60 protein-coding genes (2 of these 60 cut by a window edge) are annotated in these 57,671 nt (G+C 40.7%); 41 read left to right on the top strand and 19 right to left on the bottom strand.

The genetic code is table 11. The features are described 5' to 3' along the window. Both QQK05_RS16325 and QQK05_RS16320 read left to right on the top strand, forming a co-directional pair. Window positions 1-448 carry the 3' end of a DEAD/DEAH box helicase gene (locus tag QQK05_RS16325; protein ID WP_284300574.1) on the top strand. The gene continues 884 nt to the left of window position 1, outside the view, so 448 of the gene's 1,332 nt are visible here — the last part of the coding sequence; the start codon falls outside the window, past its left edge; its stop codon occupies window positions 446-448. An 8-nt stretch (window positions 449-456) separates the two neighbouring features. Further along, window positions 457-1,155, top strand: coding sequence for an SIR2 family NAD-dependent protein deacylase (locus QQK05_RS16320; RefSeq protein WP_284300572.1), 699 nt, complete (start codon window positions 457-459; stop codon window positions 1,153-1,155). Here the strand turns inward: QQK05_RS16320 and QQK05_RS16315 are convergent. The 3 genes from QQK05_RS16315 to QQK05_RS16305 form a co-directional block, all read right to left on the bottom strand. Continuing rightward, a complete protein-coding gene (locus QQK05_RS16315) occupies window positions 1,148-1,657 on the bottom strand; it encodes a GNAT family N-acetyltransferase (protein WP_284300570.1) in 510 nt (169 codons plus the stop codon). The two genes, QQK05_RS16320 and QQK05_RS16315, sit on opposite strands and share 8 nt — an antisense overlap. Window positions 1,658-1,822: 165 nt before the next feature. After that, on the bottom strand, window positions 1,823-2,320 hold the full coding sequence (ilvN, locus tag QQK05_RS16310) for an acetolactate synthase small subunit (RefSeq protein ID WP_284300568.1): 498 nt from the start codon (window positions 2,318-2,320) through the stop codon (window positions 1,823-1,825). Next, window positions 2,320-4,044 carry an acetolactate synthase 3 large subunit gene (locus QQK05_RS16305; protein WP_284300566.1) on the bottom strand — a complete coding sequence of 575 codons (1,725 nt, stop codon included), beginning with the start codon at window positions 4,042-4,044 and terminating at the stop codon, window positions 2,320-2,322. Before QQK05_RS16305 ends, ilvN begins: the two co-directional genes overlap by 1 nt. Before the next feature lie 424 nt (window positions 4,045-4,468). Between QQK05_RS16305 and QQK05_RS16300 the strand changes: the two genes are divergently transcribed. From QQK05_RS16300 to QQK05_RS16275, 6 genes are all read left to right on the top strand, one after another. Next, entirely contained in the window at window positions 4,469-5,056 is a 588-nt protein-coding gene (locus QQK05_RS16300) for a DUF4136 domain-containing protein (RefSeq protein WP_284300564.1), read from the top strand. Window positions 5,057-5,312: 256 nt separating this feature from the next. Further along, a complete protein-coding gene (locus QQK05_RS16295; RefSeq protein WP_284300562.1) occupies window positions 5,313-7,808 on the top strand; it encodes an EAL domain-containing protein in 2,496 nt (831 codons plus the stop codon). A gap of 120 nt (window positions 7,809-7,928) precedes the next feature. Continuing rightward, a complete protein-coding gene (locus QQK05_RS16290; protein ID WP_284300560.1) occupies window positions 7,929-8,795 on the top strand; it encodes a PhzF family phenazine biosynthesis protein in 867 nt (288 codons plus the stop codon). Window positions 8,796-8,889: 94 nt separating this feature from the next. Further along, window positions 8,890-9,399, top strand: coding sequence for a hypothetical protein (locus tag QQK05_RS16285; RefSeq protein WP_284300558.1), 510 nt, complete (start codon window positions 8,890-8,892; stop codon window positions 9,397-9,399). Between the two features lie 29 nt (window positions 9,400-9,428). Continuing rightward, window positions 9,429-9,884 (top strand): GNAT family N-acetyltransferase, encoded by a 456-nt coding sequence (locus tag QQK05_RS16280; RefSeq protein WP_284300556.1) that lies wholly within the window; start codon window positions 9,429-9,431, stop codon window positions 9,882-9,884. Continuing rightward, complete coding sequence (locus QQK05_RS16275; protein WP_322790576.1) at window positions 9,881-10,768, top strand: DMT family transporter; 888 nt, start codon at window positions 9,881-9,883, stop codon at window positions 10,766-10,768. Before QQK05_RS16280 ends, QQK05_RS16275 begins: the two co-directional genes overlap by 4 nt. 10 nt (window positions 10,769-10,778) lie before the next feature. On the opposite strand, the gene QQK05_RS16270 is transcribed toward QQK05_RS16275, so the two are convergent. Next, window positions 10,779-11,174 (bottom strand): winged helix-turn-helix transcriptional regulator, encoded by a 396-nt coding sequence (locus QQK05_RS16270; RefSeq protein WP_284300554.1) that lies wholly within the window; start codon window positions 11,172-11,174, stop codon window positions 10,779-10,781. A gap of 135 nt (window positions 11,175-11,309) precedes the next feature. On the opposite strand from QQK05_RS16270, the gene QQK05_RS16265 reads away from it, so the two are divergent. After that, window positions 11,310-11,930, top strand: a complete 621-nt coding sequence (locus QQK05_RS16265) for an NADPH-dependent F420 reductase (RefSeq protein ID WP_284300552.1) — start codon at window positions 11,310-11,312, stop codon at window positions 11,928-11,930. Between the two features lie 175 nt (window positions 11,931-12,105). On the opposite strand, the gene QQK05_RS16260 is transcribed toward QQK05_RS16265, so the two are convergent. Beyond that, window positions 12,106-13,536, bottom strand: a complete 1,431-nt coding sequence (locus QQK05_RS16260) for a diguanylate cyclase domain-containing protein (RefSeq protein ID WP_284300549.1) — start codon at window positions 13,534-13,536, stop codon at window positions 12,106-12,108. Between the two features lie 330 nt (window positions 13,537-13,866). On the opposite strand from QQK05_RS16260, the gene QQK05_RS16255 reads away from it, so the two are divergent. The 24 genes from QQK05_RS16255 (at window position 13,867) to QQK05_RS16140 (ending at window position 32,339) form a co-directional block, all read left to right on the top strand. Beyond that, entirely contained in the window at window positions 13,867-14,466 is a 600-nt protein-coding gene (locus QQK05_RS16255) for a hypothetical protein (RefSeq protein WP_284300546.1), read from the top strand. Between the two features lie 86 nt (window positions 14,467-14,552). Continuing rightward, window positions 14,553-15,278, top strand: a complete 726-nt coding sequence (locus QQK05_RS16250; RefSeq protein WP_284300544.1) for a hypothetical protein — start codon at window positions 14,553-14,555, stop codon at window positions 15,276-15,278. Next, a complete protein-coding gene (locus tag QQK05_RS16245) occupies window positions 15,262-15,756 on the top strand; it encodes a hypothetical protein (RefSeq protein ID WP_284300542.1) in 495 nt (164 codons plus the stop codon). Before QQK05_RS16250 ends, QQK05_RS16245 begins: the two co-directional genes overlap by 17 nt. Beyond that, window positions 15,725-16,219, top strand: a complete 495-nt coding sequence (locus QQK05_RS16240) for a hypothetical protein (protein ID WP_284300540.1) — start codon at window positions 15,725-15,727, stop codon at window positions 16,217-16,219. Before QQK05_RS16245 ends, QQK05_RS16240 begins: the two co-directional genes overlap by 32 nt. A gap of 111 nt (window positions 16,220-16,330) precedes the next feature. After that, entirely contained in the window at window positions 16,331-17,128 is a 798-nt protein-coding gene (locus QQK05_RS16235; RefSeq protein ID WP_284300538.1) for a hypothetical protein, read from the top strand. Window positions 17,129-17,173: 45 nt separating this feature from the next. Beyond that, on the top strand, window positions 17,174-17,539 hold the full coding sequence (locus QQK05_RS16230) for a hypothetical protein (RefSeq protein ID WP_284300536.1): 366 nt from the start codon (window positions 17,174-17,176) through the stop codon (window positions 17,537-17,539). Between the two features lie 127 nt (window positions 17,540-17,666). After that, window positions 17,667-18,137: a hypothetical protein gene (locus QQK05_RS16225; RefSeq protein WP_284300534.1), complete on the top strand. Its 471-nt coding sequence runs from the start codon at window positions 17,667-17,669 to the stop codon at window positions 18,135-18,137. 107 nt (window positions 18,138-18,244) lie between these two features. After that, window positions 18,245-18,652: a hypothetical protein gene (locus QQK05_RS16220; RefSeq protein WP_284300532.1), complete on the top strand. Its 408-nt coding sequence runs from the start codon at window positions 18,245-18,247 to the stop codon at window positions 18,650-18,652. A gap of 104 nt (window positions 18,653-18,756) precedes the next feature. After that, window positions 18,757-19,071, top strand: coding sequence for a DUF6980 family protein (locus QQK05_RS16215; RefSeq protein WP_407704903.1), 315 nt, complete (start codon window positions 18,757-18,759; stop codon window positions 19,069-19,071). 37 nt (window positions 19,072-19,108) lie between these two features. Beyond that, complete coding sequence (locus QQK05_RS16210) at window positions 19,109-19,987, top strand: alpha/beta hydrolase (protein WP_284300528.1); 879 nt, start codon at window positions 19,109-19,111, stop codon at window positions 19,985-19,987. A 192-nt stretch (window positions 19,988-20,179) separates the two neighbouring features. Continuing rightward, window positions 20,180-20,743, top strand: a complete 564-nt coding sequence (locus QQK05_RS16205) for a dihydrofolate reductase family protein (protein ID WP_284300526.1) — start codon at window positions 20,180-20,182, stop codon at window positions 20,741-20,743. 239 nt (window positions 20,744-20,982) lie between these two features. Further along, the gene (locus QQK05_RS16200; protein ID WP_284300524.1) at window positions 20,983-21,357 is read left to right on the top strand and encodes a hypothetical protein; all 375 of its coding nucleotides are present in this window, start codon (window positions 20,983-20,985) and stop codon (window positions 21,355-21,357) included. 67 nt (window positions 21,358-21,424) lie between these two features. After that, complete coding sequence (locus tag QQK05_RS16195; RefSeq protein ID WP_284300522.1) at window positions 21,425-22,924, top strand: putative phage abortive infection protein; 1,500 nt, start codon at window positions 21,425-21,427, stop codon at window positions 22,922-22,924. 411 nt (window positions 22,925-23,335) lie between these two features. Further along, on the top strand, window positions 23,336-23,818 hold the full coding sequence (locus QQK05_RS16190; protein WP_284300520.1) for a hypothetical protein: 483 nt from the start codon (window positions 23,336-23,338) through the stop codon (window positions 23,816-23,818). Window positions 23,819-23,949: 131 nt separating this feature from the next. Further along, a complete protein-coding gene (locus tag QQK05_RS16185) occupies window positions 23,950-24,303 on the top strand; it encodes a DUF6864 domain-containing function (protein WP_407704902.1) in 354 nt (117 codons plus the stop codon). Further along, window positions 24,293-24,556, top strand: a complete 264-nt coding sequence (locus tag QQK05_RS16180; protein WP_284300515.1) for a hypothetical protein — start codon at window positions 24,293-24,295, stop codon at window positions 24,554-24,556. Before QQK05_RS16185 ends, QQK05_RS16180 begins: the two co-directional genes overlap by 11 nt. A 117-nt stretch (window positions 24,557-24,673) precedes the next feature. Further along, entirely contained in the window at window positions 24,674-25,087 is a 414-nt protein-coding gene (locus QQK05_RS16175) for a hypothetical protein (RefSeq protein WP_284300513.1), read from the top strand. Window positions 25,088-25,186: 99 nt separating this feature from the next. Continuing rightward, window positions 25,187-25,669: a hypothetical protein gene (locus QQK05_RS16170; protein WP_284300511.1), complete on the top strand. Its 483-nt coding sequence runs from the start codon at window positions 25,187-25,189 to the stop codon at window positions 25,667-25,669. 63 nt (window positions 25,670-25,732) lie between these two features. After that, window positions 25,733-26,146: a GFA family protein gene (locus QQK05_RS16165; RefSeq protein WP_284300509.1), complete on the top strand. Its 414-nt coding sequence runs from the start codon at window positions 25,733-25,735 to the stop codon at window positions 26,144-26,146. 35 nt (window positions 26,147-26,181) lie between these two features. After that, entirely contained in the window at window positions 26,182-27,018 is an 837-nt protein-coding gene (locus QQK05_RS16160) for a DUF3626 domain-containing protein (protein WP_284300507.1), read from the top strand. Between the two features lie 908 nt (window positions 27,019-27,926). Continuing rightward, on the top strand, window positions 27,927-28,925 hold the full coding sequence (locus QQK05_RS16155; RefSeq protein WP_284300506.1) for an XdhC family protein: 999 nt from the start codon (window positions 27,927-27,929) through the stop codon (window positions 28,923-28,925). Then, a complete protein-coding gene (locus tag QQK05_RS16150) occupies window positions 28,915-29,541 on the top strand; it encodes a nucleotidyltransferase family protein (protein ID WP_284300505.1) in 627 nt (208 codons plus the stop codon). Before QQK05_RS16155 ends, QQK05_RS16150 begins: the two co-directional genes overlap by 11 nt. A gap of 27 nt (window positions 29,542-29,568) precedes the next feature. Beyond that, complete coding sequence (locus tag QQK05_RS16145) at window positions 29,569-30,036, top strand: (2Fe-2S)-binding protein (protein WP_284300503.1); 468 nt, start codon at window positions 29,569-29,571, stop codon at window positions 30,034-30,036. Between the two features lie 11 nt (window positions 30,037-30,047). Further along, window positions 30,048-32,339 carry a xanthine dehydrogenase family protein molybdopterin-binding subunit gene (locus QQK05_RS16140; RefSeq protein WP_284300501.1) on the top strand — a complete coding sequence of 764 codons (2,292 nt, stop codon included), beginning with the start codon at window positions 30,048-30,050 and terminating at the stop codon, window positions 32,337-32,339. Window positions 32,340-32,432: 93 nt separating this feature from the next. Here the strand turns inward: QQK05_RS16140 and QQK05_RS16135 are convergent, their stop codons facing one another. Then, complete coding sequence (locus tag QQK05_RS16135; RefSeq protein WP_284300498.1) at window positions 32,433-32,786, bottom strand: DUF2750 domain-containing protein; 354 nt, start codon at window positions 32,784-32,786, stop codon at window positions 32,433-32,435. 220 nt (window positions 32,787-33,006) lie between these two features. Here QQK05_RS16135 and QQK05_RS16130 point away from each other — a divergent pair, with 220 nt between their 5' ends. Together QQK05_RS16130 and feoB are read left to right on the top strand one after the other, a co-directional pair. After that, window positions 33,007-33,237 carry a FeoA family protein gene (locus QQK05_RS16130; protein WP_284300497.1) on the top strand — a complete coding sequence of 77 codons (231 nt, stop codon included), beginning with the start codon at window positions 33,007-33,009 and terminating at the stop codon, window positions 33,235-33,237. A 7-nt stretch (window positions 33,238-33,244) separates the two neighbouring features. Then, complete coding sequence (gene feoB / locus QQK05_RS16125; RefSeq protein WP_284300495.1) at window positions 33,245-35,377, top strand: ferrous iron transport protein B; 2,133 nt, start codon at window positions 33,245-33,247, stop codon at window positions 35,375-35,377. A 65-nt stretch (window positions 35,378-35,442) separates the two neighbouring features. On the opposite strand, the gene QQK05_RS16120 is transcribed toward feoB, so the two are convergent. From QQK05_RS16120 to QQK05_RS16100, 5 genes are all read right to left on the bottom strand, one after another. Then, window positions 35,443-35,817, bottom strand: a complete 375-nt coding sequence (locus tag QQK05_RS16120) for an iron chaperone (protein ID WP_284300493.1) — start codon at window positions 35,815-35,817, stop codon at window positions 35,443-35,445. Between the two features lie 6 nt (window positions 35,818-35,823). Next, window positions 35,824-36,114 carry a DUF1244 domain-containing protein gene (locus tag QQK05_RS16115; protein WP_284300491.1) on the bottom strand — a complete coding sequence of 97 codons (291 nt, stop codon included), beginning with the start codon at window positions 36,112-36,114 and terminating at the stop codon, window positions 35,824-35,826. A 35-nt stretch (window positions 36,115-36,149) separates the two neighbouring features. Further along, window positions 36,150-37,670 carry a CsiV family protein gene (locus QQK05_RS16110; protein ID WP_284300489.1) on the bottom strand — a complete coding sequence of 507 codons (1,521 nt, stop codon included), beginning with the start codon at window positions 37,668-37,670 and terminating at the stop codon, window positions 36,150-36,152. 87 nt (window positions 37,671-37,757) lie between these two features. Further along, a complete protein-coding gene (gene mfd, locus QQK05_RS16105) occupies window positions 37,758-41,255 on the bottom strand; it encodes a transcription-repair coupling factor (protein WP_284300487.1) in 3,498 nt (1,165 codons plus the stop codon). Window positions 41,256-41,279: 24 nt separating this feature from the next. Continuing rightward, window positions 41,280-42,173: a carbon-nitrogen hydrolase gene (locus QQK05_RS16100; RefSeq protein WP_284300485.1), complete on the bottom strand. Its 894-nt coding sequence runs from the start codon at window positions 42,171-42,173 to the stop codon at window positions 41,280-41,282. A gap of 242 nt (window positions 42,174-42,415) precedes the next feature. Between QQK05_RS16100 and QQK05_RS16095 the strand changes: the two genes are divergently transcribed. The 3 genes from QQK05_RS16095 (at window position 42,416) to QQK05_RS16085 (ending at window position 46,279) form a co-directional block, all read left to right on the top strand. Then, complete coding sequence (locus tag QQK05_RS16095; RefSeq protein WP_284300483.1) at window positions 42,416-44,824, top strand: Ig-like domain-containing protein; 2,409 nt, start codon at window positions 42,416-42,418, stop codon at window positions 44,822-44,824. Between the two features lie 58 nt (window positions 44,825-44,882). Continuing rightward, entirely contained in the window at window positions 44,883-45,248 is a 366-nt protein-coding gene (locus QQK05_RS16090; RefSeq protein ID WP_284300481.1) for a TRAP transporter large permease subunit, read from the top strand. 110 nt (window positions 45,249-45,358) lie between these two features. After that, window positions 45,359-46,279: a TIGR01777 family oxidoreductase gene (locus QQK05_RS16085; protein ID WP_284300479.1), complete on the top strand. Its 921-nt coding sequence runs from the start codon at window positions 45,359-45,361 to the stop codon at window positions 46,277-46,279. Window positions 46,280-46,333: 54 nt separating this feature from the next. On the opposite strand, the gene trpA is transcribed toward QQK05_RS16085, so the two are convergent. From trpA to aroF, 7 genes are read right to left on the bottom strand one after another with little or no spacing between them, the layout of a single operon-like run. Continuing rightward, complete coding sequence (trpA, locus tag QQK05_RS16080) at window positions 46,334-47,146, bottom strand: tryptophan synthase subunit alpha (RefSeq protein ID WP_284300793.1); 813 nt, start codon at window positions 47,144-47,146, stop codon at window positions 46,334-46,336. A gap of 52 nt (window positions 47,147-47,198) precedes the next feature. After that, window positions 47,199-48,428 carry a tryptophan synthase subunit beta gene (gene trpB, locus QQK05_RS16075; protein ID WP_284300477.1) on the bottom strand — a complete coding sequence of 410 codons (1,230 nt, stop codon included), beginning with the start codon at window positions 48,426-48,428 and terminating at the stop codon, window positions 47,199-47,201. A 1-nt stretch (window position 48,429) separates the two neighbouring features. Then, window positions 48,430-49,812, bottom strand: coding sequence for a bifunctional indole-3-glycerol-phosphate synthase TrpC/phosphoribosylanthranilate isomerase TrpF (trpCF, locus tag QQK05_RS16070; protein WP_284300475.1), 1,383 nt, complete (start codon window positions 49,810-49,812; stop codon window positions 48,430-48,432). A gap of 6 nt (window positions 49,813-49,818) precedes the next feature. Then, complete coding sequence (gene trpD, locus QQK05_RS16065; protein ID WP_284300473.1) at window positions 49,819-50,826, bottom strand: anthranilate phosphoribosyltransferase; 1,008 nt, start codon at window positions 50,824-50,826, stop codon at window positions 49,819-49,821. A 1-nt stretch (window position 50,827) separates the two neighbouring features. After that, window positions 50,828-51,463: an aminodeoxychorismate/anthranilate synthase component II gene (locus QQK05_RS16060; RefSeq protein ID WP_284300471.1), complete on the bottom strand. Its 636-nt coding sequence runs from the start codon at window positions 51,461-51,463 to the stop codon at window positions 50,828-50,830. Window positions 51,464-51,465: 2 nt separating this feature from the next. Next, window positions 51,466-53,091 carry an anthranilate synthase component 1 gene (locus QQK05_RS16055; protein ID WP_284300469.1) on the bottom strand — a complete coding sequence of 542 codons (1,626 nt, stop codon included), beginning with the start codon at window positions 53,089-53,091 and terminating at the stop codon, window positions 51,466-51,468. Continuing rightward, window positions 53,088-54,101 (bottom strand): 3-deoxy-7-phosphoheptulonate synthase, encoded by a 1,014-nt coding sequence (aroF, locus tag QQK05_RS16050; RefSeq protein ID WP_284300467.1) that lies wholly within the window; start codon window positions 54,099-54,101, stop codon window positions 53,088-53,090. The genes QQK05_RS16055 and aroF overlap by 4 nt, the downstream gene beginning before the upstream one ends. A gap of 345 nt (window positions 54,102-54,446) precedes the next feature. On the opposite strand from aroF, the gene QQK05_RS16045 reads away from it, so the two are divergent. Next, window positions 54,447-55,322 (top strand): PHP domain-containing protein, encoded by an 876-nt coding sequence (locus tag QQK05_RS16045; RefSeq protein WP_284300466.1) that lies wholly within the window; start codon window positions 54,447-54,449, stop codon window positions 55,320-55,322. 39 nt (window positions 55,323-55,361) lie between these two features. Here QQK05_RS16045 and QQK05_RS16040 read toward each other — a convergent pair whose 3' ends face one another. Next, on the bottom strand, window positions 55,362-56,180 hold the full coding sequence (locus QQK05_RS16040; protein ID WP_284300464.1) for a crotonase/enoyl-CoA hydratase family protein: 819 nt from the start codon (window positions 56,178-56,180) through the stop codon (window positions 55,362-55,364). A 248-nt stretch (window positions 56,181-56,428) separates the two neighbouring features. On the opposite strand from QQK05_RS16040, the gene QQK05_RS16035 reads away from it, so the two are divergent. Both QQK05_RS16035 and QQK05_RS16030 read left to right on the top strand, forming a co-directional pair. After that, window positions 56,429-57,049 (top strand): L-threonylcarbamoyladenylate synthase, encoded by a 621-nt coding sequence (locus tag QQK05_RS16035; RefSeq protein ID WP_284300461.1) that lies wholly within the window; start codon window positions 56,429-56,431, stop codon window positions 57,047-57,049. Between the two features lie 4 nt (window positions 57,050-57,053). Then, window positions 57,054-57,671: the 5' portion of a segregation and condensation protein A gene (locus QQK05_RS16030; protein WP_284300459.1), read on the top strand. The gene runs 210 nt beyond the window's last position; 618 of the gene's 828 nt are visible here — the first part of the coding sequence; its start codon is at window positions 57,054-57,056; its stop codon lies beyond the right edge, outside the window.

The following is a 57,671-nucleotide window of genomic DNA, read 5'->3' as shown; positions in this document are numbered from 1 at the left end:
CCAATACAAAATTTTGATTACGACGGACCTTGCATCACGTGGCCTAGATCTAGTTAACGTGTCTCACGTTATTAACTTTGATATGCCTAAGCATACCGAAGAATTTGTTCATCGTATCGGCCGCACAGGTCGAGCGGGGAGTAAAGGTGATGCGATTTCATTTGTCGGGCCGAAAGACTGGTTAAGCTTTAAAAACGTTGAAGGTTTCCTGCAAACACAATTTGCTTTCGACAAAATTGATGAGTTGCCAGCCAAGTTTAAAGGTTTGAAACCGAAAAAGGCGAAAGTTGCAAAGCCTAAACAAGCAAAAGAAGTGAAGTCGACCAAGGTAGATAACGTGGCATCAGGTCCTAAAGTGAAGAAGAAAATTCGCTTTGTTGATGACGCGGGCGACTTACCGATCCTTAAGCGTAAATCTGGCTTGCAAGATAACGATAACGAAGAGTAATCACGTTTATGAAAAACATTGTTGTAATGAGCGGTGCCGGTATGAGTGCCGAAAGTGGCTTGAAAACGTTTCGTGACGACAATGGTTTATGGGAAGGTCACGATGTGATGGCCGTTGCTTCGATAGAAGGTTGGTATAAAGATCCTGAGCTCGTATTGGAGTTTTACAACCAACGACGAGCACAGCTATTAAAAGTGATGCCTAATGACGGCCATCAGGCGATTGCTGATCTCCAAGCACATTTCAATGTGAACATTGTTACTCAAAATGTTGACGACTTGCATGAGCGCGCAGGCTCAAAACACGTGATTCACCTGCACGGCGAATTACTAAAGGCGTGTAGTGTTGATGATAAAGCCCATGTTCACAAATGCCTTGGAGATATTAAATTAGGCCAAACAGGCGAAGATGGTGAGCAAATAAGGCCATTTATCGTTTGGTTTGGCGAAGACGTACCATTACTTGGTGCCGCTGCAAAGCAAGTCGAACAAGCTGATATCATTTTAATTATTGGTACATCAATGCAGGTCTATCCGGCCGCTAGTCTTGTCGAGTATGCAAAGCCAGATTGCCAAGTTTATTACATTGATCCTAATCCTCAAATTAACTATGCCTTAGCGCAGTCTCAGCAACTTGAAGTCATTCAATCAAGTGCGGGTGAAGCACTACCAAGTTTAGTTAAATCATTGATAGCGCAAGCTAACTAGCTCGATATTCAAAACTTACCAGTGACGGCTGTTGGTCTGCGTAAAGTCGATAACGATCACTAAAAATAACGGGTAAAGCGTCGTACTTAACGGGCTGAAATCTTAACGCCTGATAAAATGGCGTTAAGGCTTGTTCGGCAAAACAAATGATATAGTGATGGCGCTCGATTGCGTGTGCCATCAACTGACGTCCTAATCCTAGTTTTCGATAATCTTGAACAACATAAAGAGCGTGTAAAAACAGTGGCGCATGCGCTAACGAGCTGTTTTCATTCTCAGGTGTGCTCTGAATAGCTTCTGCTTTGGCTTTGGCTTTGACCTTTGCTTGAGCTTCGACAAGATTTGATAAGATGACACTCGCGATGATTTCATCGTTTGCTTCGATGAAATAACAGGTATCGAACCCCATAAACTTTGCGCTATAGCCATGTCGCTTGTAAAACTTCAAAATATCTTTCTTGTCTGACTTTTTAGCTTCAGAAAAAGTAAACGACTTGGGCATAGATGACATCGCAGTATATCGGTTAAGTGGCGTTGGTTAGGGGGTGATGGTGGAAACGATTATACGTGATTTAACTGATGAAAAAAAACTGCCAGCGAGGCTGGCAGTTTTACTTTGAGTAAGTTAATTTACGTGCTTATTTACTACACTTAAATTACTATCGTGCTATACGCGCAGTGCTTTCTCGCCTCGCGCAATACCAACGGTACCTGAGCGCACCGACTCAATGATTTCGGTTTCATTTGCAAGAATATTGATAAAGGCATTAATTTTCTCTACATCACCCGTTAACTCGATGGTGTATACCTGTTTCCCAATATCGACGATTGAGCCGCGAAAAATATCGGTGATTCTTGTCACTTCAGTGCGAGCTTTATCTGTCATGGCTAATACTTTGATCAAAAGTAATTCACGTTCCACATGATTTCGTTCAGTCAAATCGGTGATTTTAATCACGTCAATCAACTTATTAACCTGTTTAACGATTTGCTCTAATACCCGATCGTCACCTTTAGTCACAATGGTGATGCGAGATAAGCTGTTATCTTCAGTCGGCGCAACACTTAAGGTCTCAATATTAAAAGCACGTTGTGAAAACAAGCCAACAATACGTGATAACGATCCTGGTTCATTCTCTAATAAAATAGCTAAAATACGGCGCATTATGCTTTAACTCCTTTGCTTAACCACATATCGTCTACTGCACCATGCTTGATTTGCATTGGGTAAACGTGCTCTTTTTCATCCACTAGAATATCTACAAAAACTAGTCGGTCTTTTATTGCAAATGCTTCTGCCATTTTGTCATCTAATTCATCTAAATGATTGATTTGAATGCCAACGTGACCATACGACTCCGCTAACTTAATGAAATCTGGTAGCGACTCCATGTATGACGATGAGTGACGACCACCGTAAATCATATCCTGCCACTGGCGAACCATGCCCAATGATCGGTTGTTTAGAGAGATAATTTTTACCGGTAAGTTGTACTGCAAACAGGTTGATAGCTCTTGAATATTCATCTGAATAGAGCCGTCACCGGTAACACAGGCAACATGGGCATCAGGAAATGCCATTTTTACACCCATAGCCGCAGGCAAACCAAAGCCCATCGTGCCTAAGCCACCAGAGTTAATCCATTGGCGAGGTTTGTCGAATGGATAGTATTGCGCTGCAAACATTTGATGTTGACCCACATCAGAGCAGACATAAGCTTCACCGTTTGTGACGTTATAAAGTGATTCAACAACGCGTTGCGGTTTAATTTTACCGTCATCTTGCTCGTAGCTTACGCTGTTAACTGAGCGCCATTGTTCAATCTGTTGCCACCAGTTGTTATTGGCTTGCTGATCGATGTTGATGTCTTGTGTTTTGATTTCATCAAGTAACTGCTGCATAACAATATCAACTAAACCAACAATAGGAATATGCGCATTTATCGTTTTAGAAATTGACGTCGGATCGATGTCTACGTGCACGATGGTGGCATTCGGACAAAACTTCTCAACTTTGTTTGTTACACGGTCGTCAAAGCGTGCACCAAGTGCAAGAATCACATCAGCATTGGCCATCGCTTTGTTAGCTTCTAAAGAGCCATGCATGCCTAACATACCAATAAAGTTTTTATGGGTGCCGCTGATACCACCTAAGCCCATTAATGTATTGGTACAAGGTGCATTAAGGGTTTCAACAAGTTCTGTTAATAACTCACTTGCATTGGCACTGATAATGCCGCCGCCAGAATAAACAACAAGTCGCTGTGCTTCGGTAATTGTTTTAACGGCTTTTTTGATCTGCTTTTGGTGTCCTTTAACTGTTGGATTGTAGGCACGTAACGACACGTCTTTATTCATTTCAAAAGGCGCTTTGTGCTCAGGGATCAGCATATCTTTTGGCAGTTCGACAACAACTGGACCTGGGCGACCTGTGTTAGCAATATAAAATGCTTTCGCAATGACATTTGGAATATCTGCTAATGAGCGGCAACTAAAGCTGTGCTTAACAATAGGGCGTGAACAACCAACGATATCAGTTTCTTGGAAGGCGTCATCACCAATCAAACTCGTTGCCACTTGGCCAGCCAAAATCACCATTGGAATAGAATCCATATAAGCGGTGGCGATACCTGTGACACAGTTAGTAGCGCCAGGGCCTGAAGTCGCTAGGACAACGCCAACATTCCCCGTTGCACGTGCGTAGCCGTCAGCCATATGCGTAGCTGCTTGTTCATGACGAACAAGAATGTGCTCGACGGCATCTTGATTAAAAATTGCATCGTAAATATCTAAAACGGATCCACCGGGATAGCCGAAGATGAACTCTACATCAAGTTCAGCTAACGCTTTGACCACCATTTCTGCACCAGTATAGTGTTGCGCTGTCATGAGATTGTTTGCCCTATAATCAAAAAATCAAAAGTAAAAAAAAAGCCCCCAGTCATACGAGTGGGGGCTTTGTCTAATTCGTTTCTAAAACTTATCTACAACAAAATCCCCGAGGTAATAAAATTACCACGACTGTGAGGACGACGTTGAGGACAAGTGTGTTATTCATTTAAAGTTAACGCTCTAGAAATCTAATAGCTCTATTTATAACGCATCGGACAAAAGTGTCAATAACTTTTTACGAAATAATGAATATTGTAATCAGTTATTATCAAATTGTAATCTTGACAACAAATCAGTTTTCAATTTGCCATCGTAGGTTTATAGTGAAACCACGTTATTTATCTTTTTTGAACTTAGTTTTGTAACGTTAATCATAGTAAGATAGTTACCAATAAATAATGTCTTTAAACAAGGGTTTACAATGCAATTAAAAAATATCTTCGCAACGGTCGTCCTTTCGTTGGTGTTAACTGCTTGTGCTTCAACAAACAGTACGAAAGTGAATTTCGACAAAAATGAAAAAATTGATACCTCTAGCTACAAAACGTTTGCTTGGATTTCCGATGCTAAAACATTGTCTTCGTCAATCGATTTAAACCCTGTGATGCAAGTTCGTGTTGAAAAAGCCATTGAAGATGCGTTCAAAACCAAGGGTTACAAAATGGTGGCTGATGCTGATTCAGCAGACTTCACCATTGCCTACACGGTGGGTTCACGTGACAAAATTAAAGTAGATAGTTACCCAGCAAGTTACCATGGTAGTTTTGGTTGGGGCCGTGGTTACTACCCATATCGCTACTACGGTGTTGGCATGACCAATGACACACAAGTGCGTTCATACACCGAAGGTAAGTTAGCTATCGATGTTTTTGACGTAGAAACTAAACAGCCAGCTTGGCATGGTTGGGCAGTAAAACGTTTGAAAAACGGCACACAAGAAGCGCCGAAAGAAGTGATTACGGCAATTGTTGACGAAGTGATTAGCCAATTCAATGTGACTGAAATCTAATCACTAACACTGGTTATTGAAAAAGCGAGCTTGGCTCGCTTTTTTTGTGCCTGAACGTTTGGTTTAGTGACTAAAATGCGTTTGTAACTTGTTTGTTGCGAGGGCTATTTATTGCATCATTACTGCGATTATCGTAAACGTCATGTTAACTAGCTGTGCTAATTTGGTTAACCTTAATTATTCGTTGATTTGCGTCAATAATTGGGGTGAAACCTTTGTTGTAATATGAAACCAGCGTTTGATTTAAGAGTAGTACATGTTGTTTTCAGACAAGGGAAAGAGTTACACCGCAGGTGACTTAGCCCACAGAAACCTGTTGAGATGCCAACCGAGCACCTCAGTCTATGATGCGGCAAATTCCATTGTTGCCCACAAATACAGTTCAATATTAATTGAAGAGAATGACCAGATCGTCGGTATTTGGACAGAAGGGGACTGTAAACAGCTGTCAAACCTTAAGGTGGATGAAAACCACTGCGAGATCTCTCGTTTTATGAGCTCGCCTGTGATTAGCGTTGAAAAAACAACGCCGATAGAAGAGCTTATTATTTCTTTTTATCAACACAAAGTGCGTCACCTACTGATTACGGATAATGGCAAGCCGTTTGGCATTATCAGCCAGTCTGATGTGATAAGAAAACGAGGCATAGAGCACCTATTAACGTCTCGCAATATTAAAGAAAGTTATCATAGACAAACCCCCGTCTTACTTGATGAAACACTGTGTTTTGACCAGCTTTGTAAGCATATGGAAGCGAGCAAAGGCACCGCTATTTTGATTCAAAACCCAACTAATCAAGAGGTGGGTATTATCACTGAGCGAGACTTGCTCAAACTCATTGCCAATAAAGTCTCGACGGTTGATATTTGGCATTACACGTCACATCCGCTGATCAAAATCTCAGACGAATGCAATTTGTTAGATGCCTTAAATCTTATTAAATCAAATGAAATTAGGCACTTGGTTGTAGTTGGAAGTGAAAACGAAATACAGGGCGTATTATCGTTTAGAGATATTTTTGCTGGTATCGAGTTTGCGCATTTTAACGAGATGCAGTCAATGATTGTTCGACGAGAAAGTGCACTGCAAAAATCCCAAAAGAACCTCATTTTAGCCGAGCGAATTATTGCCGCATCGGTTGATGGGGTGATGATAGCCAATCAAGCAAACGATATTATCTCTGTTAACCCAGCCTTTACGCGCATTACAGGATTTCACGCAGACGAGGTTGTTGGTCAAAAAACTTCAGTATTAAGCTCAGGCATGCATGATAAGTCGTTCTATCAGCAAATGTGGCTCGACATTAACGAGCACGGCAAGTGGCAGGGCGAAATCTGGAATAAGCGTAAAAACAATGAAGTGTATCCGGAATGGTTAACCATTGTGCGTATTGGTGAAATTGATGAAGATGATATGCATTATGCCGCTATTTTCAGTGATATTACCGAACGTAAAAAAAGTGATGAGCAAATTCATGCGTTAGCTTATTACGATGATCTCACCAAATTGCCAAACCGCACGCTGTTTAATCAACAGCTCGACCATGCGTTGCAAAACGATACTAACGGTTCAATTGCCGTGTTGTTTATCGACTTGGATCGTTTTAAGCAAATTAATGATACCTTCGGCCATAAAATCGGTGACGAGCTGCTAGTGATGGCGGCAAAACGTATCTCGTCGTGCTTAAAAGTGGAAGATACCGTTTCAAGAATTGGCGGCGATGAATTTGTTGTACTGATAGCAAACCTAGATAACACCCTCGTTGTTGAGCAGATAATGAAGCGCATTGTTGACGCCTTGAGTAAGCCGTTTTTATTGGCAGGAAAAGAGCTTATCGTAACTTGTTCAATAGGGGCGTCGCTTTCATGTAAAAGCGGTTCAAGCAGTGAGCAGTTGCTTAAACATGCCGATATTGCAATGTATGAAGCAAAAACGGCAGGGCGAAACACTTACCAGCTCTTTCAAGCTGAAATGAATCATCGCGTGGCGCAACGCCTAGCGATTGAAAACCAGTTGAGAACGGCATTACTCAATCAAGAATTTGAACTGAATTACCAACTGCAATACGACAACAAGCATAACAAGTACAAAGGCTTTGAAGCCCTAATTCGTTGGTATAACCCGATTTTGGGCAATGTATCACCCGCTGAATTTATTCCTATTGCGGAAGACATAGGGTTGATTGTTGATATTGAATGTTGGGTGCTGCGCCAAGCCTGTTTACGCCGTAAAGAATTGCTAGATGCAAACATTGACTGCGGCAAGTTGTCCGTCAATATTTCACCTAAACACTTTAATAAGAATCTGTTTGGCTCGGTGGTTAGTGCGCTAACAATGTCTGGTTTGCCTGCCAATTACCTCGAAATAGAGATAACGGAATCGTGTTTTATTTCTCGATTTGATACAGTGCGTGAGGTCTTTAATAAACTGACGCATATTGGCGTGTCTATTTCACTCGATGACTTTGGTACGGGTTATTCGTCACTGAGTTATTTAAGCAAATTACCGCTTGATGCGATTAAAATTGATGCAAGCTTTATTGCCAATGTCCCCAACAAAGAAAAAGATTGCCGCTTGGTTTCAAGTATTATTTCAATGGCGCAGGGCTTGGGGTTAAATATAGTGGCTGAAGGGGTTGAGAATAGATCTCAAGAGCGCTTTTTACATGATAATGGCTGCCATGTGATTCAAGGTTATTTGTACAGTAAACCCAGTGCTGACATTGAACTTCGGCCTATGTGTACATCATAGTGCTCTTCACAGTGCTCATCATAGCCAACGGACAGAAGTTTGTTACTTTGAGGTTATTGCAGAGAGTTAATTAAAGACTAATCAATTAGCGCATATTTAACCTTTAGGGCGTTAGCACACATGGACATTACCGCACGATTAGTCTCCTCATTCACCCTTAATGGCAGTGGTGGAAATCCTGCTGGCGTTGTGCTCAGCGCAGACGATTTGACCGATGCACAAAAGCTATCGATTGCTCAAATTATTGGCTTTTCTGAAACGGCTTTTGTCGCCAAAGATAACGACGCTGATTTCGGCGTATCCTTTTTTACCACAACGGGTGAAGTCGATTTTTGTGGCCATGCTACGCTTGCCGTATTCTCGACCTTGTTCAGTGAAGGGATAATTAGCGCAGGTAAATACACCCAAAAAACAAAGGCTGGTTTGCTTGGGGTTGAGGTAGAGCAAAATGGCCATGTTGTTATGCAACAGCAATCGCCAAGCTTTTTAGGGCAATTTGAGTACAGTGACATAGCGCCACTCTTGGGGCTTGATACTCATGTTCTAGCACAAACTGGCTTACCCATCGTGGCTGTTTCAACCGGATTACCTGATGTGATTGTCCCCGTGCCAACAGGCATACTTGATATCATTAATACGAATGATGATAAATTGTCAGCTTTTAGTGCGCAGCAAGAGGTTATGGGTGTTCATGCCTTCGAGTTTTGTGAAAAGGGCAGTGAATTTACCGCAAGTTGCAGAAACTTTGCGCCATTACTCGGCATTACAGAAGAGTCTGCTACGGGCAGTGCAAGCGGCGCGTTAGCAAGCTATTTAGCAAAATACACATCAAACGATTTAGCTTCTCAATATGTCTTTGAGCAAGGCAGGGCGATGAACTGTGCGTCAAAAATTTCAGCCGCTATTGAATATGATGAGCTAAATACGCCTCGCGTTAAGGTAGGTGGTTTTGCGAAACAAATTGGCCAGCAAACCGTCACCATATAACCAAATTTTACCTCATGGAAAAACAAAATAGTTGGTTTGTTCAGGTATCCCCGTTAAATTATTAGCAAAGCAGTTTTATTATTAATTCAAGGAGTTGATTATTAAATTAGCATTCCAAATTTCATCATTTGTTGTGTTACTGGTGGTGAGCAGTATTTATGGCTTTTTGTCGTTATCGACAGAAATGGGCTTAGCTATTTTGGCAGGCTCTATAGGTTTAGCCTTTTCTAATATCGATAAAATTTCAAAATTCAAAGGCGCTGGCTTTGAGGCGGAAATGAACATGGTGCACACCATGTTAGAAAGCCAAACGGAACCAACGGTAGAGCAAAAAGAGCAGGCCAAAGCACAAGAGCAGCTTACGCACGATGAAAACTGTATTCTTATTTGTCTGCAAAAAACCGGCTACACCTGGCGTTATGCAAGTACTATTTCGGGCGAAACGGGCATCAGCCAATCAGAGACAATAGACTACCTGCATGAGCTGATGGGCAAGGGCTTTGCAAAAAATAGCAAAGGCAGCAAAGGTGAAATCTGGTCGATTACGGCGCTGGGTAAAAGTGTCCAAGAGCAGCACCAATTTAACCTTCAGAAAAAGTCATAAACTAATATCAATGAATAAGAGAAAATGTTGTGAATTATCGTCAAGCGACCCTCGCTGATTTGCCAAAATTGCTTGAATTAGAACAAGCGGTTGTTGAAGCTGAAAGACCGTTTAATGAGGTGATAAAGCCGCAAAACGCGCACTACTATGACATTGAGCATTTAATTGCTGACGAAGACTCTTATTTATTGGTCATTGAAGCGTCTAACGAGATTATTGCCACAGGTTATGTTCAAATTCGCGAATCCAAACCTTCGTTAACCCATGACAAACATGGCTATTTGGGGTTTATGTATGTTGATCCTAATCATCGTGGCAAGGGTTTAAATCAAACCTTGATTGAACAACTCGTGAGCTGGAGCAAAAACATAGGCGTAAATGTATTCTACCTTGATGTTTATGCGCAAAATTCAGCAGCCATTAGAGCTTATGAAAAAGTTGGCTTTGTGCCGTCTCTCATGGAAATGCGGCTGAACGTCAAGTGATTCAACATAAGCCGTTGCAAACTTTAGGCTATACCGTTTTAGCCCTGATCGCATTTGCTGCCAACTCGGTATTGTGTCGAGTCGCGTTAAAAGACGACACTATTGATCCTTCAAGCTTTACGTCGATTCGATTATTGTCGGGCATATTGATGTTTGTGTTGTTGCTTACTTTTAGTCGAAAATCCAATCAGGCACCAAATAAAATGCAAGCAGGCAAAAAGTCTGTGTACTCATGGCTGAGTGGTGCGTTCTTATTTACTTACGCGATTGCCTTTTCATATGCCTATGTTTCGTTAGAAACTGGCGTAGGTGCACTAGTGTTATTCGGCGCAGTTCAGGTGTCGATGATCATTGCTAGCTTTGTTATGGGTAATAAACTCAGTCTTTGGGAGTGGCTGGGGTTAAGCATTTCATTCTCGGGCCTTGTTTATTTGCTTTACCCAACGCTTGCAACGCCAAGTATTTTTGGCTTTATGTTAATGACACTCTCCGGCATTGCATGGGGCATGTACACTATATTGGGTCGTAACTCACAAGATCCGTTCAAAGATACGGCAGCAAATTTCAAATATACTGCGCCGTTGGTGCTGGTGTTATTTTTAGCGACCCTATCATCACAACATATCTCTTTATATGGCGCTGTATTGGCCGTGGCTTCTGGCGCGTTGGCGTCAGCGTTAGGCTATACCATTTGGTTTATGGCGTTAAAAGGCTTAAGTGAAACGGAAGCTGCAGTAGTGCAGTTATCAGTGCCTGTTATTGCAGCTTTTGGCGGCGTATTATTCGCGTCAGAAGCAATAAGCATGCGCTTAATTGTTGCGTGTATCTTGGTGTTAGGCGGGATTGTATTAGTGATGTACGGGCGTGCCAAAAAGGTTAAATGAATTTGAGGCGTTATGCCTTGTCTTTAAAATGCTTATCGAAATTTTCTCTATTTTTTTCAATTACATGAAGGTTACTCTCTGCCCACATCCTTGCATTATTCACTACATTGACAAGAGTTTGGCCTAAATCACTTAATTGATACTCCACACGAAGTACCAGCTCATCTGAATAACTAGTGCGTATCACAATACCATCTCTTTCTAATTTTTTTAGAGACTGAGTCAGCATTTTTTGAGATACGCCTTCACAGACACGTTTTAATTCTCCGAATCTTAAAGTGCGATTATCAAGCGCACCAATAATCAAAGAAACCCACTTTTCACCGATTAAAGCCAACACCTGCCTTGACGGACATATTGCTGCATACACATTAGGTTTTAAGTCTGTTTCATTGTCTTTAATCATAGTTACCTCTAAGTGCCTAATTGATCGAAGTTTGGGGTATCAATAATATACCGGTAACTAATAGATACCGTATATAGAATTGTATCGGTCTCTACTGGGTTCATCAATATATTGCCAAGTAATTAAGGGGACAAAATGAAAACTATCGCAATTTTAGGGTTTGGTAACGTAGGCCAAAATTTAGCGAAACTATTCAATGATGCTGGTTACCGTGTCATTGTGTGTTCTAAAAGTGGTGACGCAGGTAAGGGTGAGTATCTTTCGATGAATTATCTCGAAGGAATTAACGCTGCTGACGCGGTCGCACTAGCGGTACCGTATCAAGTATTAACTGAATTATTAGCGCCATTGGCTAAGCACTTAGCGGGTAAAACCGTGATTGATTGCACGAATCCGTTAAACGATGATTGGTCACCATTGTTACTCGGGCAAGAGACGTCGGCGGCGGAGCAAATTGGCAAACTTTTACCTGACGCAAAAGTTATTAAAGCTTTTAACACGATTTTTGCCGATGTAATGCCAAAAAAGCATCATGATCGTGAAGGTAAAAAGATTACTGCATTCGTTGCTGGTGATGATTTAAGTGCGAAAAACAATATTCTGGCATTAGCCAAGAATATAGGCTTTGCACCATTAGATGTTGGGCCGTTAAGCGCTGCTAGGTATCTTGAAGCGATGGCCCATTTAAATATTCAAATTGCTGTAGGGCAACAAGGTGGCACGCAGGCCGCTTTTATTTATCATCAGGGGAATTAGCAGGTACGTTGGTAGGCTATTAGAAATATTATCTAATAGCCTTGCCTCCTTAGTATTACTGCAGATTTATGTGTTCAATTGCATGTAACGCTCATTTATTAAGTGAGGTTTTATATCGTCATAGTGAGTTATGAGTGAAAAAAACGCAATAACCCCAAATTGAGCTTTGGTTTCGTTATTTCACCGCTTGTTGTTTCTCACCGTACATTTTCTTATCTGCAACAGCCAATAACGCTTTTAAGGTTTCACCCTCTAACGGGTAGGTCGCTAAGCCCACGCTGCCTGTGATGTTGAGCGTATGCGCTTCATAAGTAAATGGCTTACTGATGGTGTGATGAATTTTGTCGATAATGCTCGACGTAGATACGTCGTTGGTAAATAAAATAACAAATTCGTCACCGCCAATTCTTGATACCAAATCATGAGGGCGTACAACACTTTGCAAACGTTTAGCAATCTTTTTAAGGGTGTGATCCCCTGCGTTATGGCCGAGGTTGTCGTTAATAGGTTTGAAGTCATTCAAATCAATAAACAATAATGAAAACGTTGACTGATGGCGCATCGCCTTTGACCGTTCATATTTGAAACGCTCAGATAACAAGTTGCGATTAGCACAGTTGGTTAAGTTGTCATACAAGGCAAGCTGCTTCAAAATTTCTTGATGCTGCACATTTTCGGTAATGTCAGATAGCAGGTAAATATACTGGTTTATGCCACCTAAATTAATACCGGTAATGGACATTTGAACAGGGATCAAACTGCCGTCTTTATGAATGGCGTTAAACTCTCTCGAACTGCTTAACCCCGTTAAGTTACCTCTATCAAGGTTGAACTCATTATCGTTAAAGTTTTCGTCCCAATGAGTCGCATCAACAAACTGACGAATATTAGCCCCAATAATTTCTTCAACACTAAAGCCGATCATTTGGCTAGTGGCTTGGTTACAAGAAATAATACTGCCGTTGCTATCAATGCGAATAACCGCTTCCATTAATGACGCGAGTGTTGCCGTATTCACCGACTCTTGCTCTTCAAGTACGTTTTTAATTAAGGCAACTTCTTGCTTGTCTTGCTCTACCGCTTCTTGAAAACTAAGCTTTTCAGCAAGCAGCGATTTAATTTTTTGCTTATCCCAAACGTGTTTGAGCTCGCTTTCAACAATCAACTTTAATTGGCCAAGCACTTCAACTAAGCTTTGAGAGTAGTCAGTTGCTTTTGTGTCGATAACACAAAAAGAGCCAAATAAAGAGCCGTCTGGCCAATAAAGGGGATAGCCTAAATAAGAGCGAACCGGACCATCTTGCACAGGAGGTGCGTCGCACCATTCTTGGCTGGTACTAGCGCTACTGACGTAAAGCTTATCTCTGGTTTCCATTATACGACGGCAAAAGCTTTTCATGTCCCAGGGCCAACACGCATTTTGCTCGAGGAAGTTATCAGGGTTTTCACTGGTAGAGACAACATTGAACGTGTCATCTCGAAATTGCACAATCACACCCGAAGCAGCGTTATACACTTTGCTCAACATATTGACGAGCTCTTGCCACTTCTCAAAATCTAATTCTTCCGGTGGAAACTCAACAATACATTGCGATACATCAAACATACTAAGCCTCGACAAAAGAATAGGAGTAACATTTATTTAATATAGTAGAGCCGAAAAATGCAACTTATCTTTCAAGTTAGCAGTATGTAATTCAATGGTTATTCTTCAAAAATAATTGTTACTTTGCACTTATTTTTATAACCCAAGGAAATGAGTGATTTGTGAATTTCTTTGATCTAGATAAATTAATATGAATTAAAAAATTGTATTCCTAGCATAATGTTACGAAGTTTGTTAAAAATAAGTAAATCATAAAAGTGGGCAAGGATGCGGCACAAAAGTATGCAATTTGCGCACTATTAAATTGTTAGTTGCCTCAAGGAGTTTGGCATGTCTATCAAGAAAGAATCCTTTCTAACCTTTATAGGTTTCGTTCTTATCGTTTTAATGGGTTATGCCTTGTGGTTAGCCCTATCTTTTTTTGTATCTGTTATAAAAGAAGCTGACCCTAAAATTGCCGCCGCAATATTAGGTGCGATGGCGACAGTATTTGTTGGTTTAACTGCTGTAATTATTACACAGAAACAAACCAGTGCGAGAGAACGAGAGGAAGCTCATCGTTCCAAAAAAGTAGAAATTTATCAAAAATACTTAGAAACAGTTACGGCGCTATTGTCAGGACAAAATGACCAAGTTTCACAATCAGCTCCCACGGAACAAGAGTTAGTAGATTATTTAGTCCAATTTAAAACCGAATTAATTTTGTGGGGCTCTCCTGAGGTAATCAAAAGGCAATTAGAGTTCCAACTAGTTACTCTGTCTGGTGGAGATATATTTGAGGCAATTGACAAAATACATAGGGCGATTAGAGCTGATATAGGTCTTAGCAATAAAGGGCTAAGCAATTTAGAGCTTGTAAAAATGTATCTTTCTGATCCAAGTGAATTAGATCGAGTCCGGGCAACTAACAATAAAATTAAATCAGACTAAAAACGCTTGGCTTAGTTCTCTGCGCTCACAAGTATAGCCAAACATTTTTAGCCGTTTATCTAAGCGTTATGCGTAAAAGGAGTGTTATGAAGCGTTTAGTCGAAATTACAGATAATAGTTTCTTTTCAATATTTTCTGATGCTGTTTTACTTTATGATCTTGCTTCATCGGAAAGTAATGAACATGTTCGTAGAACTTTATCTACATCTTCTATTTTATCTGTAAATTATGCACTGGAAGCAGCTGCAAATTCTTTTTTTAAATCTGTAGATATAAATTCCAAAATTAGTGCTCAAGTGGATAGGTTTTCAACACTAGATAAATTTGACTTTATTCTTCAGTGGCACAAAGATATTTCGCTGCCGCGAGGCGATAGTGAAACACAAATAGTAAAAAAGTTAATCGAGCAGCGTAATCAATTAGTGCACCCAAAAGTAAAAGTAATAAAACAGGATGTAATGACATCTCCAGGTGATGATACTGTAGCTTATTATCATAAAGCAGATGATTCAGATTCTTCTGAAAAGTGTAACATTACAAAAATGTCGATGAACTCATCGAGTTACAGCCCTGAAGACTCTCTAATCGCATTAAAGTCTCTTGTTAATTTTTTAAATAAATTCGTAGAGGATTGGTGGGGAATAGACGTTCCAACTTCGGAAATTTTATTAATGAAATCTTGGAATGGCTCTATTCAAGCAAATCCTATCATGTATGATCAAAATGAACTCAAAGTTGTATTAAAACATAATGATAAATTGAATATTAGGTTTGCAGGTTTATATGGCATACTCGATGGTTCAGTTCAATAAAAATAGAATCGAAATAAATGGAAACACTGTTGAGGTACCATACTCAATATTGGAAGCCAGGGAGTTCGGACAGAATATTTTAGTTATTTTTGACTACATGGAATTCAACCAAAACTCCGTAGTTCGTAATTTCCATTGCATATATCAAGATGGTTCCGCTTTATGGGTAGCAGAAAATCCTACATCTAAGAGTACAGATGCTTTTACTAATTTTGCTAACCTAGATTTTAACCGTAATAAGGTTATTGTTAATAATTTTGCAGGCTTTACATGCACAATTGATCTAGCTGATGGTAAGTTATCAAAACGTGAGTTTACAAAGTTGCGCCTAAGAAGCGCATTAAGCGAAGGGACTGATACTAGCTTGCTCGGTTCCTCTTCGCTACACATTTTAGCAAGCTATTATCAGCCCCTTTTGCGGGCGTTAGTTTTAATTAGGAGCTCAATTGCAATATTTTTACCGTTTTTTAAGAACTAAAGATGATGGTTCTCATCTATCTGAGTTAAAAAATCAAATCCGCTTTTATATTGAAGAAGATTGCAATATCAAAAGAGACTTTACGGAAAACTCACCGATTGTAAAAATGAAAGGGGTGGGTGAAAAGGCTCAGGTAACATTTGGAATGACAGATAAAAATGATGTCATGTACGCTTATGAATTTTTTGGTCAGCCTGATCGTATTTTAGCGAGAATAAGCCTTGATTACCTAATAAATGAGCTCGGCGTTTCTCTAAATGTGGATCAACAAATGAATACTGGTTTCAGTAAATATTTGCTGGGAAAGTATCACGGCGAACGAATTGTTATTCCAGATGCAAAAGTGGAGGTATTATCCTTAGGCGGTTGGAAACCGAAAGGTAGTGATACTTTTGATATGTATATTAGGGACTTTTACTGTATTTCACCTGCTAAATATTCACCGCTACTTGCTAATATTTAAAACTAACAAGTTACTCAAAAGGACGCAAAACGCTTGGCTTGTGCTCCTTCGTCGCAAAGTTTAGCCAAGCATTATCAGCCCCTTATTGGGGCGTTATAAGTCTTGAGAGATATGGAACATTTTCTAGAAGATAATAATATTTCCGTAAAAGATGACACTGAGGCATTTGGTTTCAGTTTTGCTGCCGGGAGCAAAATCACTTGTATTTCAAAGCAAGGAGATTTTAACGGGCTAAAGATGCGCATCCCGCCGCCAGAGTTTGAAGCACTGATGTTCTTTTCTGCATTTGAGGCTGCAGCAAGAGCTGAAGTCATAAAGAAAATGGTGAAAGTAAAAATGTCAGCATCTGATTCAATGTTAGAAGTTGAAAGCAATGATGACAATCACAAGAATTTCTTTGCAGCGTGCCAGAATTCAATGGCTGCAGTTGCATTCTCAATAAGCGCAATCGAGTCTTGGGCGAATAAATCTATTGAAGTCTATGGATTAAAGGATGGAAACCCAACTGAGTTGATATTACAAAGACCTGGAAAGTCAGATCGTAATGTTCTAACGTCAAAGGTTTCTTCAGATTTGGCGATACCTTTGAGGGCAAAGCTGTTCCAGCTAGTCCCTCAAGTATTTAATGTTCAGCCATTAAAGAGTCATAGCACATTACGATCAAATGTAAATGATCTGATTGATGAAAGAAATATTGTAATGCATATGCAGTCCAAATTGAGCCTAGAAGACCAGGAATTGGATAGGGTATCTTACGCAGTCAAACTTTTCAAAACCAACTCCTTTCTAGCTCCGGAACTCGTATTAAAGTATGTGAAGTTTATATATTCAAAATCAGAGATACCAACAGCTCCATGGGTAAATGTAGCTGATGCTGAAATCAAAGCTATCAAGAAAGGCTTAAAATGACTTGTAACAAGGCGCTGCAACCGACTGCCAAAAGCGTCACTCGTTTTGCAAAAAAACGCAAAACAAGCGCCACTTTTGTCAGCGGCTAGCGCGGCGTTATATGCAAAGGAAAGCATGAGATCAAAATCTCCTTTGGGAGCCCAAATTTCGCTAACTATTTTAACGGTCATATTTGTGATCGCGCACTATGGTTATACCGCAGATATTGTCGCCTCATCTTTAGGTTATTTATTTTCTGCGCTGGCTTTCCCTATAATTATTTATGCGCTAGCGTTTACTACTGTTTTCAAATTGAATTCCAATAAGCTAGCTACCAAACAAAAAGTAGAGTTATTTATTTTTCCCCTATTTATCAACTTAATATTGTTTGGTACTTTATATTTTATGGTTCAGTATGGTGCCGCTTTCTGAGCATCATTGCATATAACAAATCAATTATGGAACGGGCGTCCAAAGCTTGGCTGGCGCTCATTCTTTGCTATTTTTACCAAGCTTAATTAGCCCCTTATTGGGCGTTATGTGTTTCGGAGGTCTATGCGTGGAATTTGCTAATGAAAGTGAATTTGAGTCTTACTTAAGAGACTTAATTAAAGCTCAAGTATGTTCCAAACATGATGAACTAGTCCTATTTGAAAATAAGAAGGCAGTTGATATTCTCATCTGTCGCAATGGAGATAGACCAGCACTCTTCTTTCTTGAGGTGAAGTTCCATAAAAACTCACATGGTCGGTTGGGTTTTGGTAGTTCAAGTGGTGGAGGCTTTCAACCAGAAATAGTCTCTAAAGCTCCTGATTATTTTGAATCAAACCTTATGTGGCTAATTGCTGGTGAAGGACATTCTGATAACGGAGTAATTTTTGTTCCTTCATCAATTATAAGAAACTACTTATCAGGTGGCTCAGTAGGCGAAAAATTTAATAATATTCAAAATAGAATATTTAGTGAAGTAACCGGCTATAACGAAGAAGACTTAGTAAATAAAATAGAGTCATGGCTAATCAACACATAATAAGTAATTCAAAAGGACTCAAAACGCTTGGCTTGTGCTCCTTCGTCGCAAAGTATAGCCAAGCATTTTCCGCCTTTTAGTAAGGCGTTAGCTGTACAAGGAAAGATATGCTGTTGCAAATAGTTGAGGAAAATATACGTAGAGAATTCCCTTTACTTGAATACAGTCTCAATGAATGCTGTGATACTTTAATTATCAATGGGCCAAACGACCGTATAGGGAATGTTGAACTTGAAGACGATCTTGATGAAATTATCGTAATGGTTGGTAGTTTTACTCATTGGCACGCAGCATGTTACGACCAAACAATAACTAAGGAAGAAAGGTATCAACAAGTTTCAGTGGAGATCATGGACTTTTTGAAAGAGCTCTTCTCAAATAAGCTCGTCTTATGGGGTAGTCATAAAACTGGTGGTGGCTTCTACAATATTGATTTTGATATCAATGAACAAGATTCGCCTAGTGAGCCAGAAGAAATTGAACAGTTTTTCTGGTCTGGTGATAAGTACAGCTAACAAGTTACTAAAAAGGACGCAAAACGCTTGGCTTATGCTCCTTCGTCGCTAATTTTTGCCAAGCATTTATCAGTCCGTTATTGGGGCGTTAGGTGAACATCAATATGGAACATTGCTGTAGTCAAATGAATCGGCAGTTAAGTTTAAAGTGTGAACATCATCCTAATGAGTTTGATTGCCCTGATGTTCTGGTTAATTACAACCCAAAGTTTGATGAGTATGGATTGATAATCCATAACGGTGGAACGGTAACTATGGAAATGTTTTACTGTCCGTGGTGCGGTTCAAAATTACCAGAATCAAAAAGAGATTTATGGTTTGATGTGCTTGAAGGACTAGGTTTTGATAACCCGACAGAACAAAATATTCCAAGTGAATTTTTGTCTTCTGCCTGGCTCGAGTGTGGTAAATACAACTAACAAACGCCTAATTGGGAGTTATGGGTTTAAAGGCACTATGAAACTATCTAAGTATTTCGCTATTGCTCTATTTGTTTTAAGCGCTCAAGCGCATGGAACTTCGGAAAATTCAACGCTGTTAACAGGGTTACATGAGAATATTCCAATAGGTAAAATTGATGATGTTGAACTGTCCATTAACATTGCATTCCCAGAAAAATACTCAGCAAAGCCTCGACCTGTCATTTTATTAGTTCATGGCGGCGGCTTTATTTCTGGAGATAAGAGCCGTAAGAACAAGCAAATTGTTAAGTTTTCAACACGCGGGTTTGTCGCGGCAAGTGCAATGTATAGGCTGGCGCCTAAACACAAATTTCCGTCAGCAATAGAGGATATTAAGCTTGCCGTTCGTTTCTTAAAAGCTAACGCTGATAAGTACCATATAGACCCTGAGCGCATTATTGTTAGCGGTTCTTCGGCAGGAAGTTATTTAGCGGTAATGGTTGGTGTAACAGGAAACTCAACTTACTTTTCTGATCACGGTTTATACACTGATGTTGATTCCTCTGTTCGAGCAGTTGCTGCGCAATCTTCTCCCATTCCTGATTTGACTAATCCAAGGTACGCACAACTATCATGGGTTAAACGTTTAATGCCTGAAAATACTGCGGATAAGAGCGCGATTTTAGCTGCAATGTCACCCGTGACTTATCTTGATGTAAATGACCCACCATTCTTTTTATCTCATGGGGATGAAGATCCTGTAGTACCTGTAGAATTGAGTCGTGAATTTGTTTTGGAGCTAGAGAAGATAGATCATGTGTTTGAGTATCATGAAGTTAAAGGGGGAACCCATAGCTATACTAAATCAGCCCCTAAACAAGGCAAAGTCGTATTTTCCAAGTATCTAAGCTTCATCAATAAATGGTCAAAATAAATAGTGAATTAGTAACACTCGTAACACGTTTAGAGTAAGGAATTTCATTACTATTTGAAGGCAAGGGTAATTGTTCACGTTTCTATTCCTACTCGGATTCAAAAGAAAGTGATGCTAACTTACAGTGTATAAATGAAAACGTTTTAGCGCCGTAAGCGTTTTAGTTGCCAAATTTTTAGATTAGAGAAAACTATGAAATGTTCTGTTTTTATCGCCACAAGTGCTGATGGCTACATCGCAACCCCAGAAGGTGGTGTTGATTGGTTGCATGCCGCAGGTAACTCTAGCGCAGATATGTCGTCGAACCCTGATATGGGGTTTAATAACTTTATCAGTTCCGTTGATTGTATGATTATCGGAAGAAAGTGCATGGAAGTCATTTCGTCTTTCAACTTATCACCTGAGCAATGGCCGTATGGCGACAGAAAAATTTACGTACTAAGTAAAACGCTAACGTCTCCACCTGAAAACTTGGCGGATAAAGTGGAAATATATTCTGGTGGTATTCCTGCGCTCATTGAGCAGCTTGAGCAAAAGGGTTTCAGGCACGCTTACGTTGATGGCGGCACAACAATTACTTCTTTTCTCAACCTAAAACTAATCAACGAAATGATCATTACCCAAGCACCCGTGTTATTGGGTGAGGGCATACCGCTATTTGGTAAACTCAATCACCCAGTAAACTTAGTCAATGTGGAAGCTGTTACCTTTCCAAATGAGTTTGTGCAAATTAAGTATGGTGTTACTTACTCATAGCGAGTTGACTCAAGCCACTGCATAACGCAAGGTTGAACTCCTTGTTGTTGAACAAAGAAAAAAACGAACAATAGTGGCGTTGGCTTGAACATCACAATTCATATTTCTAAAAATATTATTTTCTTATCTAGCAATGGGTTATGAAATTTGGTACAAAGTAGATTCATAAAAAAAGTGGGCAAGGATGCTGAAAAAATAAGCGATTGCGCACGGTGAGTTTTTTAGATTACAAGGAAAGTATGAAGTCATTATTAACCCTGTTTTTAGGATTTGTAATCGGAGCAATATCCGTATTTGCTTACTTACATATTCACAACAGTTCACCAGAAGTATGGGTTTCAAATGTAAGCTTAAATACCCAGTCGGGCATTAACTTTCCACCAGGAACCAAGTTTGTAGTTTCTGAGTATATGCCTGAAGGTTTCGTTGCTTTAAATTTGAATGTTAACGTTGAAGGGAAAGAGTTAACTTCCTTTCAAAAAACAGTTGTAAATAATTCAAAAAATTTACGAATTCCTGTTTGGGTTAAAACAGCAAATAACAAATTAACAAAGCGGGACTGCTCACGTTTAGCTCGGTTCCGCTTCTCTCAAAGTTTTAGTCAAGCATTATAAGCTGCTCTCCAAGGAGTTAGCTTACCGCTTTAGTTTTTTAGTAACGTAGGTAAAGTAAGCCTCATTTATGAAAAATATTAAAAAGAAATGGAATGAAATAAATGATTCTGCATTCAGAAAATTTGACGGTTTTTTCGATTTGACAAGTGAGTCATTAACAAAAAGCTTGTTTAAATTAGTTCAATACGCTGTTTATTTAAGCTTCATTGTGATTTTAGTAAATACCATATTTAACAGAAAAAATGATGGGGGATTTAGTTGGGGGGAATACGGTGATTTCATGGGAGGAGTTTTAAATCCTATTTTATCATTCCTGGCATTTACAGGTGTATTAATAACCATCGTTATACAACATAGAGAGTTAAAGGAGTCTAGGAAGCAGTTTGAACGTTCTGCTAATGCACTAGACAAGCAAAGTGAATCAATGGATATACAAAACTTTGAAACAACCCTTTTTAGCTTAATTGATTTACACAATGAAATAGTAAAACAACAACATATTATTCCGGAAGGGAATTCGAACGGGTTATCTGGGAAAAGTTGTTTTAAATATTACTATTTAGAGTTTGTAAAGCATCACATTAACATAGAACATATAGTAAAGGAGTTTCCAAATAAAGAACTAATAGAATACTCTTATCTTACTTTTGGGGGGGCTATTAAAACTCAAGCAGAACAATATTTCATTAACCTGTATTCAATTCTTAGGTTCATTTATCAAAGTGAGAAAGTTAACTCTGAACATTACTTTAAGTTATTTAAAGCTCAACTTAGTAGATATGAACTTGCATTAATTTTTTATGATGGGCTTGTCAGTAATAGCTCTGAGAAAAAAGAGCTGATAGAGGTGAGTAAACTATTTGAAAATTTAGACAGATCTATTTTAGCAAACTCGATCACTCATCCTTCACTTTACAATGCTTCAGCGTTTGCTTTATCTGAATATGAATCAATCACTTCATATAATGAGATGGGTGAAAATATAAGGCCTAGTTGTGACATAAAAGTCTACCTCTCCTTTGAGCAAGTAATAGAGGATATCGACAATTTAAATGTCAGAAAAGTCATAGTTTTATCGAAGTCAGAGCTTTGTAGATATATAGTTTGGGATTTCATTGACGAAGAAGAGGATTTTAACAATTTTGTTCAAGATATTGTCGGAGCTAGAAGAAAGGATAAAGATAAATGGAGAAAAGAACATTCAGATTTCATTTCTGCTATGAATAGAGGGGTTTTTTATTTTAACTTTAGTGATTCATATTTTGGAGAGTTCATAACATCATCAGTTTCAGGATTCAATTACTCAATGGATGAGTGGCTCTCTAAGGTATTACCTAAAATAATCAATGTAGTAAACTCAACCGAATCTGTCGAATTATACAATGAAGACAATCATGGAAATGTTAAAATTGCGGCAATAGAAAGCGGGATCGATTTCAACAGGCTTTATCAAGAATATAAAATTTTCTCTAAAGCTATGGAGCTGATTAATGTAAAGCTCAAGAACACACCATCAGAGATTCAATATAATATTAACTCACAAGAATTTCATTTAGAGGAAAAGTAGCCTCACAATTTTCTTTGATAAATACAAAGGCTAGGGTATTGATGTATGGAAAATTCATCAAATATTCTCTCTGATAGTTAAATTGTAGGTAATGATTATTGAAAATAAAGGAAAGTTTTGCCGTGTTTGAGATGTTTTTAATAAGTTTATGATTATAAAAGGATAAGTGATTGCTAGAGTGTGCTTTTCTCAGTATGGTATTCTTACTAAGCTTATTAATTTGGGCGCCATTAAAGCTTGACTATGCTCCGTTTTACTTGGCTAATTTAGCAATGAACTTATAAGTGCTTTATTACGGCATTATCACTAAAGGGAAATTATGATTAAATCAACACAAAGCTTTTTAACAGGGTTTATTTCGGGGTACGAGTCTTAAAAAATAAATTATTCAAAAATCATGTTGAACCTCTGATGGAAGGGATTCTCATAATACACAAAGATTACATTAGTGCATTTATTGAGATAAGAAAAAATCTTAAAGACAAAGAAGTGCCTGCTACCGAACTATTGGATTTCTTGGAGGACAGAAAGCATGAATTTTTGGCTCAAAGAAAGATGGCAAAAGCTATCGCTGAAGAGTTAAAAAATGCGGAACGTCGTATTGTGTGGAATAGTGCATGGATTTCATTCGAAGGTTTTTGTGACTCAATAATTGATTATTTAGGCGACTCAAACTCTATCAGCAATGCAAGTTGGTATACAGATTTCATTAACTTTATGAAAGTCAGCCGTCTAGGAGGTCTAGAGGCAAAGTTTTTTGACCGTAATGTTTTTGGAAACGATCCTAGAGTTGACATCATAGAACATATAAATATTTTAGTTGATAGTAGGTTACCAAAGAAATTAGAAACCGTACAAGAACGGTATGCAGAATTGAGAATCCATCTACTGTAGTAAATCTACGGTTAACAAACTAATTAACAAGGATAAAAATAAATTACTATTTAGTCCCTCAATATCTTAGTGAAGAACTTTTTTCCATTATTAGGGCGTTAGTTTTATTTCAAATCGGAGCTACAATATAGATGATAATAAATGATAAAGAATTGGTACACTCCACTTTTTTTATAATGAAGCATAATGCCGAAACTAGCATTAGAACATCACTAGATGGCTGGCTTTTAGATTTAACGTTTGAATTCATAGAAAACTCTGAAAATTATTCCTCTGTAAAATGGTTCGCTAAATCTCAATCGCATGCGCATATTGAATTGGTTAATTGGCATAAGTTCACTAATGCAGCGACTTTAGAGCCTATACATCTTGGCACAATAGATACCACCAATAGAGAATTGTACCTTGTCGCATACAGCCATAAGATTGGCGATTCATGTAAAGTTGATCTTCAAATCCTTAAAGGAGGAACTTATGCTCAGTAGCTCAAGCTCTTTAAGTAGTGGAAAAGCTGTAACTTTATCTACTGAACAAATAAAAGCACATGGAGATGTAAAAACTAGGTTGGGTATTATTTGGTTTGTTGGCGTTATTTGCGGGATTTTGGCAATTGGCGGTGTAATAGCATTTTTTGTTAATCCTACTTCGGCTAAAGATGTGTGGGTTATTATAGGCCCTATAATTTCCGCAGGTGTTACAGGAACCGTTTCTTACTTTGCTGGAGAGCAAAAAAGCTAAGAAGCCTTGAATAGATTGGCATTGTTAGTGCTTGATTCAATTAAACTGCTCTTTAAAGATTTAATAAGCCATCATAAGTCCCTTAATGGGGCGATATACAAATGAAGGATTCAGTATATGGATGAACTTTTTGGGAATTGGATAACACTAAAGTTTTGGATTGATTTATTCCCTGCGGCAATTGTCGGTGCGTTAGTTGTTATTGCATTACAAAAACTCAAGGTAGCTTTTTTTAATTTTTCTAAATACCTAAAAATGCGCGAGCTTAAAAAAATAAAAGTTAAGCGCTTTAATTATGCGGACGTGAATTATGCTATAGTAAAAGCGCATAGCCTAATGGTGTTATTCTTTGGTTCAGCATTATTTGCGATATTCCACTTTTCAGCTCATGCATCGTTAGAAGGCCATTGGTTAATTGTTATTATAAAATCTTTACCTGTTTATATTATCGAGGTTATGTATTTAATTCAGCGTGACTTTACTAAAAAGCTTGTAAAATCAGTTCGTAAAATTCATATAAATAAACAGTAAAGTCAGATAATTAAAGATAACTCCGTTGATTCAGTTTTCTTTAACTCTAATCAATTATTATCAACTCTTCGAAACAATCTTGTCAGCTCAGGCCCATCAATGAACAAATCAAATAACAACAAAGATAACATCAAAGCCGCCTCTGCAGCGGCTCACGCTGTTGAAGTTTTTGATGATGAAATTGCTGAAAATGTATTATTAGATTGCCTTGATCCTGTTAATAAAACCGTTGCGAATAAAACGGAGCAATATGTAAATAACAAGCTCAATGTCAATGAGAGCTGGAGGCTTGCTCGGTGCTGTTTATATACCACAACGATCTCTAGTATTATGCTTGTTTTAGGCTATTTACTTGCTGTTGTTTTTGAGTCGTTTATCGCGGTTAACGGTAAACTCGCGCCTAATCAATTAACCTTTTTGAATTATTCCGTAAAAGCAATTGCCGTGATTGCCTTTGTGTTAATTGCTAAAGCCTATGCGCGTATGTCGGATAAAGCCTTAGGTTATTCAGGTTTTATTTTCGCCTTTGCGCTATTCTTGTTATTCTCGCAAATGAATTCATTTGAAAAGGCATTTATGTAAAATGCTAATCATAAGCCTATCTAAAGCAAGGGCAGCTTCTCTATAACCACACAGGGATTTGACATGACAGATAAAACATTGGCAAAAGGTTCATGTAATTGTGGCGGGGTTACGTTTTCAGTCAACGTTCCTGTTACCGATGTGTATGTTTGTCACTGTTCTATTTGCCGAAAGTCTACCGGAAGTGGGGGCATTGCGGTTACTGTTGTGCCAACTCAGTCGGTTTCTTTTCACACTGGTACAGAATTAATCAAGCAATGGCAAAAGCCTAACCATGATTGGCTTACAAATTTTTGTAGTGTGTGCGGCTCTCCGTTACCTGGCAAAAATGACGATCAGCGCACGTTTATTCCTGTTAGCCTTTTCGATAGTGGTTATGAGCAATTAGAAGTAAAACATCATATATTTACCGACTCTAAAGCAAGCTGGGAAGTTATCGCTGATAATGGCAAACAGCACCAAGGAGCGTTCGGTTAGTCATAAATCTTGCGCAGATAGAAAGTCATAACGCCATGACCAACAATCCAGTCGAGCAGGCAATTGAAAACATCAGGCTTAAGTCTACAGGGGCTGAGTCTTTTGTTACAGGCGCTGTCACGATTAACTTTCATCCTGATCGCATAACTGCTGATAACAAGCCTATACTTCAAGCCATTGCAGAAGATGGTTACCTGAAGTCGCAATTTGAAACAGGTACAAGTAATGGTGGTTTAACCGCTCACGAGGGTGGAGAGCGCTGGTTGTGGGAGCAACGTGTTTTTGATGGCGCGTACGATAATGCGCCAAATAGTCTTAGGCCAAAGTATGGCGCACTAAACTTTAAACAATACGAAGCAGGGGCATCACCTCGTTTCGGCTCTTCCTATTTTCAACTTAAGCCCAATGTTTTAGCTCGCACTACCTTTTGTTACCCCGACAGTTATTTTGAACCTGACGACTTTGCGACGTTTGAGCAGGTCAGCGGGTTAATTGATAAAGCACTGGCGGCAACAACAGATATGCTTGACGATTATGTTGAAGCGCATATTCATGGTGAAATTTCGTTAAAAGACGATATTGAATGTGTGGTGCTTGACCCTATTTATCGTGATAGCGCGATTGAACAACAAGCGCTTAGCTTGGGCGTGCCAGTAAAGTGGCACAATGGCTTTGAGCTGAGTATAGAAGAAATGAGTCGTTATCCAGAGTATCGCGGTATTCGATATATTGAGCTGGCTAAAGCGTTGGCGCAAAACGAAAAAGTGAATGCCAAGATATTAGGGTTAGCTGTTACACAGCAAGGTTATGATGAGCAAGACGTGAAAAAGGTGTGGCATTACTTGGCGCGGTTTGGTTATCGGTCGAACTAAACATAAGCTCAACCTAACCTCAGCCTAACCTCAATATAAGCTTAACAAAACTCCTAAGTTAGCTTTATAACACTGCCATTGTACTTTATTTGAGCAGAGTGAATGCTCTTGGCCGATTAAAGGTTACCTGGCGCGCTAATTTCAACTCATTATCAGCAAAAATCATTGCTTCCATATTTCCCAAAACACCACATGCAATGTAAGACATGTCTCACATTAACGTAGGAGATATGTGTGATTTTCGGTAGTCTGACTTTTTTAAAATCCTCTCAAGTCTATGTTTTATAAGGGGTTGAAGGATGTTTTTAATTTGTTGCAAATTTGTGAAGAAATGTATTTTTGATCAAGTATATTCAGCTTTAAAGCCATTAGCGTAATATTATCACTGTCAGGAAGACAAAGGTCAGGAAGACCTCTTACTAGGAAGGTAACTAACTAGGACGTTAAGGAAAGTATCAGGACGATACTTGTAATAAGGAAGTTACACAGGAAGTATATTAACTTAAGGATAAGTTAACAAGGAAGACCGACGCCAGGATGGCGATAAGGATAGCTGAAATTTTGTATCTGCATTTCAAGGTGAGGTGCTGCCGAGGATGGCGAAGGACAAAGAAAGGATGCTTAGGACATACTAGGGATAGTTCTTCAGGAAGAAGAATGGACTGATGATTGATGTACGGATATATCAAGCTAGATAGTTAAAAAGCGACTCGCACTGGAGTCGCTTTTTTCTTTTTGGCGCTTTATTTTCTAACCTTCTATTATTTAACTCTTTTTTATCTGTTGTTTACCGTATCAAATACGACACTCATCGTTATTCGTTGGCACTTTGTCAGGTTCGTGCTAGCTTGATGTAATCCCTTAACGTTTTTTTAACGCTTACTTTGATAAAAACTATATAAGAATTAATGGATAACCATATAGAAAGCTTGCTTGAACATTGGCTTAAGCATAAAGATAAGTGTCAGTGGATACTTGCAACCATTATTGAAACCCAAGGCTCAGCCTATCGAAAAGCTGGGGCTATGATGCTGATTAATGAATTGGGTCAATATGTTGGGTTAGTGAGTGGCGGCTGTTTAGAGTCTGACGTGATGCGCCATGCCAACGAATGTTTAGCGACGGGTAAAAACAAAATCATCACCTATGATATGCAAGATGACAACGATATTAGTTGGCAATTGGGTATTGGCTGTGGTGGTATGGTTAAAATCCTATTACAACCGCTTACCCAAGAAAATAACTTCCAGTCGTTAGCGGCTTTGCATTCACAGCTTAAGCAAGGGCAGCCAGCCCGTTATCTTGTTGACTTCACTGATGAAAATACAACGAATGAACTTGTCGAAGCTAATACACCTTCAAGTGAACAACGTTTACTATTTACCTTGCAACCTCGAGTGAGACTCGTCATCTTTGGGGCAGGCAGCGACGCTGTACCTCTGGTAAATATGGCTAGAAATTTAAGTTGGCACGTTACCTTGGTGGATTCAAGACCAAGTTATGGTCGAAAAAGTATATTCACCAATGCTCATTCAATTATTAAACAAGACTTCGCTGAGCTGGCAAGCAGCGACGTATTAAACCAAGCTGACGTTGCGATTATTATGACGCACAACTTAACCTTAGATGGCCAGGCGTTAGCGTTATGCCAGAGTCTACCACTGAGTTATTGCGGATTGTTAGGGCCTCGTCATCGCACTGAGCGCGTGTTGCGCATTGGTAAGTTAACCTTTGATGATTTAACTATCCCGCTATTTAATCCGGTTGGATTTGATATTGGTGGCGAGTTGCCGGAATCCATTGCCTTATCAATGCTTAGTCAAGCTCATGCATGTGTCTACCAAAAGCTGGATTTAACAACCCAAGCGAATGTCATTGTGAAAAGCGAGTTAAAAAATGCCATATAGAGGATTGCTATTTGCTGCCGGGACAAGCCAGCGCTACAACGGCGTGAAGCAGTTGGCTATGGTAAATCAACAAACCTTGGTTGAGCATTGTTTTGGCCAGCTGATGAAAAGCGATATTGCCGCACCTATGTTGGTACTTGCCAAGGAAAACGAGCATATCCTGAGCAAGGTTGCTATCCCAATGAATCACGTGATTATCGCAAAGTCTTCTACCGATGGGTTAGGAGCGAGCATTGCCGATGCAATTCGTCATGTTATTGAAGAGAATCGCGCGTTAGCAAAAATTAAACTACCCACAACAAGTCATGTGGTGATTGCCTTAGGCGATCAAATTAATTTAACGGCGGATGACTATCGCCAACTTTATCAAGCGTCAATTGCTAATCCTTCAAAGATTATTTGCGCGTCGAGCAAAGTTGGGATGAGTCCGCCCGTAATTTTTCCTCAAAAGTATTTTGAGGAATTGGCGCACTTAAGTGGAGATGAGGGCGCTAAAGCGGTATTGAAACAACATTTTGAGCAGGTATTACCCGTAACGGTAAACAATGCTGAATTTGATATTGATACTGAAGAAGATTATCAAAGTTGGCAACAACAACTAGCTGTACTGAGTTAGCCAATCAAGACCTGGAGCTACAAACGAATGATAAAACTAAATATAAATAATCAAGATGTAGAGCTAAACGTGGAGCAGGAAATGCCGCTGCTTTACGCTGTGCGAGATGAGCTAAAGCTTACAGGCACAAAGTTTGGCTGTGGAGCAGGGCAATGTGGTGCCTGCACAGTACACATCGACGGACAAGCAATGCGCTCTTGTATTACGCCTATCTCATTTGCCCAAGGTAAAAATGTGACGACGATCGAAGGACTAGATCCAAACAACGATCATGAGCTGCAAATTACTTGGCGTGAATTTAATGTGCCACAATGTGGTTACTGTCAGTCTGGCCAAATTATGAATGCCGCAGCGTTATTATCAAATAATGCAAATCCGAGTGATGAAGATATCGACAACGCCATGCAGGGTAACATCTGTCGTTGTGGTACCTATCCGCGCATTAAAGCAGCCATTAAAAAGGCCGCGCAATTAAAATCTGGCAATAAAGCATAGGAGGCGTCGCTATGGATAAGATCAAATCACCACAAACGTCGATCGTTAATGTCAGTCGTCGTCGCTTTGTTCAAGGGTTAGGCCTAGGTTCAAGTGCGTTAGTACTTGGTTTGTCATTACCTGGCTTTTCAGCTTTGGCAAGTGGCCAAACGGCAAAAGATAAAACCGAACATGCGTTAAACTTTTTTGTTGCGATTGATAATGACGGTAAAACATCAATTGTTTGTCACCGCGCAGAAATGGGCCAAGGTATTCACACGTCAGTACCGCAAATGATTGCCGACGAGCTTGAGGCCGAGTGGGACCAAGTAGTTATGGTGCAGGGCAAGGCTGACAAACGCTATGGTGCACAGGGTACGGCGGGTTCTACTTCTATTCGTAATCAATACATTCAAATGCGTCAAATCGGCGCAAGTGCACGTCAAATGCTTGAGCAGGCTGCGGCCAACAAGTGGGGCATGCCGTTAGCAAAAGTGAAAGCAGAAAATCACGCAGTGAAAAATCTAGTCACTGGTGAAATGTTAGGCTTTGGCGCATTGGCAATGGCAGCTAGCCAATTAGAGGCACCAAAACCAGAAGCGGTGAAGCTAAAATCTCCTGATCAATTTAAGTTTATTGGTAAGGAAGTAAAACTCTTTAATATTGATGATATTGCCGCAGGTAAAGCGATTTACGCGCAAGATATTCAGCTACCGGACATGCTGATCGCAAGTATCGCTCGTCCACCTGTTGTTGGTGGTAAAGTGAAGTCTTTTGACGCCACCGAAGCCCTTAAAGTGAAAGGTGTGGTTGACGTTATTCAGTTAAAAGACCGAAGCATGCCTGTAAGTGTATTGCCGTTATCGGGTGTTGCGGTATTAGCCACCAACACATGGGCTGCTCATCAAGGTCGTAAGCAACTCAAAATTGACTGGGATGACGGCGCAAATGCAGTTCACAATACCAAGCAATATCAGCAAGAGCTTGTTGATAAGGTAAATGCCAAAGGGGTATCGGTTCGAGAAAAAGGCGACGTGTACGGCCATAAATATGATGATAGCCGCACATTAGAAGCAACGTATACCGTGCCGTATATTAACCACACGCCAATGGAAACACCAAGTGCGACAGCGATTGTGACTGGCAGTGGTGAAAACACCAAGTGTACCATTTGGGCGGGCACACAAAACCCGCAATGGGCGCAAGGCTTGGTGGCTGGTGAGTTAGGTATTCCACAAGAGAAAGTGGACAATATTGAGCTTAACTTAACCCTAATGGGCGGTGCTTTTGGTCGTAAATCAAAAGCTGACTTTATTATTGAAGCGGTTGAATTAGCACAAAAAACCAAACGACCAGTTAAAGTGGTTTGGACGCGTGAAGATGATATTCAGCACGGTTTCTATCATTCAATTTCAGCTAACTATGTTAAAGCTGAATTAACCGATGATAATCGCGCAGATTACTGGATACAGCGCGTTGCTTACCCACCAATTGGTTGGATCTTTAACGACAAACAAGATATGCCAAGCCATAGTGACCTATCGGTTGGTTTTGGTGATACGCCGTTTGAAATGAACAATATGATGTGTGAAACCCAGACGGTTTCAACGCATATTAGAACGGGCTGGGTTCGTTCTGTTGCTTGTATCAATAATGGCTTTGCATTGGGCTCTTTTGTTGATGAGCTTGCGGTTAAAGCGAATATTTCAACACGTCAAATGTGGTTAAACCTACTAGGCTCTGACCGTATGATTGACTTACAGCCAGAGGGCTTTAACTACACCAACTATGGCATGAGTTACGAGACTCACCCAATTGACGTAAAACGTATGAAGTCGTTGATCAACCTGATTAGTGACAAAGCGAATGTTGAAGAGTCTTTACCAGACAATCAAGGTTGGGGTATCGGCTTTTTGAGAAGCTTTGGCTCTTATGTTGCTGCGGCAACCAAGGTTGAAGTTAACAACAATACGGTGAAAGTATTGGAAATGCATACCGCGATTGACTGTGGTGTCGCTGTAACGCCAGACAGAGTTAAGTCGCAAATGGAAGGGGCGATGATTTTTGGATTATCGATCACCTTAATGGGCGAAATTACCACGAAAGATGGCAAGGTTGAGCAGTCAAACTTCCATGATGCGCCAGTTACACGTATGCATCAGTCACCGCCTATGTACGTGCATTTAGTCGATTCGCCAGAACCACCGGGTGGTGTTGGTGAGCCGGGTGTTCCGCCAATTATTCCGAGTATTACGAATGCCATTTATCACGCTTGTGGTAAACGAATTCGAGATTTACCGGTCAATAAATCGATGTCGATTTAAACGAAAAAGGTCAGCATATGCTGACCTTTTTTATTCGCGCTTATTATTGCTAATTAAGGGCACGCTAACTGAATTTTCTGTATTTACTGCGTTTTATAACGTCTCAATTTCAGCGATTTTTTGAGAAAACTCATCTAAGCCAAGCTCTTCACAGTCGTTATCATCAGCCCAGTTGATACCAATGATAATATTGTCTTCACTTAAATCTTCTACCCAAAACTCTAACCATTCAGCGACAGTAATTTTTGCTGGGTTATAGCTTGCCCATTCGTCAACACAATGTGCTTTAGCAAGTGCTTCATTCGACCATAATGGCATAACTTCCGTGTTTTCAAAGTGAATTGAATCAAGTACCACCCAGTCTTGTGATTCTGGTTCGCATAATGCCCAGAAGGCTTGTTCTGGTTTTACTTGGTTTAAAAAGTCTTCAAGTAACTTTTCAGTCATTGGGTTTTTCCACTTAAATTATGATTAACCTGGCTATTATATCCTGTGACGTTTGAATTTACCTTATTATTATTTAATCACTGTGATGAAGTTTAATATCTTCTTTACGTTTTGTTACAGCCTAGTTATTTGATTTAGATTAGTATTTAGTGGTTTATGGTTTGTAGAGAAGGTGTCGCTTCTTTACAATGAATGAGAATTATTCTTAGTCTTGTTGTATATGAATTTAGCTGAATTACCGATCGATGCCGTTGCTGTTATCACCAGCATTCCCCAATCAGATGACATTACCTTAAAACTGTTAGAAAACGGCCTAGTGCCTAACAGTAAAATTATGATGGCACACAAAGCACCATTTAATGGCCCCGTGGCAATATTGCTGCACGGCACCAAAATCGCTCTGCCGTTTCAATTAGCACAACAAATAATTGTTAAAACACCGACCGAATAACATCATCATGAAAGAAGAAGCATTAACGCACGAAATCGTCCTCGTTGGCTTTGCAAATGCAGGTAAAAGTACGCTGTTTAATACGTTAACGGGCGCAAAGCAAACCACGGGAAATTTTAGTGGGGTTACGGTTGCTAAAAAGCAAGCGGTGATGACCACAGATGAAGGTGAAGTAAAGATTACTGATTTACCCGGTATATCGAGTTTACTGGGCGCAGGCCAGCAAAGCCATGATATTCAGGTCACTAAAAACTATCTAACGGATAACCCGATTGGTTGCTTAATTAATGTGGTTGACGCAACTCAACTCTCAAGGCAATTAACACTCACCACTGAGCTCATTAATTTAGCCATTCCGATGTTAGTGGTGATCACTAAAAACGATCAGAAAAATGCACCAACGATTAATGTTGATGAGCTAAGTTCAGCCTTAGGTTGCCCTGTGATAATAGCCAATGGCATAGATAAGTCCGCAAAATCTGATGTGATTAAGCGCCTACACGCTAAGATATCGCCACCTGAGCTATCAATACTGCCAGAGAATTTATCTATTGATTTTTCGCAAGACGTAAATTCACGTGTTATGACAATAGCGGAAAGACAGCAACGTCTAGGGTTTGTTGAGTCTATCGTTAGTCGTGCTGTTATTGATAAAAAGTCGCCGACTACCATGTGGTTTGACAAATGGGCGTTACATCCTGTGATGGGCATGCCGATTTTCTTGGTGATGATGTATTTACTTTTTATGTTTTCAATTAATGTTGGCTCCGCGTTTATCGACTTTTTCGATATTTTAGCGGGCACGCTTTTCGTTGATTATCCTATGCAAGCAATTGCGACGTATAACATGCCAGCTTATGCGATTACTTTTGTTGAGGGCTTAGGGATGGGGATGCAAACGGTTGCGACCTTTATTCCTGTTGTTGCCGCTTTGTTTATTGGGTTATCCATATTGGAATCATCGGGGTATTTGGCGAGAGCGGCATTTGTTGTTGATAGCTTTATGCAAAAAATAGGGCTGCCAGGCAAAGCGTTTGTCCCACTTATTGTTGGTTTCGGCTGTAACGTACCTGCCATTATGTCAGCGCGTATTCTTGATAGTGAAAGAGAACGCATTACCACCATTATGATGGCGCCGTTTATGTCATGTGGTGCACGTTTGCCCGTTTATGCGTTATTTGCCGCGGCGTTTTTTCCTGAGTCTGGTCAAAATCTTGTATTCCTTTTGTATTTGATTGGGATTTTAGCGGCGGTAGCAACAGGCTACTTGCTTAAATACACGATTTTGAATTCTCAAGCGTCAATGGCCTTTACTGAATTGCCAGCTTATCAAGTACCTTCAATCAAACACTTGGTTAAGCGAGTTTGGCAACGTACTCATGCTTTTGTGTTTGGTGCGGGAAAAACCATTGTTATCGTGGTGTGTTTACTTAACTTTTTTAATTCGATTGGTACCGATGGTCAATTTGGACATCAAGAATCTGAAACATCGATGTTAAGTGTCTCTGCAAAAGCGATTACACCGTTGCTGTCACCGATGGGTATTAAAGAAGATAACTGGGAAGCGGGTGTAGGGATCATTACCGGAATTTTTGCCAAAGAAGCATTGGTTGCGACGTTAGATAATTTATACAGCAAGGGAGTTGCAACTGATTCGGGGGAATTAGACTTCAGTGAACGATGGCATGAAGCGCTAGCGACCATTACCGACAACATTGCAGGCATAGAGGCACAAGATCCATTAGGCACCGATATCGGTGACGTAAGCTCTGTTGAGATTGCAGCAAGCGAGCAGGGCGTTGATAAAAGCACGTTCAACGTAATGCAGCAAAAATTTGATGGTCAACTGGGGGCTTTTGCTTACTTACTCTTTATTTTGCTATACACACCGTGTGCGGCGGCATTAGGTGCGATAAAAAGCGAAACCGATGCTAAATGGGCATTGTTTTCTGCAAGTTGGTGTTTTGCTATCGCGTACCTTTCGGCGACAGCGGTTTATCAGCTTGGACAAGTGATGGTTTCCCCGTTAACTACCATCATGACGTTGGCTGTTGTTGCTATCGTATTCTGGGCGATATATTTATGGTTGAAGAGCGTAGGTAAACGTATTTTAACCATTCCAATCAAAATGGTTGGCTAAGCAAACGGTAAAAAAGGAATACGTGGTCTAGGTCTATCGGTTAAACACAATTGAGCGACTAGGCCTTAACAGCCAATATCAGCGCCTTGTTGCCATTGGCTGTACACTTGCTTGATAAACTCTGTAATATCTTGATTAACTGAGTTTTTCTTTTTAAATCGAATACACCCTTTACCGCAGTCTAGACCATCAAGTAATGCCGCATGATTAGGGATCTTTTCGATATTGCCAACGTACAATCCAACAAAGTGCTTTTGAGCATTTAAATGAAATAGAAAGTTATCTTTGATGGCGTAGCCGAGCATTTTATAGTGAATAGATTCGTCAAGTTCATTGATTTGAGACAGGATGACTTGGCGCAAAGCAAGTAAGGTGTCTTTGCGCCAATCGTTATCAAGCATTGAAAGGTATTGCTCGGGCGAGCTTGCTTGATATTGCATTGCTAGCTACTTTTTCGGGTTAAGTTCGTTGAACTTTGCAAGTTGCTCAGGTGTTGCCGGTTTTTGGTGCTTTTCTTTCCACTCACTGTACGGCATGCCGTAAACCTGTTCACGGGCAGTATCGATATCGACATCAACACCTAACTTCTCAGCTTCTGCAACCGTCCACTTTGAAAAACAGTTACGGCAAAAACCTGCTAAGTTCATTAACTCAATGTTTTGCACATCTTTACGGTTGTCTAAGTGCGCTAGTAGGCGTCTAAATACCGCTGCTTGGATTTCAATTTCTTTATCCATTTTATTCACTTCTTAATCATTAAAATTGTACGTTATTACTCTGTTTCTTCTTCTCTTGTAGGCACTTTGTAACGTCTAATTTTTACAATCATGCCCATGTAAGGATGGTCAAAGTAATGGACTTCTTTCGATATCACACGACGATTTTGCGAAAATCGAATGGCTTCTATCTGGCTTGTTGGATCGGATAGTAACGCAGTTTCGTGTTCAGCTAAGCTCTTGTTGGCAACATTAAACTCAGCGGTAATATATAAATAATGGTTTAGGTGAACGTTAAATAGTCCATCTATTGTCCAGTCTAATTCTGGCGCGACAGGCATCACAAGTTGTTCTGGTTCAAGGCTGTTATCGTCAGTGTGGGTTACCGTTTCAAGCGCTTGTTCTGCTGCAATGTCACCACGTTTTAACTCGGCAATGATTTGCTCGTATGGGTGAGGTTCGGGCTCTTTAGGTACATCGGTTACCAATAAAGTATCTGATGAAACAGTGCCCGCTAATTGCTCTTCACCTGCTAATGCTTCTTGGGCAAGATTTAATGCCAATGACAGCTCATTTTGAGCCTCAAGTTCTGCTTGGTACGCCTTCATGGCTTTTTCGTGGGCATACTTCAAGTTTTCCCCAGCAAATAAACGCATCGGACGTGAACGTCTTTTACTAATCGCTGGTTGGCGCCAACCAACATGAAGCAGTGGTCTAAAGTTTTTACTACGGCGCAATTGCACAACAATGTCATGCAATTCTAATGAGTTATCGCTCATTAAGTAGGGCTGAGTTGAGTAGATATCTTCAACGCGCAATATCTTTCTTGGCATGGTATCGAGGGCAAAATAGTCTTCATCAAAGCTCGAATCAGCCTGTTTCAACTGGGCTAATGCGTCCTCTGATAACAAACAAATATCGCTAGGAATGCTGTAGTCATAGCTAAATTGTTGTTCATCGAAATAATGTTGTGCCTCGGCAACTTGCGCTTGCAGCTGTGCTTGTTCTTCTGGTGTTAAACTTGATACAAAGACGCCTTCCGTATCAGAGGTGATTGAATCGCTCAGCGTATCTACTGGCTGATCATCTTGACCAAAAAGATCATCAATTGATTCAACTCTCGCGTATCCTTCACCGTCAAAACCGGAATTTAAGCTTAATGTATTATCTTCCGGTTCAATAAATTGCTGGTCGCGTTGTTGAAAATCAAAAATTTCGTCTGGCGTTAATTCTCTATCATTAACTGATTGTAAATCAGCTACTTGAAATTCTGTTTCGAGCACAGAGGCGGTTTCAATATGTGGTGTATCGTAGGTATTACCACACACAGGAATTAATGCTTTTGTGGCCGATAAATCAGGATTGATGTGTTGGCTTAATAAATCACGTGGACGATTTAACTTTACAGGCGCCAAATCAATGTCAAAGTTCTCTTTTAACGCAGTTTTGTCACCAAGTTGTTGAAACATCACCACTTCGATTTCAAACCAACGCTGTTTTGCTTGTTGCGCGATCGCGCTTGGTGCATAACTTAACGCACCGATCAGAGCAAAACTAAGTGATTGAGTTAACTTCATTTATCATCCATTTATTAGCATGTCGCCTTATTGTCATTGATAATAACAAATAATTATCAATGACTTCGACTGATATTTTCGTAAAAGTTACTTTTTCTTCGGGCTAAGATCACTAATGATGGACGTCACCAGGGTAAACCTTGCCTGCGTACTATCGGTTTTCTTGACGAATTTAACCTTGTTCGCACCTTCCATTTTATAGACGGTTGGCTGCTGTTGGATCATGCTGATGATTTGCATTGGATCCACTTTAGTGTCGTCAGTAAATTCAATAACACCACCATTGTCATTAGCGTCAATGCGCGCAATACCAATTTTCTGTGCTTTGAGTTTCAGCTTGGCAATTTGAACGAGGTTTTTAGTTGCTTGCGGTAATAAACCAAAGCGGTCAATGAGCTCTACTTGAATGTCATCAAGTGCCTGCTTATCTGTGCAGCTTGCAATACGTTTATAAATACTCAAACGCAGACTAACATCAAAGATATAGTCTTCTGGTAGTAATGCTGGTACGCGCAAGTCAATTTCTGTTTGGCTCGACGTTACTTCTTCTAGTGATAATGGCTTACCTTCTTTTAACGCGGTAACGGCGTTATCAAGCATTTCCATGTAGAGGCTAAAGCCGATTTGACTCATTTGGCCGGATTGATCTTCACCTAATAACTCACCCGCACCACGAATTTCCATATCGTGTGTTGCTAATGTGAAACCTGCGCCTAAATCTTCTAGGGACGCGATTGCATCAAGGCGTTTTTTCGCATCTTTTGTCATGCGTTTTTCGTGTGGTGTCAGCAAGTAAGCATAAGCTTGGTGATGAGAACGACCGACACGACCACGCAATTGGTGTAACTGCGCTAATCCTAAATTATCCGCTCTGTCCATGATAATCGTGTTTGCACTTGGTACGTCGATACCTGTTTCGATGATCGTTGTACAAACAATCACATTGTAACGCTGGTGATAAAAGTCACTCATGATCTTTTCGAGTTCACGCTCGCGCATTTGGCCATGGGCGGTAATGATTTTCGCTTCTGGCACGAGTGTTTGAATATCTAACGCAGTTTTTTCTATCGTTTCTACATTGTTGTGTAGGAAGTAAACCTGACCACCACGCAGTATTTCACGCAAAATAGCTTCACGAATTAAACTGTCTTCACGCTGTCTAACAAACGTTTTCACCGCAAGGCGTTTTGCCGGAGGCGTTGCGATAATTGATAAGTCACGCATGCCGCCCATCGCCATATTGAGTGTTCTTGGAATTGGCGTGGCCGTGAGGGTTAAGATATCAACGTTGGCGCGTAATTTTTTCACTTGTTCTTTTTGTTTGACACCAAAGCGATGTTCTTCGTCAACAATAAGCAGGCCTAAGTCACTGTACTTAATTGAGTTTTGAAGCAGCTTGTGGGTGCCAATAAGAATATCAATTTTGCCCGATTCAACGTCTTCAATAATCGCTTTTTGCTGTTTTGGCGTTTTAAAGCGCGATAGCACTTCGATATTGATTGGTAAGTTTGCAAAACGATCTCTGAAATTCTCGTAATGCTGCTGTGCAAGTAGCGTCGTTGGTACTAATAACGCGACCTGTTTTGAGTCGTTCGCTGCAATAAAGGCGGCGCGCATCGCAACTTCTGTTTTACCAAAACCTACATCACCACACACCAGTCGGTCCATAGCCGTTGGCTGTTGCATATCATGGATAACAGCGTTGATTGCCTGCTCTTGGTCGAGTGTTTCTTCAAAACCAAAGCTTTTTGCAAATGCTTGGTATTCGTCTGGATTGATATTGAAGCTGTAGCCTTTATGACTTGCACGCTTGGCATAAACGTCAAGTAACTCGGCAGCAACATCTTTGATCTTTTCTGCAGCTTTTTGCTTGGCCTTAGTCCAGCCTTCGTTACCTAATTTATGCAGTGGTGCATGGTCTGAATCTGTGCCAGAGTATCGAGAAATAAGATGCAGCGAAGCAACCGGCACGTATAACTTGGATTCATTGGCGTAACCTAAGACTAAAAACTCGGTTGTTAAGCCACCATTTTCAAGTGTTTGTAAACCCATGTATCGACCGATACCGTGCTCTAGGTGAACAACGGGTTGACCAATAGAAAGCTCGGCAAGGTTTTTAAAGATTGCGTCGGCTTGACCGTCTTGTTGTTTGCCACGGCGGCGTGATTGTCGTACTACATCACCAAGTAACTCTGCTTCGGTAATAACATTAAACAACTGCTTTTGATGTTTAAAAATAAAACCATTAGCAAAACTGTTAACGGTAATACCAATGCTATCGTCGGCGTCGATAAAGTCGTCAAAACTCTCAAATTGCTTAGGTGATAAGCCATTGGTTTTTAAAAGCTCTAAGACACTTTCTCGACGACCTTGGCTTTCAGCAACAAAAAGCGTTCTTGCTTGTGGCTTTAACTTTACTTGTTCGTCTAAAAAGCTATTTAACGAAGTAAAAGGTTGCTTAAGCTGATGATTAACCGCTACTTGAGGCAGAGTGTTTACATCGAAACCGATCTCGCCAGCACCGTCAGGTTCACTTGGCGGTTTGATAATTGAAATACGCTGAAAACTGTTGATATGGCTATACAGCTCGTCAACTTTTAGAAAGAGCTGTGATGGCGGCACAAGCGGACGTGTAGGGTCATAACGTCTGTCTTCATATCGGTATTCAATATCATGCCAGTAATGTTCAACCGCTTTTTCGATATCACCTTTAACGATTAATAAGGTGTTTTGTGCTAAATAGTCGAATAGGGTGCTTGTTTGTTCGAAAAACAATGGCAAGTAATATTCGATACCCGCAGGCATAACGCCTGAGCTTACTTGGTGGTATATCGATTCTTTGTCGATTGCACCAGTAAATAGTTCGCGATATTGCTTTCTGAATAAGTTGATGCCGTCTTGGTCGGTCGGGAATTCACGCGCAGGTAATAAGTTAATCTCATTTAACTTATCTTTTGAACGCTGATTTTCAGTGTCAAATAAGCGGATTTCATCTATCTCATCATCAAAGAAATCTAATCGATACGGAGCATTACTCCCCATAGGGAATAAATCGAGAATCGCGCCACGTACTGAAAACTCACCATGCTCCATGACTTGATCGACACAGCGGTAGCCATTGGCTTCAAGGTTTGTTCGTACTTGATGTAAATCGACTGTATCACCCACTTTGATCATCAATGAGCTTTGTTCAAGGTATTGTCTTGGTGAAAGCTTTTGTACTAACGTCGTAACCGGCACAATGATAATGCCTGAACTCATTCGTGGCAGTTGATAAAGCGTTGCCAGGCGCTGAGAGATAATGTCTTGATGCGGTGAGAAACTATCAAACGGTAGTGTTTCCCAGTCAGGAAATAAACATAGCTCGATACCTTGAGCGTTGATACTTTCAAGTTCATGTTCGAGTCGAATCGCACTTGGCGTGTCATCTGTTATGACAAGTAGTGGTTTTTCTGCCTGTAACGCGGCTTGATAAATCGCCAGCGTCGAGCTTGAGCCGACAAGTCCATGCCATGATTTTTTGTCTATTTTACGTTTAAATTCAGAAGTTAACGTAGGTGCGTAAAGCTGAGAAAGTTTTGACATAAAAGGTAAATTGTTTCAGTAATATTAGTCGCGATATAACTTAGTTAAGTCTTGGTAATGGTCGATTCTACGATCGCGCAGATAAGGCCAAATCCGTCTTACGTCTGTTGAACGTGATAGGTTTACTTGGGCATGCAATATTTCTTCGTTCTGGTGATTCGCGTGTGCTAAAAACTCACCTTGTGGGCCCGTTATAAAGCTATTGCCCCAAAACGCTATCCCTTGCTCCTTTTCAGACGCTTTAGGATCCGCTTCAAAACCAACACGGTTGGCACTAAGTACAGGAACACCATTCGCTACGGCATGCGAGCGCTGAATGGTAATCCATGCATCAAGCTGTCTGGCTTGCTCTTCTTTGGTGTCATACAAATCCCAACCGATAGCGGTAGGGTAAATCAGCATTTGTGCACCCGCCATTGCCATCAGCCGAGCACCTTCTGGAAACCATTGATCCCAGCAGACCATCAGGCCAAGCTTGCCCACAGATGTGTCAATTGGCTCAAACCCTTGGTCACCAGGCGTAAAGTAAAATTTCTCGTAGAAACCCGGATCATCAGGAATGTGCATTTTGCGATATTTACCCGCTATTGAACCGTCACTATCAAGGACAACAGCGGTATTGTGATATAAGCCTTCTGCACGCTTTTCAAATAATGAACAAACGATTACAACATTGAGTGATTTTGCTAATTGGGCAAGTGCATCCGTAGAAGGGCCTGGAATCGTTTCAGCCAAATCAAATTGGTCGACGTCTTCTTGTTGGCAAAAATACAATGAGTTGTGTAACTCCTGTAGCACGATTAATTTCGCGCCTTCACTCGCCGCTTGTTCAATATTGCTTTTACACTTATCAACGTTATCTTTAATACTAGCCACGTTAGATTGTTGAATAACTGCTACATTTACAGGGTTGGTCATCACAAAATATAAGAAATATTAATTATCTTTAATGACTGGCTATCTTAGCATGAGTTTTCGAAAATCCTTAGTTTTTAGCGCATTAAAGCGGAGAAATTGTGTGCAGAACTAAAACTGAACAGTAACCAAGCAAACGTTACATAATTAATCGGAAATTCGCTTGTTATTCATAGACTTTTTAGCTGTGATATTTTATTTTAGCCAATAATTACAATATCTATCTCCTGCAAGGAATAATAATAATGAGAAAGCTGTATACCAGTGTTTTTCTAGCCAGTGCCGTTTTTCTAACTGGTTGTAATGGCGCATCAGGCGACAATGAAACACCGCCAACAGGTGGTGAAGTTGTCGAACTTTCTGCGATTGCAATTGCTATTCAAAACGCTCAAGGCGACGCGCAAGTCAGTTTTGCTCAAGGTGAAACGGCAACCGTCATTGCGACTCTGACTGACACAACAGGTGCGACCGTTGCTAATACGACGGTAACCTTTTCAACTACATTCGGCGAGCTTTCTCAAGACGGTAAGTTAACAAATAGTGACGGTCAGGCAATCATCACCATTACCAACCCTGACGGCTTAGCAGGGGCGGGCAGCATTTCAGCTACTGCAGGTGCGTTAGATCAAACAACGATTGATTTTGAATACCTTGCTTCAACAGAACCTGAAGAAGTACTGCCAAGCTTATCGCTTTCACTGAGCTTAAATGGTGAAGCCGTTAACAACTTCAAAACGGATGAATCGGTTCAGCTGATTTCAACGTTAGTTGATGGTGATGGTCAACCGATCAGTGGCGAAATTATTACGTATACTGCCGATGTGGGCACGTTAACGCCAAACACTGCACTGACCAATGCTCAAGGTGTTGCTACGGTGACATTAGCAGGTGATAACGCAATTGGTGCAGGTATTGTGACCGCAAGCTATGGTGAATCTGAGGTTATCGCAACAAGTCGTGTTAACTATCAAGTCATCGCAAGCGACCAAACCATTCTAGACGACGTTATTCGCATTGGTTACTTCGATACAAATGGTGATTTTATCGAAGGCGAAATCGAACTATCCATTGATGGTACTGAGGTCAGCGCTGGTGGTACGTTAGGTTTGAGTGTTGATTTAGTCGATAGCGAAGATGCACCAATTACTATTCCAGCGTCAGTAAGCTTTACTTCAAATTGTGTTGCTAGCGGCAATGCAACGATTGAGGAAACAGTGTTTAGTATCCAAGGTGAAGCAAAAGCAACTTACGAAGACGTTGATTGTGCCGGTTTAAATGGCATTGATGATGTTATTGTGGCGTCAGTTAGCCTAAATGGCGTTACTAATATCGCTCAAGCAACAATCTCAATTACTGGTGAAGAGTTGGGTTCAATCGAGTTTTTATCAGCAGAGCCTGAAACCATTGTTCTGCAAGGTACTGGTGGTCAAGGTAACCAAGAAACGTCTACATTAACTTTCCAAGTAAAAAGCTCATTAGGAAACCCTTTAGCGCAGCAAGACGTGGAATTCATTCTTGATACAACGGTAGGTGGTATTACCGTAAACCCTGTCATTGGCGTAACGAACAGCCAAGGTATGGTTACGACTAAGGTAACCTCAGGTAGCGTACCAACGCCTGTGCGTGTTACGGCTCGAGCGACAACAGATGGCGGTGATGAAATTCAAACCCAATCTGATTTACTGTCAATTAATACCGGTTTGCCAGAGCAGCGCTCATTTACATTATCTACGGCAAGACGTAATCCAGAAGCAGGTAATATTAATGGCGTTGAAGTTGTTATCACCGCGCAGTTAGCGGATAACTTTAACAACCCTGTACCGGATGGCACAACGGTGAACTTTACAACTGAGGGTGGTCAAATTCAGCCTGAGTGTGTGACAGCTAATGGTGCCTGTACCGTAACATGGACAAGTGCTGAACCTCGTGTTGCAGATCACTTAATTACCATCATGGCAACTGCTTTAGGTCATGAATCGTTTTTTGATACCAATGGTAACAATACGTTCGATGACGCTGACGGCTCAGCAATCGACGAGGCTGGTGTTTCTTCGGGCTTTGTTCGCATTACGCCACAAGCATCAGGTTTTGTTGATATGTCTGAAGCATGGCGTGATGACAATGCCAATGGTAGCTATGACGCGGGTGAATTATTTTTAGATTTCAATAATGATGGTAGCTTTACAGGCCGTGACTCATTATTTAATGGTCCACAGTGTGACGGTGCAAGCTGTGGTGCTGAAGGCAGCCGTGCAATTCATGTCCGTAAAGCGATTCAAATGGTGATGTCGAGCTCTGGTGCTTTATATACGTTAACGGGCGAAGATTCTGTTGTTTATCAAGACAATGAAGCAGGTACTGACCTTACTATCCCAACAATTGCAGACGGTGGTACGTTTGGCTTTACCTTAAACGTTCGTGATACCGCTGGCCAAGCAATGCCATTTGGTACCACGGTGAGTGTTGAAGTGAGTGCGGGTAGTGTTGAGGGTGAAACGAATTTCACTGTACCGGATACCTTATCTGATGATTCAATTTCTTTTGTTATTGTAAATGCGCCGTTAGATGATCCAACAGTTGGTACCCTAACAGTGACAATTACATCGCCATCGGGCGTTGTAACGTCGATTGTGAAACCAATTGACTTACCTTAACAACTAAATATTTGGAAAAAGCCAGTGTTTTCACTGGCTTTTTTATTTGAGGAGAACCATGAATACATTGATTGTTCTTTTTAACAAAATAGCCGTTTTACTCAACAAAGTGAGGTGGCTGTTAATTACCATCTTGTTGGCATGTTTTGTTGGCTTTTTTGCATTGCTTGCTTTAGCGTCGGTTGATACACAAAACCTCTATTTAGCACCCTGTATGTTTGCCTTTATGTGGGCATTATTATTAATGCTTTTTGTCGCTTGTTTTGTTGATATTGACTACTTTTATGAGCAACCCACATCGATTATGTCCAAATTCACCTTATTTGCAAAAAAGCTGTGGGCTTATATTGTCGTTATTTTGGTCATATTTATAACAATAGCAGTAACTTACATTACAATTAAAATGGTAGGTTTTTGGCTTTGATCAAACTTTTTTATCGTGTTTTACGTAAAATCAGTATGAATAGTTAACCGTTAACCGTCTATACTGAAAGGGTCAGTATAAATAACCTCGAATCAAAAAGAGATGACGATATGGCAAATGTATTAATCACTGGAGGCACAGGGCTAATCGGCCAGGCACTTGTTGCGCAGTTGAAACGTGATAACCATGACGTGACGGTCTTAACGCGACATATCGCTAAGGCAGAAAAAGTCTTTGATTTTTATGTAGTTATTGTTGATGATTTGTATCAAATTGACGCTAATATTTATTTCGATGTTATCGTTAATTTAGCAGGCGAACCGATTGCTGATAAGCGCTGGTCTACGAGGCAAAAAGAGCGAATCTATCAATCGCGTGTTGATAGCACACAACATCTTGTTGCTTGGATGAAAACACGATTAATGATGCCTTCAGCACTTATTAGCGGCTCTGCCGTTGGCTGGTATGGTGATGGCAAATCAAGCGTATTAACTGAAGAATCTGGTTATCACCAAGAATATACCCATGATTTGTGCGACGCGTGGGAAAAGACCGCGTTGAGTGCAAACCAGTTAGGTTGTCGTGTATGTGTGATGCGCACAGGGCTTGTATTATCGAGCAAAGGTGGATTTTTGAAAAAAATGCTACCAAGTTTTAAGTGCTTTGCCGGTGGTCCAATTTCAAATGGTAAACAATATATGCCTTGGATTCATATTGAAGACATGGTGAACGGCATCTTGTTTTTAGCTTTTAGCCAAAACAAAGAGGCACTGTCTGGTATTTTTAATTTTACCGCGCCTAAACCTGTAACCAATAAAGTGTTTAGTGAAACCTTAGCGAGCGTGTTGGGTCGACCATGCATGTTTTTTGTCCCAGCAGCGATGTTAAAGCTTATCTTTGGTGAAATGGCGAGGCTGCTGCTGACGGGGCAAAATGCGGTACCTGAACGATTACAAAAAGCTGGTTTTGAGTTTGAATATCATACGCTTGAACCAGCGCTTGAGAATGTCCTTAATAAATCCAAAAAATAAAAAAGGCCTTACGCAATGCGTAAAGCCTTTGTTATTCATTTCTGCATAAACAGGCTAGGTAGCAGACTTCATATTGCTAACAAAGCTAGCTAATTCGGTAAGCATTTTGGCCTCATCGTCGAGGTTTTTTTCGATAATATTGACCACTGCCGAGCCACTAATAGCGCCTTGAGCGCCACTTGCTAATGCTTGTTTAACTTGCTCAGGGTTTGAAATACCAAAGCCAATAACGGCTGGCGCACTGTTAAAAGCGTTAAGCCTAGCAACGAGTTTATCGGCCACATTGGTCGCTTTAACTTCAGCGCCAGTAACACCTGCGCGGCTCAATACATACGTGTAACCGCGGCTGTATGATGCGATTGCTTGTAGGGTATCGTCATCAGCATTTGGTGGTGCGATAAAGATTGGCGCAATACCGTTAGCCATCGCAGCTTCTCTAAATGGCTGACTTTCTCGGATAGGCAAGTCAGCGATTAGCACAGAATCAACGCCAGCTTTTCCAGCATCAAGGTAAAATTGATTGATGCCGCGAGCGAAAACTAAATTACCATAAAGTAACAGCCCGATTGGAATGCTCGGTGCATACTCACGCACACGCGCAAGAATGTCGAAACAAACATCGATGTCTACGTTGGCATTCAGAGCACGTAAACCTGCTTTTTGAATGGTTACACCGTCGGCACTAGGATCTGAAAAAGGAATACCTAATTCAAGCGCGTCTGCACCAGCGTCGATTAACGTTTTGATAATATTAAACGACAATTCTGGGTTAGGGTCGCCAATCGTAACAAAGGGAATAAATGCGCCTTGGCCTTTTTCTTTTAACGGACTAAAGCAGTCGTTATAACGTTGCCCAACCTGGCTCAGCGAAGGGTTTGGAGTTACAGAGCTAATTGTGTTCATGAGTTATCCTATGTCCTTATTCTGCTGATTGTTGTGCTTGGAAATCATCACCTAAAATGGTGTAAACGTGGGCAAGATCTTTGTCGCCACGACCTGATAAGTTAACTAAAAATACCGTTTCTTCTGTTACGTCTTCCGCCATTTTGAGTGCTTGCGCTAAGGCATGAGAAGACTCTAGCGCCGGAATGATACCTTCGCTTGCAGCCAACGTTTGAAAAGCTTGCAGTGCTTCATCGTCATTAATTGCAACGTATTGCGCACGACCTGTTTCTTTTAAGAAAGCATGCTGTGGACCAACACCTGGATAATCTAACCCCGCTGACACTGAATATGACTCTTCAATTTGGCCATCTTGGGTTTGCATGATGTAGGTGTAGTTACCGTGCAACATACCTTTTGTACCCGCAGTTAGCGTCGCACCGTGATGGTCAGTCGTAATACCTTTACCACCAGGTTCTACACCAACTAGCTTTACGTCCTTCTCTTCAATAAAATCAGTAAACATGCCGATTGCGTTCGAACCACCACCTACACAGGCGATAACGTAGTCTGGTAATTTACCTTCTTCGGCCAACAATTGCTGTTTTGCTTCCTCACCGATCATTTTTTGGAATTCACGAACAATAGTCGGGAATGGGTGAGGACCTGCTGCAGTGCCTAGTAGATAGTGAGCACTGTCGTAGTTTGCAGACCAGTCGCGTAATGCCTCATTCACCGCATCTTTTAACGTGCCCGAACCTGCTGTGACAGGAATCACAGTCGCGCCCATTAATTTCATGCGAAATACATTAGGTTGCTGACGTTCACAGTCTTTCGCACCCATGTATATACGACATTTTAGGCCAAGAAGGGAACATGCAATGGCAGTAGCAACACCGTGTTGCCCGGCACCTGTTTCAGCGATGATTTCATGCTTGCCCATACGCTTTGCTAATAGCGCTTGACCAAGCACTTGGTTGGTTTTGTGTGCGCCACCGTGCAATAAATCTTCACGTTTTAAGTAGATTTTTGCGAGTGGATTTTTAACGATGTTACGGCACAGTGTCAACGGAGTAGGGCGGCCAGCATAGCTTTCTAATAGATGGTTAAACTCATCGATAAAGCTTTGATCGTTTTGTGAATCGATAAATGCCTGTTCGAGTTGCTCTAATGCAGGTACCAATAATTCACCCACGAACATACCACCAAACTCACCGAAGTAAGCTGGTAGTTTATTTTCTACATTTTCTTTAATCGCGTTAGTCATGTTAATAATTCCGAATTTGTTTGAACACCGACTCAATGAGGTTTGAGCATTTATGTCCTGGGCTTGATTCTACGCCCGAATTTATATCTAAACCCAGAAGCTCTAGGTTGTTCGTTGTATCGATTGCTGATGAAATATTCTCACTATTAAGCCCGCCAGCTAGCATACATTGTGTTAGAACGAGCTCACTTTCGTGTAACAATTGCCAATCAAATTGTTCGCCTGAGCCACCTTGTTTGTTGTCTAACACAAAGCGATCAACATTCGGGTTTGAAGTGAGCGTAAAGCTATGATCTTTAACACTAATCGCTTGCCAAATTTGTGTTGATGCGGGTAATTGCCCTTTTAAGTCATCGATATACTCATCGTCTTCGTTGCCATGCAATTGCACCGCGAAAAGATTGAGCGATTGCGCTAACTGGGCAATATCGGCAATGTCGTGATTTACAAATACACCGACATAATTTAACCCCGAGACTTGCGTGGTGATGGTCTCAGCAGCTTCAGGTGTCACAAATCGTGGAGATTTTTCCGCAAAAATTAAACCGCCATAGACACCGCCGTTGTCCAACACCGATTGCGCACTCTCGACAGAAGACAAACCACAGACTTTATTCTCACCAAAAATTAACTGGCGACAGGCTAAATCGATATCCGCTTGTCCCATGATTGAGCTACCCACTAAGAAGCCATCAACGGCAGGTGCTAGTTCTCTAACTTGAGCGTTGGTGTAGATGCCAGATTCAGAAATAACTAACGTGCCTTCCGGTAAGTGCGGAGCGTAGTCAAATGTACGTGAAATATCAGTAGATAGGTCACGTAAGTTTCTATTATTTATACCAATTAACTTAGCTTCTAATTTAATCGCACGTTCCATCTCTTCGGTATTTGAGATTTCAGTTAAGATTGCCATATTGTACTGTTGGGCAATTTGCGCTAGCTCAACATACTCTTCATCGCTTAACACACTCAGCATTAATAAGATCGCATCTGAACCTAAATGACGAGCTAAATACACTTGATAAGGCTCAAAGAAAAAGTCTTTATTAAGTACCGGACATTCAACCGTTTCACAGACTGTTTTTAAGTATTCATATTTACCTTGGAAATACTTTTCGTCGGTAAGCACCGAAATACCTGCGGCATATTTGTCATAGATGCGACAAATATCAAGTACGTTGAAATCGTCACGAATCAATCCTTTAGATGGTGACGCCTTTTTGCATTCAAGAATAAAACCCGCCTCAGGCTTAGCTAAATTGGCGTATAAGTCTTTTGTACTTGGTGTCAGGCTATCAATAAAGTCTTCAAGTGGGTGCTCCGCTTTGTATTGCGTCATAAAAGCGCGTTTATCTTCTACAATTTTCTCTAATATATTCGCCATTGCTACTTACCCGTTAGATACTTCGACATACTGCATTAAGGTTTCAAATGCTTTACCACTAGCAAGCACTTCGCTGGCCATCTGAGTACATTGCTCTAATGAGTCAGCTTTATTATGCAAATATAAAATCGCTGCCGCGTTCATTAATACGGCATTGTTGTGCGCTTCTTCACCTTTACCTTGAAGAATGTTCTTGATGATATTGGCATTTTCTTGTGGTGTGCCACCTTTGATATCCTCCAGTGTTGCTCTGGCTAAACCAAAATCTTCAGGAGACACGGTTTTCTCTATTAAGCTGCCATTTTCAATCGCGACTATTTGTGTTTCGCCATGTAGAGCAATTTCGTCTAAGCCACTACCGTGCACAACCCAAGCCTTCTCAACGCCTGTGATTTGTAGTGCACTTGCCATGGTTTTTAACAATTCAGGTGTGTATACCCCAAGTAACATGGTTTTTGGCGCTGCTGGGTTAACCAAAGGACCAAGGATATTAAATAGTGTGCGAACGCCCATCGCTTTTCGTACAGGTGCTGCATGCTTAAAGCCTGCATGATAGGCGGGTGCAAACAGAAAACAGAAGTTCGTTTGTGCTAAACAGTTAGCAGCAACCTCTGGTGACATCATTAAGTTAGCGCCAAAGGCTTCGAGTAAATCGGCTGAACCCGACATTGAAGATACGCTACGGTTACCATGCTTGGCCATTTTCACGCCACATGCAGCAGCTAATATCGCTGCGGTTGTCGAAATATTAATTGTGTTGGCGCCGTCACCGCCTGTACCAACACAGTCTGTTACGTCAAAATTGACTGACGGAAACTGTGTTGCCGATTGACGTGCTGCAATTGCTGCTCCGCCAATTTCGCTGGGTGTTTCACCTTTTATTTTTAAGGCCGTCAACACACTGGCTAATAATTCTGGAGCAACGTTGCCTGTAATCATTTGCTGGAAAAACGCCTGCGCATCTTCTTGAGATAAACTTTGACCATCGATGAGTTGTTGTAATACTTGGCTCATATTAGTGGCTCCCTGTTAATTGTGCTGTATTGGCATGCTTGCCTGCTAAATAGGTCATGGCTTGTTTAAGCAGGGCAGAGCCGTAATTTGTCAAAATAGATTCTGGGTGAAATTGAAAGCCAATGATGGCTAACGTTTTGTGCTCAATGGCCATCACAATGTCATCTGTTTTTGCGGTTGTAATTAACTGCTCTGGCATTTTTGTCGCCATTAATGAATGATAGCGTGCCACGGATAGTGGGTTTGCTATGCCGTCAAATGCGCCTTTTTCTTGGTGTTCAACGAATGAGGCTTTGCCATGAACAATGGCGTTCGCACGACCAACTTCACCACCAAAATGTTGTACGAGTGCTTGATGACCTAGACAAATACCGATAATTGGGAATTTGCCTGCGGCTTTCTCAATCAGTGCCATTAAACAACCTGCCTGCGTCGGATTACCCGGACCAGGAGATAAGACTAAAATAACGTTTTCACCTGTCGATGCTTGATGCTCACACATTTTATTGAAAATAAAGTCAGCGCTTAGCGTGTTTCGGTAAATTTCTGGTTTAAAGCCCAATTGATAAAATTCGTCAACTAAGTTGTAGGTAAACGAATCAAGGTTATCGAGCATAAAGATTTTGTCTTGGCTCATATCTAATGCTCCTTCTGGACTGCAGCTGCGTTTGATACAAGCGACATGGTTTGTGCTTTAACTAATGCACCGATAACCGCTTGTGCTTTTTGACGGGTTTCGTCGGCTTCAGATTGCGGAACTGAATCATAAACTACGCCAGCACCTGCTTGGACATGTGCAACGCTTGCTTTTACAAACGCAGAACGAATCACGATACACGTATCCATTTCACCTTCGCCTGTCATGTAACCGACGGCGCCACCGTAACTGCCGCGGCGCTTTTGCTCAACTTGACGAATTAAGCTTGTCGCTTTCACCTTTGGTGCGCCAGACAATGTCCCCATATTCATACATGCTTGATAGGCATGAAGTGCATCTAAATCAGGCAATAGCGTGCCACAGACACGTGAGACTAAGTGCATTACATGTGAGTAGCGATCAACTTTTAATAAATCAGCAACATGGCGTGAACCGCCTTGGCTGACACGTGCTATGTCATTACGTGCTAAATCAACCAACATGATATGCTCTGCCAGTTCTTTTTGATCTTGGCGGAGTTCAAGTTCAATTCTACTATCTACATCTAAGGCGATACTACCATCAGCATTTTTGCCGCGTTGGCGTGTACCTGCAATCGGGTAGAGCTCGACTTGACGAGATTTTTGCTGGTATTTAAGTGCTGACTCTGGTGACGCACCAAATAAACAAAAATCTTGGTCTTTTAAGAAGAACATATAAGGGCTTGGATTACTTTCTTTTAACAATGCATAGGTTGTTAATGGACTTTCACACGGCATTGAGAATGTACGAGAAGGTACAACCTGGAAAATATCGCCTGCGCGAATATTTTCTTTTAGATCTTCAACGATATTGCAAAACTCTTCGTCACTAATATCAACTTGTGGTGCTTGTGTATCTTCGTTTGCGCCAGTTGTTTCCACGTCAGCGGTAATTGATTCGCTTAACTTGGCTTTAATTTGCTGAATTCGGCGACTTGCTTCAAAGTAGCACTTTTGCTGCTCTGGGCCAGAAAAAACTTGGCTGATAATGTCAGTCGTGCGTTTTTCATGGTCAATAACAATCACGTTTTCAGCCAAATAATAAACGTAATCTGGGCAAGTATTTTCGCCATTTTCAACGACAGGTAGCTCTTCGGCGATCGCCATTAAATCAAAGGCGAATACGCCACCTAAAAATACCGCCAGTGGGTGATGCGTTTCATTTGTTAGTTGATTGAATACGCGAAGCACTTGAAATGGGTTTGCAGCTTTTAAACGGGTTAACTCATCAACTTCGGCATTGGCTTTTTCAAAGGTAACCGTCAGCACATTATCTGTGAGCTCACACTGCGCCACTTTATCCAATGCTTGTTTGGCAAATGTAATAGCACTTTGCCCATTAATGCTCAAACTTGTTAATGTTACAACGTGTGCATTACACTCGATACGCACAGCGGCATGAGTTAACAATAAGCTTTTAGTTTGTTGTTTGTTATCAATTTCAGCAGACTCAAGCAACAAACTGTTGCTTGAGTCATGGCAAAGTGCTTGATAAACAGCGAGTGGATCGCTTTGGTATCGCGCTGAACTCGTCAGGGTTGATACTGAGCCAATCTCACTGTTTATATTTGAAAAGCTTCCGCTCATAGTTGTTTTCCTGCAGCGCTGATAAAGGGTTTTATATCCGCCATTAACTGGGCAAAGTCATCTGCTGTTAGTGCTTGATGACCATCAGATAATGCTTCTTTAGGGTTTAGATGTGTCTCAACAATGATCCCATCAGCACCTACAGCTGCTGCCGCTCGAGATAATGGATTAATGAGTGACTTTACGCCTGTGCCATGCGACGGGTCAACGAACACAGGTAAGTGAGTTTTTTCTTTTAGTAATGCAACAGCGTTAAGGTCTAAGGTATTGCGTGTTGCTGTTTCAAAGGTGCGAATACCACGCTCACAAAGGATCACATTAGGGTTACCGGCATTGATTATGTATTCTGCAGCCAACAATAGCTCTTCGATTGTTGCGCTCATACCACGCTTTAAAAGCACTGGTTTTTGCTGTTTACCGACCGCTTCCAATAAACGGAAGTTTTGCATGTTTCGCGCGCCGATTTGATAACAGTCAATATATTCAGCCATCAAGTCAGCATCACTTGGGTCAATAATCTCAGAGACAACCGGTAAGCCGTAAATATCTTTTGCTGACTTTAATAATTTTAAACCTTCTTCACCTAAACCTTGGAAACTATATGGGCTAGTGCGCGGTTTGAAAGCGCCACCACGTAGTAGGGGAATTTGCTGCTCTTTAATCATTTCACTGATACCAAATAGTTGGTCTTGACTTTCTACAGAGCATGGGCCAGCGATGACCGTAAAGTTTCCGCCGCCAACTTTTACCCCACCAATTGAGATAATGCTGTCGTGGGCTTGTAGTTCACGAGAAACGAGTTTGTATGGACTTAGAACAGGTTTGATTTCATCTACCATAGGGTAGCTGTCTAAATGAAGTTGGCGAAGGATGCGTTCGTCGCCAAGTGCGCCGAGTACGGTGCGTTCAACACCTGGCATGTAAAGCGGTTTTAATCCCAAACTTGAGATTTTATCTAAAATTTCGTTAGCGTCTTTTTCAGTAGCTTGTGGTTTTAATACTATAATCATGAGTAATCCTTAATAAACTTAAATACGTTTGTCAGCCTGCGTAGATTGGCTGAAGCCACCAAATAAACCAGCTTTTAACTTTCGTTGTTAACATTTTTAATTCCTAGTTTTCTTCAAAAAAATCAAAGGGTAAAAACAAAAAAGCCCACTTCTAAAGTGGGCTTTTTTGAAAAATTTTGCGTACAAGCAACTCTCACAACCCACCTACGTGTTGTTGTGCCACCACCAAATGTTTGTTAATGATAATGAGTTTGAAATTGTCATTGCTTGTATTTTTCGTTTCCAAGTACGTTGTTTCAACGTAGAATTGCGTTAGTGGTTATATGAAAAGCTATTTTTATTCTGATGTCAACAGCTTCAAATCAATTAAATCGTCAACTTCGTATTGATCTGCATAGTCATACAACGTGTTCTGACGGAAAATTTACCGCGCAAGAGCTTATCGATAGGGCAGTTAACTTCCAACTCGACGCTTTAGCGATTACTGATCATGATTCAATCGATGCATTAGCTAGTGCAAAAGATTATATCAAGACGAACAACTTACCCTTGCAGATCATCAATGGTGTTGAAATATCAACTCGTTGGCATGGTTTTGAAATTCACATTGTTGGCTTGAATTTCGACCCAACGAATCAACCGTTACAAGCATTACTTGCGGAACAAGCCAGTGCTCGTGAAGAGCGCGCAATAAATATGGCAAGTAAACTTGAAAAGTGTGGCTTTGAGGGTATTTACGATGAAGCAAAGCTATTAGCAAAGGACGGGACCATAACGCGTTCTCATTTTGCGCAAGCACTTTATAATCGAGGTGAAATTACCAAGCTACAATCTGCATTCGACAAATACATAGGCAAGAATAAACGAGCATTTGTTAAGTCTAACTGGTGCGATATGGCGACAGCGATTGATGCTATTCATCAAGCCGGTGGAAGTGCCGTGATGGCGCACCCAATCCGATATGACATGTCAGGAAAATGGCGACGTAAATTAATTGTTGAATTTAAGTCTTTGGGCGGGGACGCGTTGGAAATTGTATTACCACAGATGAACCCAGATCAACGAAAACTTATGCTGTCTTATTGCCAAGAATATGACTTGAAAGCCTCATTAGGTTCTGATTTTCATTTCCCAACACCATGGAGTGATTTGGGTAAAAATTTGCGGTTACCTGAAGATTGTATCGAAGTTTGGGATAACTGGGGCCCAGTAAGAAGTTAGTCGCTACCTAGAAAACTAAGGTAGCGAGCTTGTTCGCTGTTAGCTGAATTTACGAGTTTTATAGGCTTTCTTCTCGCCTTTTTCGTTATTCATTTCTCTTTTTACAGCAATTCGCTGATTCTTGCCCATGAGCACTTTGATTTGGTACCAAGACTCTCTAAACAGCGCAAAACCAGGACCCGACCACCAAGATTTTCGGTAGAGCTTTTTAACAGCGGCAAGCGCGTCTGGCGAGCGAGTCAAAAGCTCTTCTGCTAGTTCGTGAGCGTGTGCTAATGGATCATTACTTAAATGCGTAACTAAACCGAGCTCTTTTGCTTTGTTACCGTCAATCTGTCTAGCGGTCATGGCAAGTTCGAGTGCAACATCTTTCCCGACAAGCTCTCTTAAGGGAAGTGAGCCGCCCATGTCTGGGATTAAGCCCCACTTTGCTTCCATAATTGATAAGTTGGTATCGGGTTTGGCAACTCTAAAGTCTGCACCTAAGGCGATTTGCAGACCACCACCCCAACAGATTCCATGAAGCGTACAAATCACAGGGACAGGGACATCTCGCCAACCTGTGCAAACATACTGTGCTTTGTTGGCAACGAATGGTGACCATTTAGCAAGTAATTTGATTCCATTTGTTGAACTATTTAACACTGACTTAACATCGAGTCCTGTGCAAAAGTTATCGCCATTACCTTGCAAAATAACGACGCGGACACGTTTGTCTTTTTTCAGCGATTTAATGGTCGCGCAAATCGCATCAAACATTGCCATATCTAATGCGTTGCCTTTATCTGGACGGTTAAGGGAAACTGTTGCTATGCCTTTGTCATCAAGGCTTACGGTCACTCGATTCGTTGCTGTCATAATTATTGTAATTCTAATTGGTCGTACCAGTAGGTTAATGGATTTTTTTTACGAGGTGAAGTGGTTTGTGCTGATGTTGATAAATCGGTCGAATATTTTCCATCAATAATAAATTTGGGTATTACCAACAAATTATTGCCGAGATAATCGGTTATTTACTGTTTTATTTGAAGATTATTACTTACAATGAAGTTATACCAAAGGCGGTTTTCATTTCTTTTTACCGTCCCAATTGTTAAGGATTTATCATGAGTCAGTTTTTCTATGTTCACCCTGACAACCCGCAACAGCGACTAATGAAACAAGCGGTTGCTATGATTCAAGATGGTGCGGTTATTGTTTACCCGACAGATTCAGGTTATGCACTGGGTTGTCATCTAGGAGATAAAAAGGCATTAGAGCGAATTTGTCAGATTCGCAATATCGATATGGACCATGATTTTGCTTTGGTTTGCCGTGATTTATCGGAATTGTCAGACTATGCGAAGGTTGATAATACTGCCTTTCGACTAATGAAAAATAATACACCAGGTGCCTATACCTTCATTTTTAAAGCAACGAAAGAAGTACCAAAGCGCTTGATGAACCCTAAAAAGAAAACCATTGGTATTCGAATTCCAGAAAACAATATTGCGCAAGCATTATTAGAAGAGCTTAACGAACCATTACTCTCGACTACGTTAATCATGCCCGGTGAAGCAACGGCTGAATATGATCCTGAGCATATCCGCGATATTTTAGAAAAGCGTGTCGACTTAATTTTAAATGGTGGTTATTTGGGAGAACACCCAACGACGATTGTCGACTTTAGTGAAGGTGAGGTTGATATCATACGTGAAGGTGAGGGAGATCCTGAGCCATTCAGGTAAGTTGATGCAAACGGGTGATAGCAACAATTCGCCAACGGGCGATATGATCCAACAGGAACTGCCATTAGCGTTCGTAAAAGGTGAAGCGGTGATTGAAAAACCGCAAGACCTATTTATTCCCCCCGATGCATTGGAAGTTATTTTAGAGAGCTTCGAGGGGCCACTTGATTTACTGCTATACCTAATTCGTAAACAAAAATTCGATATTCTAGATTTACCTATTGCGCCGATATCGGAGCAATATATGCAGTATGTTGAAGTGATGAAAGACTTCAATATGGAGCTTGCGGCGGAATATCTCGTGATGGCCGCTATTTTGGCCGAAATTAAATCAAGGCTTTTGTTACCTAAACAAGCAATTGAAGAAGACGAAGTGGATCCAAGGGCAGAGCTTGTTAGACGCCTGCAAGAGTACGAAGTCTATAAAAATGCCGCAGAACATATCGATGAATTACCTCGCCTAGAGCGCGATAACTTTACTGGCCAAGCAATGATGCCAGAAGCATACGCACTGCAAGTTCAAATGCCTGATGTTGATTTACAAGAACTTATTTTTGCGATGCAAAATGTATTAAAACGTAGTGAAGCGTTCGAGCATCACCATATTCAAAGAGAAGCATTA

The sequence above is a fragment of the Thalassotalea loyana genome (genome assembly GCF_030161435.1).
GTDB classification, from domain to species: domain Bacteria; phylum Pseudomonadota; class Gammaproteobacteria; order Enterobacterales; family Alteromonadaceae; genus Thalassotalea_G; species Thalassotalea_G loyana.
This window is presented reverse-complemented; position numbering and strand designations above follow the sequence as displayed.

Bases quoted from the DNA above. Each gene is read 5' to 3' on its own strand.
- QQK05_RS16160 (WP_284300507.1), top strand. From the start codon at position 26,182: ATGACCAACAATCCAGTCGAGCAGGCAATTGAAAACATCAGGCTTAAG.
- QQK05_RS16130 (WP_284300497.1), top strand. From the start codon at position 33,007: ATGAATTTAGCTGAATTACCGATCGATGCCGTTGCTGTTATCACCAGC.
- QQK05_RS16090 (WP_284300481.1), top strand. From the start codon at position 44,883: ATGAATACATTGATTGTTCTTTTTAACAAAATAGCCGTTTTACTCAAC.
- QQK05_RS16210 (WP_284300528.1), top strand. From the start codon at position 19,109: ATGAAACTATCTAAGTATTTCGCTATTGCTCTATTTGTTTTAAGCGCT.
- QQK05_RS16175 (WP_284300513.1), top strand. From the start codon at position 24,674: ATGGATGAACTTTTTGGGAATTGGATAACACTAAAGTTTTGGATTGAT.
- QQK05_RS16185 (WP_407704902.1), top strand. From the start codon at position 23,950: ATGATAATAAATGATAAAGAATTGGTACACTCCACTTTTTTTATAATG.
- QQK05_RS16180 (WP_284300515.1), top strand. From the start codon at position 24,293: ATGCTCAGTAGCTCAAGCTCTTTAAGTAGTGGAAAAGCTGTAACTTTA.
- QQK05_RS16135 (WP_284300498.1), bottom strand. From the start codon at position 32,786: ATGACTGAAAAGTTACTTGAAGACTTTTTAAACCAAGTAAAACCAGAA.
- QQK05_RS16290 (WP_284300560.1), top strand. From the start codon at position 7,929: ATGGACATTACCGCACGATTAGTCTCCTCATTCACCCTTAATGGCAGT.
- QQK05_RS16215 (WP_407704903.1), top strand. From the start codon at position 18,757: ATGGAACATTGCTGTAGTCAAATGAATCGGCAGTTAAGTTTAAAGTGT.
- QQK05_RS16170 (WP_284300511.1), top strand. From the start codon at position 25,187: ATGAACAAATCAAATAACAACAAAGATAACATCAAAGCCGCCTCTGCA.
- QQK05_RS16305 (WP_284300566.1), bottom strand. From the start codon at position 4,044: ATGACAGCGCAACACTATACTGGTGCAGAAATGGTGGTCAAAGCGTTA.
- QQK05_RS16100 (WP_284300485.1), bottom strand. From the start codon at position 42,173: ATGACCAACCCTGTAAATGTAGCAGTTATTCAACAATCTAACGTGGCT.
- QQK05_RS16085 (WP_284300479.1), top strand. From the start codon at position 45,359: ATGGCAAATGTATTAATCACTGGAGGCACAGGGCTAATCGGCCAGGCA.
- trpB (WP_284300477.1), bottom strand. From the start codon at position 48,428: ATGACTAACGCGATTAAAGAAAATGTAGAAAATAAACTACCAGCTTAC.
- QQK05_RS16320 (WP_284300572.1), top strand. From the start codon at position 457: ATGAAAAACATTGTTGTAATGAGCGGTGCCGGTATGAGTGCCGAAAGT.
- QQK05_RS16315 (WP_284300570.1), bottom strand. From the start codon at position 1,657: ATGCCCAAGTCGTTTACTTTTTCTGAAGCTAAAAAGTCAGACAAGAAA.
- QQK05_RS16165 (WP_284300509.1), top strand. From the start codon at position 25,733: ATGACAGATAAAACATTGGCAAAAGGTTCATGTAATTGTGGCGGGGTT.
- QQK05_RS16255 (WP_284300546.1), top strand. From the start codon at position 13,867: ATGTCTATCAAGAAAGAATCCTTTCTAACCTTTATAGGTTTCGTTCTT.
- trpCF (WP_284300475.1), bottom strand. From the start codon at position 49,812: ATGGCGAATATATTAGAGAAAATTGTAGAAGATAAACGCGCTTTTATG.
- QQK05_RS16140 (WP_284300501.1), top strand. From the start codon at position 30,048: ATGGATAAGATCAAATCACCACAAACGTCGATCGTTAATGTCAGTCGT.
- QQK05_RS16120 (WP_284300493.1), bottom strand. From the start codon at position 35,817: ATGCAATATCAAGCAAGCTCGCCCGAGCAATACCTTTCAATGCTTGAT.
- QQK05_RS16110 (WP_284300489.1), bottom strand. From the start codon at position 37,670: ATGAAGTTAACTCAATCACTTAGTTTTGCTCTGATCGGTGCGTTAAGT.
- QQK05_RS16150 (WP_284300505.1), top strand. From the start codon at position 28,915: ATGCCATATAGAGGATTGCTATTTGCTGCCGGGACAAGCCAGCGCTAC.
- QQK05_RS16200 (WP_284300524.1), top strand. From the start codon at position 20,983: ATGAAGTCATTATTAACCCTGTTTTTAGGATTTGTAATCGGAGCAATA.
- QQK05_RS16220 (WP_284300532.1), top strand. From the start codon at position 18,245: ATGCTGTTGCAAATAGTTGAGGAAAATATACGTAGAGAATTCCCTTTA.
- QQK05_RS16300 (WP_284300564.1), top strand. From the start codon at position 4,469: ATGCAATTAAAAAATATCTTCGCAACGGTCGTCCTTTCGTTGGTGTTA.
- QQK05_RS16145 (WP_284300503.1), top strand. From the start codon at position 29,569: ATGATAAAACTAAATATAAATAATCAAGATGTAGAGCTAAACGTGGAG.
- QQK05_RS16055 (WP_284300469.1), bottom strand. From the start codon at position 53,091: ATGAGCGGAAGCTTTTCAAATATAAACAGTGAGATTGGCTCAGTATCA.
- QQK05_RS16060 (WP_284300471.1), bottom strand. From the start codon at position 51,463: ATGAGCCAAGACAAAATCTTTATGCTCGATAACCTTGATTCGTTTACC.
- aroF (WP_284300467.1), bottom strand. From the start codon at position 54,101: ATGATTATAGTATTAAAACCACAAGCTACTGAAAAAGACGCTAACGAA.
- QQK05_RS16265 (WP_284300552.1), top strand. From the start codon at position 11,310: ATGAAAACTATCGCAATTTTAGGGTTTGGTAACGTAGGCCAAAATTTA.
- mfd (WP_284300487.1), bottom strand. From the start codon at position 41,255: ATGTCAAAACTTTCTCAGCTTTACGCACCTACGTTAACTTCTGAATTT.
- QQK05_RS16045 (WP_284300466.1), top strand. From the start codon at position 54,447: ATGTCAACAGCTTCAAATCAATTAAATCGTCAACTTCGTATTGATCTG.
- QQK05_RS16040 (WP_284300464.1), bottom strand. From the start codon at position 56,180: ATGACAGCAACGAATCGAGTGACCGTAAGCCTTGATGACAAAGGCATA.
- trpD (WP_284300473.1), bottom strand. From the start codon at position 50,826: ATGAGCCAAGTATTACAACAACTCATCGATGGTCAAAGTTTATCTCAA.
- QQK05_RS16190 (WP_284300520.1), top strand. From the start codon at position 23,336: ATGGAAGGGATTCTCATAATACACAAAGATTACATTAGTGCATTTATT.
- QQK05_RS16270 (WP_284300554.1), bottom strand. From the start codon at position 11,174: ATGATTAAAGACAATGAAACAGACTTAAAACCTAATGTGTATGCAGCA.
- QQK05_RS16295 (WP_284300562.1), top strand. From the start codon at position 5,313: ATGTTGTTTTCAGACAAGGGAAAGAGTTACACCGCAGGTGACTTAGCC.
- QQK05_RS16035 (WP_284300461.1), top strand. From the start codon at position 56,429: ATGAGTCAGTTTTTCTATGTTCACCCTGACAACCCGCAACAGCGACTA.
- QQK05_RS16235 (WP_284300538.1), top strand. From the start codon at position 16,331: ATGGAACATTTTCTAGAAGATAATAATATTTCCGTAAAAGATGACACT.
- feoB (WP_284300495.1), top strand. From the start codon at position 33,245: ATGAAAGAAGAAGCATTAACGCACGAAATCGTCCTCGTTGGCTTTGCA.
- QQK05_RS16195 (WP_284300522.1), top strand. From the start codon at position 21,425: ATGAAAAATATTAAAAAGAAATGGAATGAAATAAATGATTCTGCATTC.
- QQK05_RS16115 (WP_284300491.1), bottom strand. From the start codon at position 36,114: ATGGATAAAGAAATTGAAATCCAAGCAGCGGTATTTAGACGCCTACTA.
- ilvN (WP_284300568.1), bottom strand. From the start codon at position 2,320: ATGCGCCGTATTTTAGCTATTTTATTAGAGAATGAACCAGGATCGTTA.
- QQK05_RS16250 (WP_284300544.1), top strand. From the start codon at position 14,553: ATGAAGCGTTTAGTCGAAATTACAGATAATAGTTTCTTTTCAATATTT.
- QQK05_RS16205 (WP_284300526.1), top strand. From the start codon at position 20,180: ATGAAATGTTCTGTTTTTATCGCCACAAGTGCTGATGGCTACATCGCA.
- QQK05_RS16155 (WP_284300506.1), top strand. From the start codon at position 27,927: ATGGATAACCATATAGAAAGCTTGCTTGAACATTGGCTTAAGCATAAA.
- QQK05_RS16095 (WP_284300483.1), top strand. From the start codon at position 42,416: ATGAGAAAGCTGTATACCAGTGTTTTTCTAGCCAGTGCCGTTTTTCTA.
- QQK05_RS16260 (WP_284300549.1), bottom strand. From the start codon at position 13,536: ATGTTTGATGTATCGCAATGTATTGTTGAGTTTCCACCGGAAGAATTA.
- QQK05_RS16245 (WP_284300542.1), top strand. From the start codon at position 15,262: ATGGTTCAGTTCAATAAAAATAGAATCGAAATAAATGGAAACACTGTT.